62 protein-coding genes, 1 tRNA gene, 1 pseudogene and 1 riboswitch (1 of these 65 only partly in view) are annotated in these 53,572 nt (G+C 65.4%); of the genes and pseudogenes, 53 read left to right on the plus strand and 11 right to left on the minus strand.

Annotated features, from left to right (window positions below; genetic code table 11):
- Window positions 1-115: 115 nt before the first annotated feature.
- Window positions 116-892: an SDR family NAD(P)-dependent oxidoreductase gene (locus OHZ10_RS01885; protein ID WP_256085488.1), complete on the minus strand. Its 777-nt coding sequence runs from the start codon at window positions 890-892 to the stop codon at window positions 116-118.
- On the minus strand, window positions 889-2,658 hold the full coding sequence (locus OHZ10_RS01890; RefSeq protein ID WP_342703464.1) for an ABC transporter ATP-binding protein/permease: 1,770 nt from the start codon (window positions 2,656-2,658) through the stop codon (window positions 889-891). The genes OHZ10_RS01885 and OHZ10_RS01890 overlap by 4 nt, the downstream gene beginning before the upstream one ends.
- Before the next feature lie 271 nt (window positions 2,659-2,929).
- A riboswitch (TPP riboswitch) is annotated at window positions 2,930-3,053 on the plus strand.
- Between the two features lie 224 nt (window positions 3,054-3,277).
- On the opposite strand from OHZ10_RS01890, the gene OHZ10_RS01895 reads away from it, so the two are divergent.
- The 29 genes from OHZ10_RS01895 to tatC all read left to right on the plus strand — a co-directional run bounded on the left by OHZ10_RS01895 (window position 3,278) and on the right by tatC (window position 24,981).
- Window positions 3,278-4,414, plus strand: a complete 1,137-nt coding sequence (locus OHZ10_RS01895) for an FAD-dependent oxidoreductase (protein ID WP_342703466.1) — start codon at window positions 3,278-3,280, stop codon at window positions 4,412-4,414.
- A gap of 31 nt (window positions 4,415-4,445) precedes the next feature.
- Window positions 4,446-4,643, plus strand: a complete 198-nt coding sequence (gene thiS / locus OHZ10_RS01900) for a sulfur carrier protein ThiS (protein ID WP_027783340.1) — start codon at window positions 4,446-4,448, stop codon at window positions 4,641-4,643.
- A gap of 38 nt (window positions 4,644-4,681) precedes the next feature.
- A complete protein-coding gene (locus OHZ10_RS01905; protein ID WP_342703467.1) occupies window positions 4,682-5,497 on the plus strand; it encodes a thiazole synthase in 816 nt (271 codons plus the stop codon).
- A complete protein-coding gene (gene thiE, locus OHZ10_RS01910; RefSeq protein ID WP_063805242.1) occupies window positions 5,494-6,618 on the plus strand; it encodes a thiamine phosphate synthase in 1,125 nt (374 codons plus the stop codon). The genes OHZ10_RS01905 and thiE overlap by 4 nt, the downstream gene beginning before the upstream one ends.
- A gap of 84 nt (window positions 6,619-6,702) precedes the next feature.
- The gene (locus tag OHZ10_RS01915) at window positions 6,703-7,524 is read left to right on the plus strand and encodes an ABC transporter ATP-binding protein (RefSeq protein WP_059232577.1); all 822 of its coding nucleotides are present in this window, start codon (window positions 6,703-6,705) and stop codon (window positions 7,522-7,524) included.
- Window positions 7,521-8,288: a lipid asymmetry maintenance ABC transporter permease subunit MlaE gene (mlaE, locus tag OHZ10_RS01920; protein ID WP_006477137.1), complete on the plus strand. Its 768-nt coding sequence runs from the start codon at window positions 7,521-7,523 to the stop codon at window positions 8,286-8,288. Before OHZ10_RS01915 ends, mlaE begins: the two co-directional genes overlap by 4 nt.
- A gap of 30 nt (window positions 8,289-8,318) precedes the next feature.
- Window positions 8,319-8,864 (plus strand): outer membrane lipid asymmetry maintenance protein MlaD, encoded by a 546-nt coding sequence (mlaD, locus tag OHZ10_RS01925; RefSeq protein ID WP_059236507.1) that lies wholly within the window; start codon window positions 8,319-8,321, stop codon window positions 8,862-8,864.
- Window positions 8,865-8,895: 31 nt separating this feature from the next.
- Window positions 8,896-9,834: an MlaA family lipoprotein gene (locus OHZ10_RS01930; RefSeq protein ID WP_059232576.1), complete on the plus strand. Its 939-nt coding sequence runs from the start codon at window positions 8,896-8,898 to the stop codon at window positions 9,832-9,834.
- Between the two features lie 111 nt (window positions 9,835-9,945).
- Window positions 9,946-10,575 carry an MlaC/ttg2D family ABC transporter substrate-binding protein gene (locus OHZ10_RS01935; RefSeq protein ID WP_059236505.1) on the plus strand — a complete coding sequence of 210 codons (630 nt, stop codon included), beginning with the start codon at window positions 9,946-9,948 and terminating at the stop codon, window positions 10,573-10,575.
- Window positions 10,572-10,847, plus strand: coding sequence for an STAS domain-containing protein (locus OHZ10_RS01940; RefSeq protein WP_027788544.1), 276 nt, complete (start codon window positions 10,572-10,574; stop codon window positions 10,845-10,847). Before OHZ10_RS01935 ends, OHZ10_RS01940 begins: the two co-directional genes overlap by 4 nt.
- A gap of 192 nt (window positions 10,848-11,039) precedes the next feature.
- Complete coding sequence (locus tag OHZ10_RS01945; RefSeq protein WP_059232575.1) at window positions 11,040-11,966, plus strand: ABC transporter ATP-binding protein; 927 nt, start codon at window positions 11,040-11,042, stop codon at window positions 11,964-11,966.
- Complete coding sequence (locus OHZ10_RS01950) at window positions 11,963-12,718, plus strand: ABC transporter permease (RefSeq protein WP_059232574.1); 756 nt, start codon at window positions 11,963-11,965, stop codon at window positions 12,716-12,718. The genes OHZ10_RS01945 and OHZ10_RS01950 overlap by 4 nt, the downstream gene beginning before the upstream one ends.
- 56 nt (window positions 12,719-12,774) lie before the next feature.
- Window positions 12,775-13,014 (plus strand): BolA family protein, encoded by a 240-nt coding sequence (locus OHZ10_RS01955; protein WP_006477131.1) that lies wholly within the window; start codon window positions 12,775-12,777, stop codon window positions 13,012-13,014.
- 14 nt (window positions 13,015-13,028) lie between these two features.
- The gene (gene murA / locus OHZ10_RS01960; RefSeq protein WP_059232573.1) at window positions 13,029-14,378 is read left to right on the plus strand and encodes a UDP-N-acetylglucosamine 1-carboxyvinyltransferase; all 1,350 of its coding nucleotides are present in this window, start codon (window positions 13,029-13,031) and stop codon (window positions 14,376-14,378) included.
- The gene (hisG, locus tag OHZ10_RS01965; RefSeq protein ID WP_059232572.1) at window positions 14,375-15,028 is read left to right on the plus strand and encodes an ATP phosphoribosyltransferase; all 654 of its coding nucleotides are present in this window, start codon (window positions 14,375-14,377) and stop codon (window positions 15,026-15,028) included. The genes murA and hisG overlap by 4 nt, the downstream gene beginning before the upstream one ends.
- 24 nt (window positions 15,029-15,052) lie before the next feature.
- Window positions 15,053-16,369 (plus strand): histidinol dehydrogenase, encoded by a 1,317-nt coding sequence (gene hisD / locus OHZ10_RS01970; RefSeq protein WP_059232571.1) that lies wholly within the window; start codon window positions 15,053-15,055, stop codon window positions 16,367-16,369.
- Window positions 16,370-16,502: 133 nt separating this feature from the next.
- On the plus strand, window positions 16,503-17,576 hold the full coding sequence (gene hisC, locus OHZ10_RS01975) for a histidinol-phosphate transaminase (RefSeq protein WP_059232570.1): 1,074 nt from the start codon (window positions 16,503-16,505) through the stop codon (window positions 17,574-17,576).
- 62 nt (window positions 17,577-17,638) lie between these two features.
- Entirely contained in the window at window positions 17,639-18,226 is a 588-nt protein-coding gene (gene hisB, locus OHZ10_RS01980; protein ID WP_059232569.1) for an imidazoleglycerol-phosphate dehydratase HisB, read from the plus strand.
- A gap of 62 nt (window positions 18,227-18,288) precedes the next feature.
- Complete coding sequence (locus tag OHZ10_RS01985) at window positions 18,289-18,909, plus strand: YchE family NAAT transporter (protein ID WP_059232568.1); 621 nt, start codon at window positions 18,289-18,291, stop codon at window positions 18,907-18,909.
- Window positions 18,906-19,547 carry an imidazole glycerol phosphate synthase subunit HisH gene (hisH, locus tag OHZ10_RS01990; RefSeq protein WP_014898304.1) on the plus strand — a complete coding sequence of 214 codons (642 nt, stop codon included), beginning with the start codon at window positions 18,906-18,908 and terminating at the stop codon, window positions 19,545-19,547. The genes OHZ10_RS01985 and hisH overlap by 4 nt, the downstream gene beginning before the upstream one ends.
- 448 nt (window positions 19,548-19,995) lie before the next feature.
- Window positions 19,996-20,751 carry a 1-(5-phosphoribosyl)-5-[(5-phosphoribosylamino)methylideneamino]imidazole-4-carboxamide isomerase gene (gene hisA / locus OHZ10_RS01995; RefSeq protein WP_059232567.1) on the plus strand — a complete coding sequence of 252 codons (756 nt, stop codon included), beginning with the start codon at window positions 19,996-19,998 and terminating at the stop codon, window positions 20,749-20,751.
- A 105-nt stretch (window positions 20,752-20,856) separates the two neighbouring features.
- On the plus strand, window positions 20,857-21,630 hold the full coding sequence (hisF, locus tag OHZ10_RS02000; RefSeq protein ID WP_006751800.1) for an imidazole glycerol phosphate synthase subunit HisF: 774 nt from the start codon (window positions 20,857-20,859) through the stop codon (window positions 21,628-21,630).
- Complete coding sequence (hisI, locus tag OHZ10_RS02005) at window positions 21,630-22,046, plus strand: phosphoribosyl-AMP cyclohydrolase (protein ID WP_059232566.1); 417 nt, start codon at window positions 21,630-21,632, stop codon at window positions 22,044-22,046. The genes hisF and hisI overlap by 1 nt, the downstream gene beginning before the upstream one ends.
- On the plus strand, window positions 22,043-22,408 hold the full coding sequence (locus OHZ10_RS02010) for a phosphoribosyl-ATP diphosphatase (RefSeq protein ID WP_059232565.1): 366 nt from the start codon (window positions 22,043-22,045) through the stop codon (window positions 22,406-22,408). Before hisI ends, OHZ10_RS02010 begins: the two co-directional genes overlap by 4 nt.
- Before the next feature lie 71 nt (window positions 22,409-22,479).
- Window positions 22,480-22,872 carry a DUF4870 family protein gene (locus tag OHZ10_RS02015; protein ID WP_059236499.1) on the plus strand — a complete coding sequence of 131 codons (393 nt, stop codon included), beginning with the start codon at window positions 22,480-22,482 and terminating at the stop codon, window positions 22,870-22,872.
- Window positions 22,873-22,903: 31 nt separating this feature from the next.
- Window positions 22,904-23,269 carry a histidine triad nucleotide-binding protein gene (locus tag OHZ10_RS02020; RefSeq protein ID WP_059232564.1) on the plus strand — a complete coding sequence of 122 codons (366 nt, stop codon included), beginning with the start codon at window positions 22,904-22,906 and terminating at the stop codon, window positions 23,267-23,269.
- Window positions 23,270-23,363: 94 nt separating this feature from the next.
- Entirely contained in the window at window positions 23,364-23,594 is a 231-nt protein-coding gene (gene tatA, locus OHZ10_RS02025) for a Sec-independent protein translocase subunit TatA (protein WP_059232563.1), read from the plus strand.
- 26 nt (window positions 23,595-23,620) lie between these two features.
- Window positions 23,621-24,151 carry a Sec-independent protein translocase protein TatB gene (gene tatB / locus OHZ10_RS02030; protein WP_174993766.1) on the plus strand — a complete coding sequence of 177 codons (531 nt, stop codon included), beginning with the start codon at window positions 23,621-23,623 and terminating at the stop codon, window positions 24,149-24,151.
- Between the two features lie 41 nt (window positions 24,152-24,192).
- Window positions 24,193-24,981 carry a twin-arginine translocase subunit TatC gene (gene tatC, locus OHZ10_RS02035; protein WP_342703475.1) on the plus strand — a complete coding sequence of 263 codons (789 nt, stop codon included), beginning with the start codon at window positions 24,193-24,195 and terminating at the stop codon, window positions 24,979-24,981.
- Window positions 24,982-25,184: 203 nt separating this feature from the next.
- On the opposite strand, the gene OHZ10_RS02040 is transcribed toward tatC, so the two are convergent.
- Entirely contained in the window at window positions 25,185-26,390 is a 1,206-nt protein-coding gene (locus tag OHZ10_RS02040) for a Do family serine endopeptidase (RefSeq protein WP_059236494.1), read from the minus strand.
- A gap of 21 nt (window positions 26,391-26,411) precedes the next feature.
- Here OHZ10_RS02040 and OHZ10_RS02045 point away from each other — a divergent pair, with 21 nt between their 5' ends.
- The 8 genes and pseudogenes from OHZ10_RS02045 to OHZ10_RS02080 all read left to right on the plus strand — a co-directional run bounded on the left by OHZ10_RS02045 (window position 26,412) and on the right by OHZ10_RS02080 (window position 32,004).
- Window positions 26,412-27,158: a Nif3-like dinuclear metal center hexameric protein gene (locus OHZ10_RS02045; RefSeq protein ID WP_059236492.1), complete on the plus strand. Its 747-nt coding sequence runs from the start codon at window positions 26,412-26,414 to the stop codon at window positions 27,156-27,158.
- Window positions 27,159-27,376: 218 nt separating this feature from the next.
- Window positions 27,377-27,997, plus strand: coding sequence for a ubiquinol-cytochrome c reductase iron-sulfur subunit (petA, locus tag OHZ10_RS02050; RefSeq protein WP_059236490.1), 621 nt, complete (start codon window positions 27,377-27,379; stop codon window positions 27,995-27,997).
- Complete coding sequence (locus tag OHZ10_RS02055) at window positions 27,997-29,379, plus strand: cytochrome b (protein ID WP_256085492.1); 1,383 nt, start codon at window positions 27,997-27,999, stop codon at window positions 29,377-29,379. The genes petA and OHZ10_RS02055 overlap by 1 nt, the downstream gene beginning before the upstream one ends.
- A gap of 21 nt (window positions 29,380-29,400) precedes the next feature.
- Entirely contained in the window at window positions 29,401-30,159 is a 759-nt protein-coding gene (locus OHZ10_RS02060) for a cytochrome c1 (RefSeq protein WP_059236487.1), read from the plus strand.
- Window positions 30,160-30,253: 94 nt separating this feature from the next.
- A complete protein-coding gene (locus tag OHZ10_RS02065; protein ID WP_006400565.1) occupies window positions 30,254-30,865 on the plus strand; it encodes a glutathione S-transferase N-terminal domain-containing protein in 612 nt (203 codons plus the stop codon).
- 71 nt (window positions 30,866-30,936) lie between these two features.
- Window positions 30,937-31,455: a ClpXP protease specificity-enhancing factor gene (locus OHZ10_RS02070; protein ID WP_059236485.1), complete on the plus strand. Its 519-nt coding sequence runs from the start codon at window positions 30,937-30,939 to the stop codon at window positions 31,453-31,455.
- Window positions 31,456-31,474: 19 nt separating this feature from the next.
- A tRNA-Thr gene (locus OHZ10_RS02075) sits at window positions 31,475-31,550 on the plus strand.
- A gap of 208 nt (window positions 31,551-31,758) precedes the next feature.
- Window positions 31,759-32,004, plus strand: a pseudogene (locus tag OHZ10_RS02080) (helix-turn-helix domain-containing protein).
- A gap of 557 nt (window positions 32,005-32,561) precedes the next feature.
- On the opposite strand, the gene OHZ10_RS02085 reads toward OHZ10_RS02080, so the two are convergent.
- Window positions 32,562-32,798 carry a hypothetical protein gene (locus tag OHZ10_RS02085; RefSeq protein ID WP_342703478.1) on the minus strand — a complete coding sequence of 79 codons (237 nt, stop codon included), beginning with the start codon at window positions 32,796-32,798 and terminating at the stop codon, window positions 32,562-32,564.
- Between the two features lie 347 nt (window positions 32,799-33,145).
- Window positions 33,146-34,570 (minus strand): hypothetical protein, encoded by a 1,425-nt coding sequence (locus OHZ10_RS02090; RefSeq protein ID WP_342703479.1) that lies wholly within the window; start codon window positions 34,568-34,570, stop codon window positions 33,146-33,148.
- 131 nt (window positions 34,571-34,701) lie between these two features.
- Here OHZ10_RS02090 and OHZ10_RS02095 point away from each other — a divergent pair, with 131 nt between their 5' ends.
- Window positions 34,702-34,899: a helix-turn-helix transcriptional regulator gene (locus OHZ10_RS02095; RefSeq protein ID WP_342703481.1), complete on the plus strand. Its 198-nt coding sequence runs from the start codon at window positions 34,702-34,704 to the stop codon at window positions 34,897-34,899.
- A gap of 294 nt (window positions 34,900-35,193) precedes the next feature.
- Here the strand turns inward: OHZ10_RS02095 and OHZ10_RS02100 are convergent, their stop codons facing one another.
- Together OHZ10_RS02100 and OHZ10_RS02105 are read right to left on the minus strand one after the other, a co-directional pair.
- Window positions 35,194-35,928: a LytTR family DNA-binding domain-containing protein gene (locus OHZ10_RS02100; RefSeq protein ID WP_342703483.1), complete on the minus strand. Its 735-nt coding sequence runs from the start codon at window positions 35,926-35,928 to the stop codon at window positions 35,194-35,196.
- A gap of 1 nt (window position 35,929) precedes the next feature.
- Window positions 35,930-37,012, minus strand: a complete 1,083-nt coding sequence (locus OHZ10_RS02105; RefSeq protein ID WP_342703485.1) for a sensor histidine kinase — start codon at window positions 37,010-37,012, stop codon at window positions 35,930-35,932.
- A 330-nt stretch (window positions 37,013-37,342) separates the two neighbouring features.
- On the opposite strand from OHZ10_RS02105, the gene OHZ10_RS02110 reads away from it, so the two are divergent.
- Window positions 37,343-37,885 carry a hypothetical protein gene (locus OHZ10_RS02110; RefSeq protein ID WP_059236934.1) on the plus strand — a complete coding sequence of 181 codons (543 nt, stop codon included), beginning with the start codon at window positions 37,343-37,345 and terminating at the stop codon, window positions 37,883-37,885.
- 317 nt (window positions 37,886-38,202) lie between these two features.
- On the plus strand, window positions 38,203-38,406 hold the full coding sequence (locus OHZ10_RS02115) for a hypothetical protein (protein WP_059236932.1): 204 nt from the start codon (window positions 38,203-38,205) through the stop codon (window positions 38,404-38,406).
- A 64-nt stretch (window positions 38,407-38,470) separates the two neighbouring features.
- Here OHZ10_RS02115 and OHZ10_RS02120 read toward each other — a convergent pair whose 3' ends face one another.
- A complete protein-coding gene (locus OHZ10_RS02120; RefSeq protein ID WP_059236476.1) occupies window positions 38,471-39,271 on the minus strand; it encodes a transporter substrate-binding domain-containing protein in 801 nt (266 codons plus the stop codon).
- A 238-nt stretch (window positions 39,272-39,509) separates the two neighbouring features.
- Between OHZ10_RS02120 and OHZ10_RS02125 the strand changes: the two genes are divergently transcribed.
- The 5 genes from OHZ10_RS02125 (at window position 39,510) to OHZ10_RS02145 (ending at window position 41,647) form a co-directional block, all read left to right on the plus strand.
- Window positions 39,510-39,890, plus strand: a complete 381-nt coding sequence (locus OHZ10_RS02125; protein ID WP_342703489.1) for an Imm10 family immunity protein — start codon at window positions 39,510-39,512, stop codon at window positions 39,888-39,890.
- A gap of 105 nt (window positions 39,891-39,995) precedes the next feature.
- Window positions 39,996-40,313 carry a DUF7716 domain-containing protein gene (locus OHZ10_RS02130; protein WP_342703491.1) on the plus strand — a complete coding sequence of 106 codons (318 nt, stop codon included), beginning with the start codon at window positions 39,996-39,998 and terminating at the stop codon, window positions 40,311-40,313.
- 52 nt (window positions 40,314-40,365) lie between these two features.
- A complete protein-coding gene (locus OHZ10_RS02135; protein WP_342703493.1) occupies window positions 40,366-40,896 on the plus strand; it encodes a DUF4265 domain-containing protein in 531 nt (176 codons plus the stop codon).
- Window positions 40,878-41,282, plus strand: a complete 405-nt coding sequence (locus OHZ10_RS02140) for an Imm1 family immunity protein (protein ID WP_342703494.1) — start codon at window positions 40,878-40,880, stop codon at window positions 41,280-41,282. The genes OHZ10_RS02135 and OHZ10_RS02140 overlap by 19 nt, the downstream gene beginning before the upstream one ends.
- Entirely contained in the window at window positions 41,264-41,647 is a 384-nt protein-coding gene (locus OHZ10_RS02145; protein ID WP_233464301.1) for an immunity protein Imm33 domain-containing protein, read from the plus strand. Before OHZ10_RS02140 ends, OHZ10_RS02145 begins: the two co-directional genes overlap by 19 nt.
- Before the next feature lie 81 nt (window positions 41,648-41,728).
- Here OHZ10_RS02145 and icmH read toward each other — a convergent pair whose 3' ends face one another.
- From icmH to tssJ, 3 genes are all read right to left on the minus strand, one after another.
- Entirely contained in the window at window positions 41,729-42,511 is a 783-nt protein-coding gene (gene icmH, locus OHZ10_RS02150) for a type IVB secretion system protein IcmH/DotU (protein WP_059236467.1), read from the minus strand.
- Entirely contained in the window at window positions 42,508-43,854 is a 1,347-nt protein-coding gene (gene tssK, locus OHZ10_RS02155; RefSeq protein WP_059236465.1) for a type VI secretion system baseplate subunit TssK, read from the minus strand. Before tssK ends, icmH begins: the two co-directional genes overlap by 4 nt.
- A 102-nt stretch (window positions 43,855-43,956) precedes the next feature.
- Entirely contained in the window at window positions 43,957-44,568 is a 612-nt protein-coding gene (tssJ, locus tag OHZ10_RS02160; protein ID WP_059236462.1) for a type VI secretion system lipoprotein TssJ, read from the minus strand.
- Between the two features lie 372 nt (window positions 44,569-44,940).
- Between tssJ and OHZ10_RS02165 the strand changes: the two genes are divergently transcribed.
- The 8 genes from OHZ10_RS02165 to tssH form a co-directional block, all read left to right on the plus strand.
- On the plus strand, window positions 44,941-45,570 hold the full coding sequence (locus OHZ10_RS02165) for a tetratricopeptide repeat protein (RefSeq protein WP_059236460.1): 630 nt from the start codon (window positions 44,941-44,943) through the stop codon (window positions 45,568-45,570).
- Window positions 45,571-45,625: 55 nt separating this feature from the next.
- The gene (gene tssB / locus OHZ10_RS02170; protein ID WP_342703497.1) at window positions 45,626-46,141 is read left to right on the plus strand and encodes a type VI secretion system contractile sheath small subunit; all 516 of its coding nucleotides are present in this window, start codon (window positions 45,626-45,628) and stop codon (window positions 46,139-46,141) included.
- Window positions 46,142-46,156: 15 nt separating this feature from the next.
- Window positions 46,157-47,647 (plus strand): type VI secretion system contractile sheath large subunit, encoded by a 1,491-nt coding sequence (gene tssC, locus OHZ10_RS02175; RefSeq protein WP_059236457.1) that lies wholly within the window; start codon window positions 46,157-46,159, stop codon window positions 47,645-47,647.
- Window positions 47,648-47,717: 70 nt separating this feature from the next.
- Window positions 47,718-48,221: an Hcp family type VI secretion system effector gene (locus OHZ10_RS02180; protein ID WP_006477093.1), complete on the plus strand. Its 504-nt coding sequence runs from the start codon at window positions 47,718-47,720 to the stop codon at window positions 48,219-48,221.
- 62 nt (window positions 48,222-48,283) lie between these two features.
- Window positions 48,284-48,769 (plus strand): type VI secretion system baseplate subunit TssE, encoded by a 486-nt coding sequence (gene tssE / locus OHZ10_RS02185; RefSeq protein ID WP_021161818.1) that lies wholly within the window; start codon window positions 48,284-48,286, stop codon window positions 48,767-48,769.
- A 76-nt stretch (window positions 48,770-48,845) separates the two neighbouring features.
- Window positions 48,846-50,681: a type VI secretion system baseplate subunit TssF gene (tssF, locus tag OHZ10_RS02190; protein ID WP_059236455.1), complete on the plus strand. Its 1,836-nt coding sequence runs from the start codon at window positions 48,846-48,848 to the stop codon at window positions 50,679-50,681.
- Entirely contained in the window at window positions 50,645-51,745 is a 1,101-nt protein-coding gene (gene tssG / locus OHZ10_RS02195; protein WP_174993773.1) for a type VI secretion system baseplate subunit TssG, read from the plus strand. The genes tssF and tssG overlap by 37 nt, the downstream gene beginning before the upstream one ends.
- Window positions 51,746-51,789: 44 nt before the next feature.
- Window positions 51,790-53,572 carry the 5' portion of a type VI secretion system ATPase TssH gene (tssH, locus tag OHZ10_RS02200; RefSeq protein WP_342703500.1) on the plus strand. 887 nt of this gene lie beyond the right edge of the window, so the window shows 1,783 of its 2,670 coding nt (coding positions 1-1,783); the start codon lies at window positions 51,790-51,792; its stop codon lies off the right edge, out of view.

Here is a 53,572-nt window from a genome sequence, read left to right on the forward strand (position 1 = left end):
CTCGTCTTGTCTCGTCTTGCGCTGCCGCGTGGCGGCTATTTTACGGGCGCGATCCCGCGCGCCAAAAAGGCGGATGCAGGTTCGTGCGGGCAAGCAGGAAAGAGGGGGAGACGCGTCAGAGCGTCAGGCCGCCGTCGACGTGAATGACCTGGCCGGTGATCTGGCGGGCCGCGTCCGACAGCAGGAACGCGATCAGCGCGGCGACGTCGTCGGGCTCGGCGATCCGGCCGAGCGGTGTCGCCTGTTCGGCCTGCGCCCACGCGGCGGCGTTGCCGGCGCTCGGGCCGTGGTCCTTGCGCGTGAAACCCGGCGCAACCGCGTTGACTGTGATGCCGTGCGCGGCGAATTCGGCGGCGGCGGTACGCACGAGCGATTCGAGCGCGGCCTTCGCGGCGGCGGTCGCCGCGAACGGCGCCGCGGCGCGGTAGCGGTGCGCGACGAACGAACTGACCGCGACGATTCGCGGGGCGGCTGACGCTTCGAGCAGCGGCCGCGCGCGGCCCGCGAGCGCGGAGAACGCGCCGGGCATCGCCGCGAAGGCGGCCGCAAGCGCGTCCGCGGAAAGGCCGGAAAAGGATTGCCGCGCGGCGAAGCCGGCGTTCGCGACGAGCTGGTCGAGCCCGCCGAAGCGCGTCGCGGTGGTATCGACCAGCGCGGCGGCAACGCCCGGTTCGCCGAGATCGCCGGTCAGCGTGATGCATGCCGCACCGGCCGCCGTGCACGCTTGTGCGACTTCGGCGAGCCGCGCCCGCGCCGCATCGTCCGCGCCGCGCGCATGCAGCGCCAGCGCGATGCCGGGCGCCGCAATCCGCCGCGCGAGCGCCGCGCCGATCCCCGAGCCTGCGCCGGTGATCAGCGCGATGCGTTCGACGTGCGCGGCGCGTGCGCTCACGCGGCGACCTTGTCGCCGGCGTTCGCGCGTTCGACGTTGATCGTGCCGACGTGGAACGCAGCCAGCGACTCGCGGTGCGCGATGCTGACGATCGCGGCCTTCGGCAGCCGTTCGGCGAACAGGTGATAGAGGCGTGCCTCGTTGTCGGCGTCGAGCGCGCTGGTCGCTTCGTCGAGGAACAGGAAATCCGGCTTGTGCAGCAGCACGCGTGCGCCGGCAAGGCGCTGCTGCTCGCCCGGCGACAGCACGCGCGTCCAGTGCGCGGTCTCGTCGAGGCGCTCGACGTAATCCTCGAGGCGGCACGCACGCAGCGCATCGCGGCAGGCTTCGTCGCTGAACGTGTCGGGCGTCGCCGGATAGGTGAGCGCGGCCTTCAGCGTGCCGATCGGCAGATAGCTCGTCTGCGGCACGAACATCATCCGCGCGCCGACCGGTGCATCGATCGCGCCGTCGCCGAACGGCCACAAGCCCGCGAGCGCGCGCATGAACGTGCTCTTGCCGGAACCCGACTTGCCGATCACGAGCCAGCGCGAGCCCGGCTCGATCGTGACGCTGCCGATGTTCGCGAGCGCGTTGCCGTTCGGCAGCGCGAGCTTCAGCGACGACGTCGACAGCTTCGCGCCGTCGATGTAGTGCAGGTTGATGCCGCCGTGCTCGGTCGCGGGCGACAGGCTTTCCTTCAGGTGCGACGTGCCCATCACGCGCTTGAATTCGCGCAGACGGTTGACGGTGGCGCGCCATTCGACGAGGGTCGAGTAGCTGTTGATGAACCACGAGAACGAATCGCTGACGGTGCCGAACGCGGACGAGATCTGCATCAGCACGCCGAACGAGAACGCCCCCGCGAAATAGCGCGGCGCGGCGACGACGAGCGGGAAGATGATCGCGATCTGCCCGTAGAAGCTCAGCACGAACGTGAGCCGCTTCGTGTACTTCATCACGCGCCACCAGTTGTCGCGGATGCGCATGAAGAGGGTCTGCGCGTTGCCGGTCTCGGTCTTCTCGCCGTCGTAGAACGCGATCTGCTCGGCGTTCTCGCGCACGCGGATCAGCCCGAAGCGGAAATCGGCCTCGACGCGCTGCTGCTGGTAGTTGATCGACACGAGCGGATGGCCGACCTTCTGGATGATCAGCGAGCCGATCACCGCGTACAGCGCGGCTGCCCACACCATGTAGCCGGGAATCGAGATCGGCGTCGCGCCGAGCGTGAACGTCAGCGCGCCGGCGAGCGACCACAGGATCGTGATGAACGACACGAGCGTGACGACCGTCGACAGCAGGTCGAGCGACAGCGCGAGCGTCGTGGTCGCGAACGACTGGAGGTCGTCGGTGATCCGCTGGTCGGGGTTGTCCGCGAGGCGATCGCGTTCGATCCGGTAGAACGCGCGATCGCCGAGCCACTGGCCGAGGAGCCGGTCGGTGAGCCACTGGCGCCAGCGGAAGCCGAGCATCTGCCGCAGGTAGCGGCCGTACACGGCGAGGATGATGAACGCGAAGGCGAGCGCGGAGAACTGCATCAGCAGGTTCGGGAAGTCGTGGACGTCCTTCGACTGCAGCGCGTTGTAGAACTGCGCGTTCCACTTGTTCAGCCGGACGTTGATCCAGACCACGCAGAGGTTGATCGCGATGATCGTGACCAGCAGGCCCCACGCGATTTTCCATTCGGACGATACCCAGTAGGGCTTGATGAGGCTCCATGCGGATACCGGGCGCTCGTCCTGCGGCGCGTCGGAGGCGGAGCGGACGGGATCGATCGATTGGGTCATGTGCTTCCTGATGAGTAGCCGGCGCGCGGGCCGGGCGAAGCCGGGCGCGCGCCGCGATACGGCATGCCGGGGCGCGGCGCCGACTGACGGCGGGCGCACGGATGGTCGCCCGCGCGTCTTAAACGGCACTTAAGGGCCGGCGGTGACGCGGCAACCGGCCGCTTGCGGCGGCCGGCCTGCGGGCATTGTGCCAGAGCGGCGCGGGCCGACGGCGAATTTGCCCCGCCGGTGACAGTTTGCGGCGCTTTCCGCTTTTATGGTCTAATGACCGACGACGAAACAGGGGTGCTTTGTGGCGTGGCCGGCGAATGTTCCGGGCAGCGCGGCGAGGCTGAGAAAAACCCTTTGCACCCGATCCGGGTAATACCGGCGAGGGAAGTTTCTGATCCCGCCGGGTCGCGCTGGCTGCCATCCCACATGGTCAGCGCCCGAGTCCGCCCGGCCGGCCTTTGCTGCCGGTTTCGTCCTTTTGGGTACGCGCATTGCGCGTTACGGAAGGAATGATGACCGCACAATCTTCAGTCTTTTGCTTGATTCCCGGCCCGATGTCGCGTGCGTTCGCACGTGGCGGCGCGGGTGCGTCGACGTTCGTCGTGCGCGCTCCCGAGGAGGGCGCGCGATGAACGTTCAGGATGCACGGCCCGATTTCGCAGTGCTCGGCGGCGGCCTCGTCGGCCGCCTGATCGCGTGGCGGCTCGCGGGCGACGGGCATCGCGTCGCGCTCTACGAGCGCGGCGGCCCGGACGGCGAGCAGTCGGCCGCGTGGATCGCGGCCGCGATGCTCGCGCCGCTCGCGGAAGCGGCGAGCGCGGAGCTGCTGATCACCGAGCTCGGCGCCGCGTCGCTCGCGCGCTGGCCGCAATGGCTCGCGGAACTGCCCGAACCCGTCTTCTTCCAGCATCACGGCACGCTCGTCGTCTGGCACCACGCGGATCGCGCGGAGGCGCCGCTGTTCGAGCGGCGCGTGCGTGCGAACGCGCCGGCCGACCTGTTCGACGGCGGCTTCGTGACGCTCGCCGGCGCGCAGGTCGATGCAGCCGAGCCGACGCTCGCGGGCCGTTTCGCACGCGGCCTGCTGCTGCCGCGCGAAGGCCAGCTCGACAATCGCCAGGCGCTGCGCGCGCTCGCGGCGGGCCTTGCCGAACGCGGCGTCGACCTGCACTGGCACGTCGCGATCGACGATGCGAACCTGCCCGCCGCCCATTTCACGATCGATTGCCGCGGGCTCGGCGCGAAATCCGCGCTGCCCGCGCTGCGCGGCATCCGCGGCGAAGTCGCGCGCGTGCATGCGCCCGGCATCGGGCTGACACGGCCCGTGCGGCTGCTGCATCCGCGGTACCCGCTGTACATCGCGCCGAAGCAGGACGATCTCTATGTAATCGGCGCGACCGAGGTGGAGGGCGAGGACATGTCGCCCGTCAGCGTGCGCTCCGCGCTCGAACTGCTGAGCGCGGCGTTCTCCGTGCATCCGGCGTTCGGCGAGGCGCGCATCCTCGAACTCAATGCGCAGTGCCGGCCGACGCTGCCAGATCACCGCCCGGCGGTGATCTGGGACGGCGCGTCGACGCTCGCCGTCAACGGCCTGTACCGGCACGGCTTCATGATCGCGCCGGAAGTCGCGCAGGCGGCCGTCGCGTTCGCGCAAGCCGCGCTCGGCGGCGCGTTCGCTGATGCCGACGCGTTCGCCGCGTGGCGCGACGCCGCGCGCTGGCCGACGCTCCTTCATCACCGTAACGACGCGCGCCAGCCGGCCTGACGCGCGCGCCGACCGAATCCGACCGAGCCTCATGGATATCCAGATCAACCAACAGACCCTGACGCTGCCCGACGGCGCGACGGTGGCCGACGCGCTCGCCGCGTACGGCGCGCGTCCGCCTTACGCGGTCGCGCTGAACGGCAACTTCGTCGCGCGCACGCAGCATGCGGCGCGCGCGCTCGCGGCGGGCGACAAGCTCGACGTCGTGCACCCCGTCGCGGGCGGCTGAACGCCGCCGGTTCGTCCCCGCTCTTCCAGGAAAACGACATGACGTCCCTCACATCCGCCGACGCGCTGACGCTGTACGGCGAAACCTTCGCAAGCCGCGTGCTGCTCGGCACGTCGCGCTATCCGTCGCTGCAGTCGCTGTCCGATTCGATCGCCGTGTCGCGCCCCGGGATGGTGACGGTCGCGCTGCGCCGCCAGATGACGGGCGGCACGGCCGAAGCCGGCTTCTTCGACCTGCTCAAGCGCCACGCGGTGCCGCTGCTGCCGAACACGGCCGGCTGCCAGACCGTCGCCGAGGCCGTGACGACCGCGCACATGGCGCGCGAGGTGTTCGGCACCGACTGGATCAAGCTCGAGCTGATCGGCGACGACTACACGCTGCAACCCGACCCGGTCGGGCTGATCGAGGCCGCCGCGCAGCTGGTCAAGGACGGTTTCAAGGTGCTGCCGTACTGCACCGAGGATCTCGTGATCGGCCGGCGCCTGCTCGACGCCGGCTGCGAGGCGCTGATGCCGTGGGGCGCGCCGATCGGCACGGGCAAGGGCGTCGTGAATCCGTACGGCCTGCGCGTGCTGCGCGAGCGGCTGCCGGACGTGCCGCTGATCGTCGACGCGGGGCTCGGCGTGCCGTCGCACGCATGCCAGGTGATGGAGTGGGGCTTCGACGGCGTGCTGCTGAACACGGCCGTGTCGCAGGCCACGCACCCGGAGATCATGGCGCGCGCGTTCGCGCAGGGCGTCGAGGCCGGCCGTGCCGCGTATCTGGCCGGGCCGATGGATGCGCGCGAAACCGCGCACGCGAGCACGCCGGTTGTCGGGATGCCGTTCTGGCACCAGGACGGGGGCGGCGCATGAGCGCGCGCTTCGCCGATGCATTCTGGCCGCCGGCCGACGAACTGGCCGAAGCGGCCGAACGGATTCGCGCCCGCCTCGGCGACTGGCCGGCCGGCGCGGCGCCGTGGCGGCTCTGCGTGGCGGCGCCCGGCGTGCCGGCCGACGGCGACGTGCTGATCGTGTCGTCCGGCGACCGCGCCGCGCAGGCGCGCGCGTCGGCCGCGTCGCGGCCGGCCTCGCCGGGCGCGGTCGCGATCGAATTCGACGAACAGGGCGCGGTGCTGCATGCGGCGGGCGCGCGTTACGCGCTCGAAGCCGCGCATCCGCTCGCGGACGACTGGATCGCGGCGCTCGCGGCATTCCTCGATTGCGGCTTCGCGCCGGTCGACGCGCTGGTGCTCGCGCTGGCGTGGCGCGACGGCGACGAGACGCGCGCCGACGACGCGTGGCCGGTCGACGCCGCGCGGTTCCCCCGTGTTGCCGGGCTGCCGCCCGCGCCGGAGCCGGCGTTTGCGCCCTGCCCCGCGCAACTCGGCCTCTATCCGGTCGTACCGGACGCCGAATGGGTCGAACGCGTGCTCGATGGCGGCGCGCGGACCGTGCAACTGCGCGTGAAAGGCGCGACGCCGGACGCGCTGCGCCGGGAAATCGCGCGTGCGGTCGCAGCAGGGCGCCGCTATCCCGATGCGCGCGTGTTCATCAACGATCACTGGCAGATCGCGGTAGATGAAGGCGCGTACGGCGTTCATCTGGGGCAGGAAGATCTCGAAACGGCCGATCTGGCGGCGATCGCGCGCGCGGGCCTGCGGCTCGGACTTTCGAGCCATGGTTATTACGAGATGTTGCGGGCGTTGCACGAGCGCCCGAGCTACCTCGCGCTCGGCCCGGTATACGCCACCGCCACCAAGGCCGTCGCCGCGCCGCCGCAAGGACTGGCGCGGATCGCCCGCTACGCGCGCTTCGCGGGCGCGCGGGCGCCGCTCGTCGCAATCGGCGGGGTGGGGCTCGATGCGCTGCCGGCCGTGCTGGAGACGGGCGTCGGCAGCGTCGCGGTGGTGAGTGCGGTCACGGGCGCCGCCGACTATCGGGCTGCGCTTATTGCGCTGCAGCAATGTTTTGCCGGACAATTTGACAATCATTGACCGCAGGGCCTGGAACGGCGTCACGACATCATTCCAATGCAGGCCCTATAATTCGGCGTTCTGCGTAAAAGGACTGCCAGCTCCGTGAGCCCCACTCCTACCGAGACCCTGCTGGAACTTCGCGACGTCGACTTTGGCTACGGCGACCGCCTCGTCCTGTCCAACCTGAACCTGCGCTTCGGGCGGGGGCAGGTCGTCGCGGTCATGGGCGGGTCGGGTTGCGGCAAGACCACCGTGCTGCGCCTGATCGGCGGCCTCGTGCGCGCGCGTCGCGGCCAGGTGCTGTTCGACGGCGCCGATGTCGGCACGCAATCCCGCGACGGCCTGTATGCACTGCGCCGCAAGATGGGCATGCTGTTCCAGTTCGGCGCGTTGTTCACCGACATGTCGGTGTTCGAGAACGTCGCATTCGCGCTGCGCGAGCATACCGACCTGCCCGAAGACCTGATTCGCGACCTCGTGCTGATGAAGCTCAACGCGGTCGGGCTGCGCGGCGCGCGCGACCTGATGCCGTCCGAGGTGTCGGGCGGGATGGCGCGCCGCATCGCGCTGGCGCGTGCGATCGCGCTCGATCCGCAGCTCATCATGTACGACGAGCCGTTCGCGGGCCTCGACCCGATCTCGCTCGGCATTACGGCGAACCTGATCCGCACGCTGAACCAGGCGCTCGGCGCGACCTCGATCCTCGTCACGCACGACGTGCCGGAATCGTTCGCGATCGCCGATTACGTGTACTTTCTGGCCAACGGCGGCGTGCTCGCGCAGGGGACGCCCGACGAGCTGCGCGCGTCGACCGATCCGAGCGTGCGGCAGTTCATCGACGGCGCGCCGGACGGCCCGTTCAAATTTCATTACACGAGCCCGCCGCTCGCAGCGGATTTCGGGCTCGGCGGAGGGCGCGCATGATCAGCGCGATCGGACGTTACGTCATCGGCGGCCTCGAGCGCGCGGGCTACGGCACGCGGCTGTTCGTGCGCCTCGTGCTGGAATTCTTTCCGCTGCTGCGCCGGCCGCGGCTGGTCACGAAGCAGATCCACTTCCTCGGCAACTATTCGTTCGTGATCATTGCCGTGTCGGGGCTGTTCGTCGGCTTCGTGCTCGGCCTGCAGGGGTATTACACGCTGAACCGCTACGGTTCCGAGCAGGCGCTCGGCCTGCTGGTCGCGCTGTCGCTCGTGCGCGAGCTCGGGCCGGTCGTCACCGCGCTGCTGTTCGCGGGCCGCGCGGGCACGTCGCTCACGGCCGAGATCGGTCTGATGAAAGCCGGTGAACAGCTCACCGCGCTCGAAATGATGGCGGTCGACCCGATCAAGAACGTGATCGCGCCGCGCATGTGGGCCGGCATCATCGCGATGCCGCTGCTCGCCGCGATCTTCAACGCGGTCGGCGTGCTCGGCGGTTACTTCGTCGGCGTCGTGCTGATCGGCGTCGATCCGGGCGCGTTCTGGTCGCAGATGCAGGGCGGAGTCCAGGTCTGGGCCGACGTCGGCAACGGCGTGCTGAAGAGCATCGTGTTCGGGTTCGCCGTGACCTTCATTGCGCTGTATCAGGGGTATGAAGCGAAGCCCACGCCGGAAGGCGTGTCGCGCGCGACGACCAAGACGGTCGTGTTCGCGTCGCTCGCCGTACTCGGCCTCGATTTCCTGCTGACCGCGCTGATGTTCAGCTAAGCCTCAGCCAAGCCAAATTTTGGGATGACGATGAAAAAGACTGCTCTCGACTTCTGGGTCGGCCTGTTCGTGGTGGTGGGCTTCCTTGCGGTGCTGTTCCTGGCGCTGAAGGTCGGCAACATGAGCTCGCTGTCGTTTCAGCCGACCTATGCAGTGAAGATGAAATTCGACAATATCGGCGGATTGAAGCCGCGCGCGGCCGTGAAGAGTGCCGGCGTCGTGGTCGGCCGCGTGAAGTCGATCGGCTTCGACACGAATACCTACCAGGCGCTCGTGACGATCGATGTCGACGGCCAGTACCCGTTCCCGAAGGATTCGTCGGCGAAGATCCTGACGTCGGGCCTGCTCGGCGAGCAATATATTGGTCTCGATCCGGGCGGCGACACGGAAATGCTGAAGGCCGGCGATACGATCACGATGACGCAATCGGCGATCGTGCTCGAGAACCTGATCGGCCAGTTCCTGTACAGCAAGGCCGCCGATGCGGGCGGTGCGAAGCCGGCAGCCGGTGCATCGGCTGCGCCGGCACCGGTGGCGGTACCGGCGTCGGCGGTGTCCGGCGCGGCGGCCCAATAACCACACGAGAGAAAACAAGAGGGTAATGACCATGCAGACGATCCGCATCAGGCACGCAGCGCTGGCGGTAGCGGCAGTCGCCGCGTTGAGCGGCTGCGCGACCGTGCAGACGCCGACCAAGGGCGATCCGCTCGAAGGCTTCAACCGGACGATGTACAAGTTCAACGACACGGTCGACACGTACGCGCTGAAGCCGGTCGCGCAGGGCTACCAGTACGTGGTGCCGCAGCCGGTGCGCGACAGCGTGACGAACTTCTTCTCGAACATCGGCGACGTCTACATCGCGGCGAACAACATCGTGCAGCTGCGGATCGCGGACGGCGTCGGCGACATCATGCGCGTCGTGATCAATACGGTGTTCGGCGTGGGCGGCCTGTTCGACGTCGCGACGATCGCGAAGCTGCCGAAGCACACGGCCGACTTCGGGGTCACGATGGGCCGCTACGGCGTGCCGTCGGGCCCGTACCTCGTGCTGCCGCTGCTCGGCCCGAGCACGCTGCGCGACACGGCCGGCCTCGGCGTCGACTACGTCGGCAACCCGCTCACCTACGTGAAACCGGATGGCCTGAGCTGGGGCCTGTTCGGCGTCAACCTCGTGAACACGCGTTCGAACCTGCTCGGCGCGGGCGACGTGCTGGATGCCGCGGCGCTCGACAAGTACTCGTTCGTGCGCAATGCGTACCTGCAGCGCCGCCAGATGCTGATCAGCAACGCGCGCGGCGAGGCGGCCGCGACGTCGGGCAACGACGCGCTGCCGAAGTACGACCTGCCGGAAGACGGCGCGGCACCGGCGGCGGCCGGTACGGCGGGCGCAGCGGCACCGGCCGGCGCATCGGGCGCGGCGGTTGCGTCGCCGGCCTCGGGCACGGCCGAATCGCCGAATCCGGCCAGCGAAACGAACGTGCCGGCGATGCAGGTGGCGCCGCCGTCGCCGGGCGGGTTCCGTTTCCCGAGCATCCGGCTGCACTGACGGATTTACATTCGTTACAGCCGGAAACGATTCATTCGGTAGCGTACGCGAACTTGCGCGTAAGCTACCTGCTCCAAACTTTGCATCGACTCATTCATGCAGGTCACTATGATGAAAAAACTGTTCCTGATCCCCGTTTTCGCGGCGCTGTTCTCGTTCGGCAGCGCAGCTCACGCGCAAGTCGACCAGTCGAACCCGCAGGCGCTGATCAAGACGGCGACGCAGCAGGTGCTCGACGAAGTCAAGCAGCAGACGATCAAGCAGGGTGATACCAACCGCATCATCACGATCGTCAACAAGGACATCCTGCCGTACACCGATTTCCGCCGCACCACGCAGCTCGCGATGGGCCGCAACTGGCGCACGGCAACGGCCGAGCAGCAGCAGCAGGTTCAGGAGCAGTTCAAGCTGCTGCTGATCCGCACGTACTCGGGCGCGCTGGCGCAACTGAAGCCGGACCAGCAGATCCAGTACCCGCCGTTCCGTGCCGACCCTGCCGATACCGATGTCGTGGTCAAGACGGTCGCGATGAACAACGGCCAGCCGGTCCAGATCGATTACCGTCTGTACAAATCGGCGAGCGGCTGGAAGGTGTATGACCTGAACGTGCTCGGCGCGTGGCTGATCCAGACGTACCAGCAGCAGTTCAACGAGAAGATCCAGCAAAGCGGCGTGGACGGCCTGATCCAGTTCCTGACGCAGCGCAACCAGCAACTTGCCGCTGGCAAGCAAGCGTCGTGAGCGGCTTCGAAGCCGGTTCCTCGCTGACCGTCGCGAGCGCGAAGTCCGCGCTCGCGGACGGTCTTGCGCGCATCGGCGCGGGCGCTACCGCCGTCGATTGCGCGGCGCTGACGCAGTTCGACTCGTCCGCGCTCGCCGTGCTGCTCGCATGGCAACGTGCCGCCAAAGCGCGCGGCGCGACCCTCGACATCCTCAATCTCCCTCCGAAGCTCGCCAGCCTCGCGCGCGCCTACGGCGTCGACGCGCTCATCGAAGGCACCGGGCGACATTGACCCTGTCCGACCGGAGCCTGCCGCGCCAGCCGGCGTGCGCATGCTTCAGGCCGCGCGCCTCCGGCGCCGGCTCCACCAGCCGGTTTGCCCTATAATCAAGCGTTTTGCGGGGCAGTCAATCGGCGTCCGGCCCCCATTTTCATTCGCAGCAAGCACAGAATAGGCGTCGCGGCCCTTGCGTCGCGCACAGTCATGTCAGCCATAGAAATCCGTCACGTCAAGAAGCGCTACAAGTCGCTTCAGGCGCTCAAAGGCGTCAGCCTGTCGGTCGAGGAAGGCGAGTTTTTCGGTCTGCTCGGCCCCAACGGCGCAGGCAAGACCACGCTCATCAGTATCCTCGCCGGGCTCGCCCGGGCCGACGAAGGCAGTATCTCGGTGCGCGGCCACGACGTCGTCAAGGACTTCCGTGGCGCACGTCGCGCGCTCGGCGTCGTGCCGCAGGAACTCGTCTTCGACCCGTTCTTCTCGGTTCGCGAGACCCTGCGGATCCAGTCCGGCTATTTCGGGCTGCGCCGCAACGACGACTGGATCGACGAAGTGATGGCCAATCTCGACCTCACCGAGAAGGCCGACGCGAACATGCGCGCGCTGTCGGGCGGGATGAAGCGCCGCGTGCTCGTCGCGCAGGCGCTCGTGCACCGGCCGCCCGTGATCGTGCTCGACGAGCCGACCGCCGGCGTCGACGTCGAATTGCGCCAGACGCTGTGGAAATTCATCTCGCGCCTGAACCGCGAGGGTCACACGATCGTGCTGACCACCCATTACCTCGAGGAAGCCGAGTCGCTATGCGACCGCATCGCGATGCTGCGCCGTGGCGAAGTGGTCGCGCTCGACCGCACCGATGCGCTGCTGCGCCGCTTCGCGGGGCTGCAGCTCTACCTGCGGCTCGCGACGGGCGCGCTGCCGGCCGAGCTGCGCGGGCTGGAGTCCGATCCGGCCGCGCGCGCGCCGGGCGAGCACCTGCTGCGCCTCGCGAGCTACGACGATGTCGAACGCATCCTCGCGCAATGCCGCGCGGCCGGCTGCTCGTTCGACGAGATCGAGGTCCGCAAGGCCGACCTCGAGGATGTGTTCGTCCAGGTGATGAACGGGGCCGAGGTGATCGAGGGATTGGCATGAGCGGGTTTCAAACGCTGTTCCACAAGGAACTGCTGCGCTTCTGGAAGGTGTCGTTCCAGACGGTGCTGGCGCCGATCGTCACGGCGCTGCTGTATCTGACGATCTTCGGCCATGCGCTGTCGGGCCGCGTCGAGGTCTATCCGGGCGTCGAGTACGTGAGCTTTCTCGTGCCGGGCCTCGTGATGATGAGCGTGCTGCAGAACGCGTTCGCGAACAGTTCGTCGTCGCTGATCCAGTCGAAGATCACCGGCAACCTCGTGTTCATGCTGCTGCCGCCGCTGTCGTACCGCGACATCTTCGGCGCGTACGTGCTCGCGTCGGTCGTGCGCGGGCTCGCGGTCGGCACCGGCGTGTTCGTCGTGACGATCTGGTTTATCCCGATGCATTTCGCGGCGCCGCTGTTCATCATTGCGTTCGCGCTGCTCGGCTCGGCGATCCTCGGCACGCTCGGCCTGATCGCCGGGATCTGGGCCGAGAAGTTCGACCAGCTCGCCGCGTTCCAGAACTTCCTGATCATGCCGCTGACGTTCCTGTCCGGCGTGTTCTATTCGACGCACTCGCTGCCGCCCGTGTGGCGCGAGATCTCGCGTCTCAATCCGTTTTTCTACATGATCGACGGCTTCCGTTTCGGGTTCTTCGGCGCGTCCGACATCAACCCGTTCGCGAGCCTCGCGATCGTCACCGGTTTCTTCGTGCTGCTCGCGCTGATCGCGATGCGGCTGCTCGCGACCGGCTACAAACTGCGTCATTGATATCGACAGGCAGCGGCCGCCCCCGGGGCGGCGCGCGCCGACAGGAGCCTTACACCATGTTGCCGACTCCCGAACAGGTCAAGCAATACATCGCCGGCGGTCTCGCCTGCACGCATCTGGAAGTCGAAGGCGACGGCCAGCATTTCTTCGCGACGATCGTGTCGGCGGCCTTCGAAGGCAAGCGGCCGATCCAGCGGCACCAGCTCGTCTACGCGGCGCTCGGCGATCGCATGAAGCAGGAAATTCACGCGCTCAGCATGAAGACGCTGACGCCCGCCGAATGGCAGAACGCATAACCGGAAATCACTGAGTGCAAGTCACCGTCAACGAGCGCGACGCCGTCAAGAGCGTCGCCACGGCACACCCGGCCGCCAATGGGGAATCGCAGGGACAGGGGATGGACAAGCTCGTGATCGAAGGCGGCAAGCGCCTGTCCGGCGAGATCGTCGTGTCGGGCGCGAAGAACGCCGCACTGCCGATCCTGTGCGCGGGGCTGCTCACCGCCGATCCGGTCGACCTCGACAACGTGCCGAACCTGAAGGACGTGCGGACCACGCTGAAGGTGCTGAACCAGATGGGCGTGAAGAGCGAGACCGACGGCTGCCGCGTGCAGCTCGACGCGTCGCGCGTCGACAACCTCGTCGCGCCGTACGAGCTCGTGAAGACGATGCGCGCATCGATCCTCGTGCTCGGGCCGCTGCTCGCGCGCTTCGGCGAGGCGAAGGTGTCGCTGCCGGGCGGCTGCGCGATCGGCGCGCGCCCGGTCGACCAGCACATCAAGGGCCTGCAGGCGATGGGCGCCGAGATCAGCATCGAGCACGGCTTCATCGAAGCACGCGCGAAGCGCCTGAAGGGCGCGCGCATCGTGACCGACATGATCACGGTGACGGGCACGGAAAACCTGCTGATGGCCGCGACGCTGGCAGACGGCGAGACGGTGATCGAAAACGCCGCGCGCGAACCGGAAGTGAGCGATCTCGCGCACCTGCTGGTCGCGATGGGCGCGAAAATCGACGGCATCGGCACCGATCGCCTGGTGATCCAGGGCGTCGAGCGGCTGCACGGCGCGCGCCATTCGGTGATCCCCGACCGCATCGAGGCCGGCACGTTCCTGTGTGCGGTCGCGGCGGCCGGCGGCGACGTGATGCTGACGGGCGTGCGCCCGCACATCCTCGACGCGGTGATCGACAAGCTGCGCGAAGCCGGCGTGTCGATCGAGGAAGGCGACAGCTGGCTGCGCGTGAAGATGGACCGCCGCCCGTCGGCGGTGACGATCCGCACGTCGGAATACCCGGCGTTCCCGACCGATATGCAGGCGCAGTTCATGGCCCTCAATACGGTCGCGACGGGCACCGCGCAGGTCGTCGAAACCATTTTCGAGAACCGCTTCATGCACGTGCAGGAGCTGAACCGGCTCGGCGCGAACATCACGATCGACGGCAACACGGCGCTCGTGACGGGTGTCGAGAAGCTGTCGGGCGCGAACGTGATGGCGACCGACCTGCGTGCATCGGCGAGCCTCGTGATCGCCGGGCTGCGCGCCGACGGCGAAACGCTCGTCGACCGCATCTATCACCTGGACCGCGGTTACGACCGCATGGAAGCCAAACTGACCGCCGTCGGCGCGAACGTGCGCCGCCTTTCCGGGAGCCAAGCATGACCGCGCCGCTGACCCTTGCCCTGTCGAAGGGCCGGATTTTCGAGGAAACCCTGCCGCTGCTGGCCGCAGCCGGCGTGCAGGTGGCCGAGGATCCGGAAACGTCGCGCAAGCTGATCCTGCCGACGACCGATCCGAACCTGCGCGTGATCATCGTGCGCGCGAGCGACGTGCCGACCTACGTGGAATACGGCGCGGCCGACTTCGGCGTGGCGGGCAAGGACGTGCTGGTCGAGCACGGCGGCTCGGGCCTGTACCAGCCGATCGATCTGAACATCGCGCGCTGCCGGATGTCGGTGGCCGTGCCGGCCGGCTTCGACTATGCGAACGCGGTGCGCCAGGGCGCGCGCCTGCGCGTTGCGACGAAGTACGTCGAAACGGCGCGCGAACACTTTGCCGCGAAGGGCGTGCACGTCGACCTGATCAAGCTGTACGGCTCGATGGAGCTCGCGCCGCTGGTCGGGCTGGCCGACGCGATCGTCGATCTCGTCAGCTCGGGCGGCACGCTGAAGGCGAACAATCTGGTCGAGGTCGAGGAGATCATGGAGATCTCGTCGCGCCTCGTCGTGAACCAGGCCGCGCTGAAGTTGAAGCGCGCAGCGCTCAAGCCGATCCTCGACGCGTTCGAACGCGCGTCGCAGAATGGCGGTTGAGCGCATCACCGTAACGGAACTCCCATGTCCATCACCATCCGCAGGCTCGATTCGACGAACGAAGGCTTCGGCGCCGCGCTGCGCGCCGTGCTCGCATTCGAGGCGAGCGAAGACGAAGCGATCGAGCAATCGGTCGCGCAGATCCTCGCCGACGTGAAGTCGCGCGGCGACGCCGCGGTGCTCGAGTACACGAACCGCTTCGACCGGCTGAGCGCGAACAGCGTCGCCGCGCTCGAACTGCCGCAGGACGCGCTTCAGACGGCGCTCGACGGTCTCGCGCCGAAGGCGCGCGCGGCGCTGGAAGCTGCCGCGGCGCGGGTGCGCGCGTACCACGAGAAGCAGAAGATCGAGTGCGGCACGCATAGCTGGCAGTACACGGAAAGCGACGGCACGGTGCTCGGCCAGAAGGTCATGCCGCTCGATCGCGTCGGCCTGTACGTGCCGGGCGGCAAGGCCGCGTATCCGTCGTCGGTGCTGATGAATGCGATTCCCGCGCGCGTCGCGGGTGTCGGCGAGATCGTGATGGTCGTGCCGACGCCGGACGGCGTGAAGAACGACCTCGTGCTCGCCGCGGCGCTGCTCGGCGGCGTCGATCGCGTGTTCACGATCGGCGGCGCGCAGGCGGTCGGCGCGCTCGCGTACGGCACGGCGACGGTGCCGGCCGTCGACAAGATCTGCGGCCCCGGCAATGCGTATGTCGCGTCGGCGAAGCGCCGCGTGTTCGGCACGGTCGGCATCGACATGATCGCCGGGCCGTCGGAAATTCTCGTGCTGTGCGACGGCACGACCGATCCGAACTGGGTCGCGATGGACCTGTTCTCGCAGGCCGAGCACGACGAACTCGCGCAGTCGATCCTGCTGTGCCCGGACGGCGCGTTCCTCGACCGTGTCGCGAAGGCGATCGACGAGCTGCTGCCGTCGATGCCGCGCCAGGACGTGATCCGCGCATCGCTCGAAGGCCGCGGCGCGCTGATCAAGGTGCGCGACATGGCTGAAGCGTGCCGGATCGCGAACGACATCGCGCCGGAACACCTGGAAATCTCGGCGCTGGAGCCGCAGCAATGGGGCCAGCAGATCCGCCACGCCGGCGCGATCTTCCTCGGCCGCTATACGAGCGAGAGCCTCGGCGACTACTGCGCAGGCCCGAACCACGTGCTGCCGACGTCGCGCACCGCGCGCTTCTCGTCGCCGCTCGGCGTGTACGACTTCATCAAGCGTTCGAGCCTGATCGAAGTCAGCGCGGAAGGCGCGCAGACGCTCGGCGAGATCGCTTCCGAGCTCGCGTACGGCGAAGGGCTGCAGGCGCACGCGAAGAGCGCCGAGTTCCGGATGAAGAGCTGACGGGGCGGGGCCGGGGCGGGCGCCGATGCGCCGGCGCCGGCTGCATCCCCCCGGGGCTGGAGACGAGTGCAGGGCGGCAGCCGCCGCCTTGCCGACCATTTGATGCCGGCGCGACGCACGCCGGCTTGAGACCATGACGACGCCACAAGACATCATCCGCCGCGACGTGCTCGCGATGACGAGCTACCCGGTGCCCGACGCGAGCGGGTTCGTGAAGCTCGACGCGATGGAGAACCCGTATCCACTGCCCGAAGCGCTGGCGGCGGCGCTCGGCGAGCGTCTTGCGCAGGTCGCGCTGAACCGCTACCCGGCGCCGCGCCCGGCCGCGCTGCTCGACAAGCTGCGCCACGCGATGCGCGTGCCGGCCGGATGCGACGTGCTGCTCGGCAACGGTTCCGACGAAATCATCAGCATGATCTCGGTCGCGTGCGCGCAGCCGGGCGCGAAGGTGCTCGCGCCGGTGCCGGGCTTCGTGATGTACGAGCTGTCGGCGAAGCTCGCGCAGCTCGAATTCGTCGGCGTGCCGCTGAAGGCCGACCTGACGCTCGACGTCGACGCGATGCTCGCGGCGATCGCCGAGCACCGGCCGGCGATCGTCTATCTCGCGTATCCGAACAACCCGACCGGCACGCTGTACGACGATGCCGACGTCGAACGGATCATTGCCGCCGCGCGGCACAGCCTGATCGTGATCGACGAGGCGTACCAGCCGTTCGCCGAGCGTTCGTGGCTGCCGCGCGCCGCCGAGTTCGACAACGTCGTCGTGATGCGCACGGTGTCGAAGCTCGGCCTCGCGGGCATCCGCCTCGGCTATCTCGTCGGTTCGCCCGCGTGGCTGAACGAATTCGACAAGGTGCGCCCGCCGTACAACATCAACGTGCTGACCCAGGCGACCGCCGATTTCCTGCTCGACCACCTCGGCGTGCTCGATGCGCAGGCGGCCGAGTTGCGTGCGGAACGCACGCGTCTCGCGCAGGCCGTGGCCGCGCTGCCGGGCGCGACGGTGTTCCCGAGCGCCGGCAATTTCCTGCTGGTGCGGGTGCCGGATGCGGCCGCCGTGTTCGATGCGCTGCTCACCGAGCGGGTGCTGGTCAAAAACGTGAGTAAAATGCATCCATTGCTGGCCGAATGCGTGCGGCTGACCGTCGGTTCTCCCGACGAAAACGCCCGCCTGCTGGCCGCCTTGAAACTCGCGCTGCCCGGTTGAGCCCAGGGCGCGGCGCGCGACGATCAATCCCCATTTACATCAGACTCAATCAAGGAATTGCCATGCGTGTGGCGGAAGTCGTTCGCAATACCAGCGAAACGCAGATCCGTGTGAAGCTCGATCTCGACGGCACCGGCCAGCAGAAGCTGGCCACCGGCGTGCCGTTTCTCGACCATATGCTCGACCAGATCGCGCGACACGGTCTGTTCGATCTCGAGGTCGAAGCGCATGGCGACACGCATATCGACGACCACCACACGGTCGAGGACGTCGGCATCACGCTCGGTCAGGCCGTCGCGAAGGCGATCGGCGACCGCAAGGGCATTCGCCGCTACGGCCATTCGTACGTGCCGCTCGACGAGGCGCTGTCGCGCGTCGTGATCGACTTCTCGGGCCGGCCGGGCCTCGAATTCCACGTACCGTTCACGCGGGCGCGGATCGGCACGTTCGACGTCGACCTGTCGATCGAATTCTTCCGTGGTTTCGTGAACCACGCGGGCGTCACGCTGCACATCGACAACCTGCGCGGGATCAACGCGCACCATCAGCTCGAGACGGTGTTCAAGGCCTTCGGCCGTGCGCTGCGCGCGGCGGTGGAGCTGGACGAACGTGCGGCGGGGCAGATTCCGTCGACCAAGGGCAGCCTCTGAACTTCCGAACGGACGGACGCTAAGGACAACCTCACGGCTTCGGCGCGCGGCGCCGGCTTGCGATGGATCTGCTCAAATCGTTCATTTCGCTGCTGGCGCTGATCAATCCGGTCGGTGCGGTGCCGTTCTTCCTGAGCCTGACGGCGCAGCAGACGGACGACGAGCGGCGTCGCACGATCCGGATCGCCGCGGTGTCGGTGTTCTGCGTGATGACGGTGACCGCGCTGCTCGGGCAGCAGATCATCAACTTCTTCGGCATTTCGGTCGGGTCGCTCGAAGTGGGCGGCGGGATCATCATGCTGCTGATGGCGATCAACATGCTGAACGCGCAGATCGGCAACACGCGATCGACGCCGGAGGAGCGCCACGAGGCCGAGCTGAAGGACAACATCGCGGTCGTGCCGCTGGCGATACCGCTGCTCACGGGCCCCGGCTCGATCAGCACGGTGATCATCTATGCGGCGAACGCGCATCACTGGTATGAACGGGCCGGGCTGGTCGCGATCGGCGCGGTCCTGGCTTTTCTGTGTTTCGTCGCGATGCGGCTCGCCGAGCCGATCGCGAACTGGATCGGCCGCACGGGCATCAACATCGCCACGCGGCTGATGGGTCTGATGCTGTCGGCGCTGGCGGTGGAATTCATCGTCAATGGACTGAGGGCGCTACTGCCTGCACTGAGATGAAAACTTCGATTGCGATTGTGGATTATGGGATGGGCAACCTGCGCTCGGTCGCGCAGGCGCTCAAGAAGGCCGAACCGGCCGCCGACGTGGCGATCGTCGACACGCCGGCTGCGATTCGCGCGGCCGACCGCGTCGTGCTGCCCGGCCAGGGCGCGATGCCCGACTGCATGCGCTGTCTCGGCGAATCGGGCCTGCAGGAGGCCGTGATCGAGGCGTCGCGCACGAAGCCGCTGCTCGGCGTGTGCGTCGGCGAGCAGATGCTGTTCGACTGGAGCGCGGAAGGCGACACGAAGGGCCTCGGCCTGTTGCCCGGCAAGGTCGTGCGCTTCGAGCTCGACGGCCGCCTGCAGGACGACGGCTCGCGCTTCAAGGTGCCGCAGATGGGCTGGAACCGCGTGCGCCAGTCGCAGCCGCACCCGCTGTGGGACGGCGTGCCCGACGACGCCTATTTCTACTTCGTGCACAGTTATTACGTGACGCCGGACAACCCGGCGCATACGGTTGGCGAAACGGCATACGGCGCGCCGTTTACGTCCGCGGTCGCGCGGGATAATCTCTTCGCGACCCAATTCCACCCCGAGAAAAGCGCGGAGGTCGGGTTGCGTCTGTATCGCAACTTCGTACACTGGAAACCGTGAACGTCGCGTGCGTGCCACAGTTGGCGGGCTGGAAAGGCCTGTCGCACGGGGCTCACACGAGGGCCTGTTCCCGCCGATAACGGGCTTGCGCTGGCCGCCAGAAGGGCCGAGCGCAAGGATTGCGACGAAGCGAATACTCGACGTATTCGCGACGAGTATGACGCGGCGATCGGCCTTCTGGCGGCCAGCCCCAGGAAGGATTTTGTTGAATTGCGGGAACGTGCGTTGCCGGCCGTATTGCGGCGTCGATCGTCGCTTGTTTGGCTCGGCCAAACGGCGCTCCTCACTCGTTGCACGACGACCGGCAACGCACGTTCGCAAGCCCGTTATTGGCGGGAACAGGCCCTAAGCGCCGAAAGAGTTGTACTAAACTAGCGAGACGGCGCGGTACCGGATTGGCCGGTACGCGCCGGATTCTTTTCTTTTTCCACGACGACACCCGATTGCTATGTTGCTGATTCCGGCCATCGATCTCAAAGACGGTCAGTGTGTGCGCCTTAAACAGGGCGATATGGACCAGGCCACGATTTTTTCCGAGGACCCGGCGGCGATGGCCCGCAAGTGGGTTGATCTCGGCGCCCGGCGGCTCCATCTGGTCGACCTGAACGGCGCATTCGCCGGCAAGCCGAAGAATCTCGAGGCGATCGAAGCGATCCTCGACGAAGTCGGCGATGAAATCCCCGTACAGCTCGGCGGCGGCATCCGCAGCCTCGAGACGATCGAGAAGTACCTCGATGCGGGCCTGTCCTACGTGATCATCGGCACGGCGGCCGTGAAGGACCCGGGCTTCCTGCAGGACGCGTGCACCGCGTTCGCCGGCAGCATCATCGTCGGCCTCGATGCGAAGGACGGCAAGGTCGCGACCGATGGCTGGAGCAAGCTGACCGGCCACGAAGTGATCGATCTCGCGAAGAAGTTCGAGGACTACGGCGTCGAATCGATCGTCTACACGGACATCGGCCGCGACGGCATGCTGCAGGGCATCAACATCGATGCGACCGTGAAGCTCGCGCAGGCGGTCGGCATCCCGGTGATCGCCAGCGGCGGCCTGTCGAACCTCACGGACATCGAGAACCTGTGCGAAGTGGAAGAGCACGGCGTCGAAGGCGTGATCTGCGGCCGCGCGATCTACTCCGGCGATCTCGATTTCGCGGCCGCGCAAAAGCGCGCGGACGAACTGAACGGCGAACTCGACAACGCGTAACGCGGTTGTCCCGTTCGCCGGGGCTGCCCGCAGGCGGCCCCGACCGGAAGCCTCGCGCGAGGCTTCCGCAACCGGCCGTCCCAGCGCGGCATTTGGCGCAACATCATGGCTCTAGCTAAACGCATCATCCCCTGCCTGGACGTGACAGCCGGGCGTGTCGTCAAGGGCGTCAACTTCGTCGAGCTGCGCGATGCCGGCGATCCCGTCGAAATCGCCCGCCGCTACGACGACCAGGGTGCCGATGAACTGACGTTCCTCGACATCACCGCGACGTCCGACCAGCGCGACCTGATCCTGCCGATCATCGAAGCCGTCGCGTCGCAGGTGTTCATTCCGCTGACCGTCGGCGGCGGCGTGCGTGCCGTCGAGGACGTGCGGCGCCTGCTGAACGCGGGCGCGGACAAGGTCAGCATGAATTCGTCGGCGGTCGCGAACCCGCAGCTCGTGCGCGACGCGGCCGACAAGTACGGCTCGCAGTGCATCGTCGTCGCGATCGACGCGAAGCGCGTGTCGGCCGACGGCGAGACGCCGCGCTGGGAAGTCTTCACGCACGGCGGCCGCAAGAACACGGGCCTCGACGCGATCGAATGGGCGCGCAAGATGGCCGAGCTCGGCGCGGGCGAGATCCTGCTCACGAGCATGGACCGCGACGGCACGAAGTCGGGCTTCGACCTCGCGCTCACGCGCGGCGTGTCGGACGCGGTGCCCGTGCCGGTGATCGCATCGGGCGGCGTCGGGTCGCTGCAGCATCTGGCTGACGGCATCAAGGACGGCCGCGCCGACGCAGTGCTGGCCGCGAGCATCTTCCACTACGGCGAGCACACGGTCGGCGAGGCGAAACGCTTCATGTCCGACCAGGGCATCCCGGTGAGGCTGTGATGAATACGGAAACGAAATCCCTGCCCGCGTGGCTCGACAAGGTCCGCTGGGACGACAACGGCCTCGTGCCGGTGATCGCGCAGGAAGCGTCGACGAACGACGTGCTGATGTTCGCGTGGATGAACCGCGAGGCACTCGCGAAGACGATCGAGACGCAGCGCGCGGTCTACTATTCGCGCTCGCGCAAGCGGTTGTGGTTCAAGGGCGAGGAGTCGGGCCACGTGCAGCACGTGCACGAGGTGCGGCTCGATTGCGACGAGGACGTCGTGCTGCTGAAGGTCGAGCAGGTGTCGGGCATCGCATGCCACACCGGCCGGCATTCGTGCTTCTTCCAGAAATTCGAAGGCACCGTCGACCACGGCGACTGGGTCACGGTCGAACCGGTGCTGAAAGATCCCGAACACATCTACAAATGACGCAATCGACTCAAGACACGCTGCTGCGCCTCGCGGCCGTGATCGATGGCCGCAAGGGCGGCGACCCCGACCAATCGTACGTATCGCGCCTGTTCCACAAGGGCGACGATGCCGTGCTGAAGAAGATCGGCGAAGAGGCGACGGAAGTCGTGCTGGCCGCGAAGGACGTGCGCCAGGGCGGCGCGCCGACCGCGCTCGTCAGCGAGGTGGCCGACCTGTGGTTCCACTGCCTCGTGATGCTGTCGCACTTCGACCTGAGCCCGGCCGACGTGATCGCCGAACTCGAGCGCCGCGAAGGCCTGTCGGGCATCGAGGAAAAAGCGCTGCGCAAGCGCCGCGAGCGCGAGGAAAACGGCGGGTGACAGGCGTTGCCCCGCCGCGGTGGCGACAGTGCGGTAAGCTGTAAGAATTGTCATCTAACGGGGGTAGCATCATGAACGATACGTCGAACCAGTTTCCGACGCCTGCGGTGCCGGGGGCGGCGGATGCCGAGCGCCTGAACGGGCTGCGCACGCTGACTCACGTGCTCTACGGCCTTTATGCATTTCACTGGCTGACGGGCGGCGTCACGGGCATCATCGCGATCATCATCAACTACGTGAAGCGTGGCGATGTGGCCGGCACGCCGTACGCCGATCACTTCGAGTGGCAGATCCGCACGTTCTGGCGCGCGCTGATCGCTTACGTGATCGGGTTCGCGCTGGCGTTCGTGGTGATCGGATTTGCAGTGATGTTTGTCACATGGATCTGGACGCTGTACCGTATCATCAAGGGTTGGCTGTACCTGAACGACAACAAGACGCTCGATCCGCAGGCGTGGTTCTGACCGGCCGCGCGCGGGTGTCTGCAGGAGCAACATGAGTCACGATCCGAATTGCCTGTTCTGCAAGATCGCGGCAGGCGAGATCCCGAGCACGAAAGTGCACGAGGACGACGAATTCGTCGCGTTCCGCGACATCCGCCCGGCGGCCGAGACGCACGTGCTCGTGATTCCGCGCCAGCATCTGCCGACGCTGTCGGCGGCGGGCGAGGCCGATGCGCCGATGCTCGGCCGGCTGATGCTGCTTGTCGCGCGTCTTGCCGACCAGCTCGGCGTCGCGTATACGGGCGGCGAAACCGGTTTTCGCACGGTGATCAATACGGGTCCGGGTGGCGGGCAGGAGGTATACCACCTGCACGCGCATATCCTGGCCGGCCCGCGCCCCTGGCAGCGGATGGGTTGACGACGCGGGGCGTTTCCCCGCATCCGATAGTCGAAGCCGGCGCGTCGCCGGCGATTTGCGCCGCGTAGCGGCGTGGTTGAGGAGAGGTTTCATCATGGGTGGATTGAGCATTTGGCACTGGCTGATCGTGCTGCTGATCGTCGCGCTGGTATTCGGTACGAAGAAACTGCGCAACATCGGCAACGATCTCGGCAGCGCCGTGAAGGGTTTCAAGGACGGCATGAAGGAAGGCGAAACGCCGGCCGACGCGCAGCAACTGCCGCGCACGGGCTCGGTCGACGTCAACGCGAAGGAAACGACGCGTTCCGATTCGAACAAGGCGTAACGCCGGCACGCTGACAGGCATTCGCGATGCTGGATCTCGGTCTTTCCAAGATGGCGCTGATCGGCGTCGTCGCACTCGTGGTGCTCGGCCCCGAGCGCCTGCCGCGCGTCGCGCGTACGGCAGGCGCGCTGTTCGGCCGTGCGCAGCGGTACATCAACGACGTGAAGGCCGAGGTCTCGCGCGAAATCGAACTCGACGCGTTGCGGACGATGAAAACCGATTTCGAATCGGCCGCGCGCAATGTCGAGACGACGATTCACGACAACCTGCGCGAGCACGAGAAAGACCTGAACGACACGTGGCATTCCGCGGTCGGCGGCCTTGACGGGGCTTCCGGCGACGCCGGGTCCTACGGTTCCGGCGCCCCTGCGGCGCCGTCGTGGCGCGGCAGTACGGCCGCGCTTGCGCCGAAGCGCCGCAACTGGCGCGTGAAGCAGGCGGCGACGCCTGTCTGGTACAAACGCACGACCACCCGCCGTACGCATGTGCAGTCGGGCGCCGCGCGTGTCGCGCGCCACCAGCCGGCCAGCCTGCGCCGGCCGACGCGCTTCTTCTGAGCCGAGCGCATGCTCGCTCGTCAATCCTACCGAGGGCCGGCGTGAGCGACCCCCAGCAGAACCCGGGCGACGCCCCGGAAGAAACCTTCATTTCCCATCTCGTCGAGCTTCGCGATCGCATCATTCGCGCGGGCCTGGCCGTGATCGTCGTGTTCCTCGGGCTCGTCTACTGGGCGCCCGACATCTTCCGGCTGCTCGCGCGGCCGCTGATGGAGAACCTGCCGAAAGACGGCAAGATGATCGTCACCGACGTCACCGGCTCGTTCTTCGTGCCGATGAAAGTCACGATGCTCGTCGCGCTCGTGATCGCGCTGCCGGTCGTGCTGTACCAGATCTGGGCGTTTATCGCGCCGGGGCTGTACCAGCACGAGAAGAAGCTCGTCACGCCGCTCGTCGGCAGCAGCTACGTGCTGTTCCTGTGCGGGATGGCATTTGCGTACTTCCTCGTGTTCCCGACGATCTTCCGCGTGATGGCGCACTACAACGCGCCGCTCGGGGCCGAGATGACGACCGACATCGACAACTACCTGAGCTTCGTGCTCGGGATGTTCATCGCGTTCGGGGCGACATTCGAGGTGCCGATCGTCGTCGTGCTGCTCGTCCGGATGGGTGTGCTGTCCTTGAAGAAGCTGAAGGAGATGCGGCCCTACGTGATCGTCGGCGCATTCGTGGTCGCGGCGGTCGTCACGCCGCCGGACGTGTTCTCGCAACTGATGCTCGCGCTGCCGCTGATCGTGCTGTTCGAGATCGGGCTGCTGGCCGCGCGGTTCTTCGTGCCGAAGAAGCCGGCCGAAGAGAGCGAGGCGGGGAACGGCGAAGCCGCGAGTTGACGGCGGCGCGCCGGGTGGCGGGCTGGCCTTCCGGTCAGGCCTGAGCGGCCCGGCGGCGCCGTCAGCCGCCAAGCGTGTGGTGTGACCACGTTCCCGGCAACGCGAATCGATCGACGCAAAGCAAAAGGGCAGCCGACCGGCTGCCCTTTTTCATTTCCACCGACGGCAACGCGCGTGGTGTCGCGCCGCCCGTCTGTCGACCCTCATTCGGTATCGCTGTCCTGCTCGTCGAGCGCCTGCTTCGGCGGCGGCGGGCGCTTGCCGATCACGACGTTCACGTCCAGCTCCTTGCCCTTGCGCACGACGTGCACCTTGGTCGGCGTGCCGGGCTTGATCTGCGCGACGGTGTTCAGCAGCTTCGTCGTGTCGGTGATCTCCTCGCCGTTCACACTCACGAGGATATCGCCCGGCTTGATGCCGGCCTTGTCGGCCGGGCCGCCCTGCAGCACGCCCGCGACGATCGCGCCCGATTTCTGCTGGAGCCCGAACGACTCGGCGATCTCCGGCGTGACGTCCTGCGGCTCGACGCCGATCCAGCCGCGCGTGACCGAGCCCGTCGTGATGATGCTTTCGAGCACCGTGCGCGCGGTCGACACGGGAATCGCGAAGCCGATGCCGAGCGAGCCGCCCGAGCGCGAATAGATCGCCGTGTTGATCCCGAGCAGGTTGCCGTTCACGTCGACCAGCGCGCCGCCCGAGTTGCCGGGGTTGATCGGCGCATCGGTCTGGATGAAGTTCTCGAACGTGTTGATGCCGAGGTGATTGCGGCCGAGCGCGCTGATGATCCCCATCGTGACCGTCTGGCCGACGCCGAACGGGTTGCCGATCGCGAGCACGACGTCGCCGACCCGCGACTGGTCGGAGCGGCCGAGCGTGATCGTCGGCAGGTTCGTCATGTTGATCTTCAGCACGGCGAGATCGGTCTCGGGATCGCTGCCGATCACCTTCGCGGTGGCCGTGCGGCCGTCGGCGAGCGCGACTTCGATCTGGTCGGCGCCGTCCACGACGTGCTGGTTCGTTAGAATGTAACCTTCAGGGCTCACGATAACGCCCGAGCCAAGGTTGGCTGCCGGTTCGTCCTGCTGCTTGCGGGCGTTGCGGTCGCCGAAGAAGTAGCGGAACAGCGGATCTTTTGCGCGCGGGTCGGGCGGCAGCGAGCCGTCCTTGCTGGAGAACACGTTGACGACGGCCGGCATCGCCTTCTGCGCAGCTTCGGCGTACGACGTGGTCGCCGGTGCGCCGCCGATGCCCGGCGCGACTTCCCGCAGCGCAACGATCGGCGTGGCGAGCTGCTTGCCGAGCTGTCCTTGCCGTTGCAGCCATTGCGGCTTGAGCGTCACGACGATGAACATCAGCGCGAGCAGCACGGTAACCGCCTGCGCGAAGAACAGCCAGAAGCGTCTAAGCATCTGAATGGATTAGAGGTTTATATGGATCGGATCGAACTTGAATTGTACTTGAACAATACCCTTGAAACCGCGCGCTTCAAGGACTATTGCCCGAACGGCCTCCAGGTCGAGGGGCGCCGCAAGATCGAGAAGATCGCCACCGGCGTGACGGCGTCGGTCGCGTTCCTCGAGGCGGCGCTCGAATGGGGGGCAGATGCCGTGCTCGTCCATCACGGCTATTTCTGGCGCAACGAGGCGCCGCAGATCACGGGCCGCAAGTACCAGCGCCTGAAGCTGCTGCTCGCGAACGACCTGAACCTGTTCGCGTTCCACCTGCCGCTCGACGCGCATCCCGAATTCGGCAACAACGCGCAGCTCGGCGACAAGCTCGGGCTGATCGGCGAGCAGCGTTTCGGCGAAGGCGATCTCGGCTGGATGGCGACGCTGCCGATGCCCGTCACGCTCGAGCACTTCGTCGCGAAGGTCGAGCGCACGCTCGGCCGCACGCCGCTCGTGCTCGGCGACCCGGAGATGCAACTGCGCCGCATCGCGTGGTGCACGGGCGCCGCGCAGAGTTATTTCGACGCGGCGATCGACGCCGGCGCGGACGTGTACCTGACCGGCGAGGTGTCCGAATACGTGACGCACACGGCGGCCGAGAGCGGCGTCGCGTTCGTTGCGGCGGGGCACCATGCGACCGAACGTTACGGAATCCAGGCACTTGGCGCCCACTTGTCCGAAGAATTCGATCTCGAACACCTTTTTATCGATATCCATAACCCGGTCTGAACGGCGGATTTGCGGCGGTGCATCGAAATTTCACAATGAAGCGTTCGCTTAAAAGCGAAATGATTTAATCGCTCCGATAGTGGGGGATAACCCTTAACTATCAATCACTTCGAAGGGATTTTCATCTCCGGGCCTTGTAAATGGCGACTCCATTCGAGCAAACTAGCGGCGGAATGGAAAGTCGTGACGGAAAATCCAACTCAGAAGTGGGGCGTGTGATGCGAGACAAGGAAGAGAAACGCGTCGACAGCGGCCGCCGTACCTGGCTGATTGCGACATCCGTAGCAGGTGGCGTAGGAGGCGTAGCCACCGTTATACCTTTCGCGGCGTCGCTGGCGCCGTCCGCGAAAGCGAAGGCGGCCGGTGCACCGGTCGAGGTCGATATCAGCGGCCTGAAGCCCGGCGAAATGGTCACCGTGCCGTGGCGCGGCAAACCCGTCTGGATCCTGAACCGCACCGATTCGATGCTGTCCGACGTGGTCAAGGCCGACAAGGAAGTGGCCGATCCGACCACGAAATCCCCGTATTCGATGCCGTTGCCCGCGTATTGCGCCAACGAATATCGCTCGCGGGCCGATCGCAAGAACATTCTCGTCGTGATGGCCGTGTGTACGCACCTCGGCTGCACGCCTAGCCAACGCTTCACGCCTGGTCCGCAGCCGAACCTGCCGGACGACTGGCCGGGCGGTTTCCTGTGCCCGTGCCACGGTTCGACCTACGACCTCGCCGGCCGTGTGTTCAAGAACAAGCCGGCGCCTCAGAATCTCGACATCCCGCCCTACATGTTCACGTCGGCGACGACCCTCGTGATCGGCAAGGACGAGAAAGGAGAAGCGTGATGGCTGCCGACAACAAAGAAGTCTCCACGACAGGTCTCACCGGCTGGATCGACCAGCGCTTCCCGCTCACGTCCACCTGGAAGAAGCACGTTTCCGAGTACTACGCGCCGAAGAACTTCAACTTCTGGTACTTCTTCGGCTCCCTCGCGCTGCTGGTTCTGGTCAACCAGATCGTCACGGGCATCTTCCTGACGATGAACTACAAGCCCGACTCGACGCTCGCGTTCGCGTCGGTCGAGTACATCATGCGCGAGGTGCCGTGGGGCTGGCTGATCCGCTACATGCACTCGACCGGTGCATCGATGTTCTTCGTGGTCGTCTACCTGCACATGTTTCGCGGCCTGCTGTACGGGTCGTACCGCAAGCCGCGCGAGCTCGTGTGGATCTTCGGTTGCGCGATCTTTCTGTGCCTGATGGCCGAGGCGTTCTTCGGCTACCTGCTGCCGTGGGGCCAGATGTCGTTCTGGGGCGCGCAGGTGATCGTGAACCTGTTCTCGGCGATCCCGTTCGTCGGCCCGGACCTGTCACTGTGGATTCGCGGCGACTATGTCGTGTCCGACGTCACGCTGAACCGCTTCTTCGCGTTCCACGTGATCGCGATTCCGCTCGTGCTGGTCGGCCTCGTGGTCGCGCACCTCGTTGCGCTGCACGAAGTGGGGTCAAATAACCCGGACGGTATCGAGATCAAGGCGAAGAAGGACGAGAACGGCATCCCGCTCGACGGCATCCCGTTCCATCCGTATTACTCGGTGCACGATTTCCTCGGCGTGTGCGTGTTCCTGATGGTGTTCGCGCTGATCGTGTTCTTCTCGCCGGAGATGGGCGGCTACTTCCTCGAGGCGAACAACTTCGTCCCGGCGAACCCGCTGCAGACGCCGCCCGAGATCGCGCCGGTCTGGTACTTCACCGCGTTCTACGCGATGCTGCGCGCGACCACCGACCCGTTCAAGATCGTGCTGATGATCGTGATCGCGCTGCTCGGCGTGCTGGCGCTGATCCGGGCGCGCGGCAAGTGGAAGGCCGGGCTGCCGGTGCTGGCCGCGGCGATCGTCGTGTTCATGTACCTGACGGAGTCGAAGTTCTGGGGCGTCGTCGTGATGGGTTCGGCGGTGATCACGCTGTTCTTCCTGCCGTGGCTCGACCGCAGCCCGGTGAAGTCGATCCGCTACCGGCCGCTGTTCCACAAGGTGTTCCTCGGGATCTTCGTCGCGGCGTTCCTGACCCTCGCGTTCCTCGGCACGCGGCCGCCATCGCCGGCGGCGACGCTGATCGCGCAGGCTTGCGCGCTGATCTACTTCGCGTTCTTCCTCGGCATGCCCGTCTGGACGCCGCTTGGCACGTTCAAGCAGCCGCCGGAGCGGGTGAGCTTCAAGCCCCATTAACGTGAGCGAGGAGAGAACGACATGAAGAAACTGCTTTCGACACTCGCGCTGATCGGGGCGACCGCGTGTGCGCTGCTGGTGGCGCCGGCCGTGCGGGCGGAAGGTAATTTTCCGCTCGACCGGGCGCCCGATAACACGGAAAATCTCGTTTCGCTTCAGCACGGCGCGCAATTGTTTGTAAACTATTGCCTGAACTGCCACAGCGCGAACCTGATGCGCTACAACCGTCTGACGGATCTGGGCATATCCCAGAAGGAGATCGAATCGAATCTCCTGTTCACGACCGACAAGGTCGGGAACACGATGTCCGTCGCGATGCGGCCCGAAGACGCGAAGAACTGGCTCGGCACCTCGCCGCCCGACCTGTCGGTCGAAGAGCGCGCGCGCGGCCGCGACTGGCTGTATACGTATCTGCGGAGTTTCTATCGCGACGATACACGGCCGACCGGCTGGAACAACGCGGTGTTCGAGAACGTCGGCATGCCCCATGTGTTGTGGCAGCTGCAGGGGCAGCGCATTGCCAAATTCGAAGACAAGACGGACGAGGAGACGGGCGAGAAGGTCCACACGCTCGTCGGCTTCCAGCAGGTCACGCCGGGGACGCTCTCGTCGCCCGACTATGATGCTGCGGTTGCCGACCTGGTGGCCTATATGACATGGATGTCCGAGCCGGCCCAGCAGACCCGCAAACGCCTCGGCGTGTGGGTGCTGATCTTTCTCGGTGTCCTGACTTTCCTGGCCTGGCGGCTCAATGCCGCGTACTGGAAAGATATCAAGTAAACACGCCTGACCGGCGTGGGGCCGGCGCAAGGCGGAACCCGTGAAAGGGCCTCCGCCGCGTGCCGGCCCTCGGCTTTTTTGAGGAAATGCAAATATGATGGTTCTGTATTCCGGCACAACTTGCCCGTTCTCCCAGCGTTGCCGGCTGGTGCTGTTCGAGAAGGGCATGGACTTCGAAATCCGCGACGTCGACCTGTTCAACAAGCCGGAAGACATTTCGGTGATGAACCCGTACGGTCAAGTGCCGATCCTGGTCGAGCGCGACCTGATCCTGTACGAATCGAACATCATCAACGAGTACATCGACGAGCGCTTCCCGCATCCGCAGCTGATGCCGGCTGACCCGGTGCAACGCGCACGTGCGCGCCTGTTCCTGCTCAACTTCGAGAAGGAGCTGTTCGTCCACGTCAGCACGCTCGAAAACGAGAAGGGCAAGGCAGCAGAGAAGAATCACGAGAAGGCACGCCTTGCGATCCGCGATCGCCTGACGCAGCTCGCGCCGATCTTCGTGAAGAACAAGTACATGCTCGGCGAAGAGTTCTCGATGCTCGACGTCGCGATCGCACCGCTGCTGTGGCGCCTGGATCACTACGGCATCGAGCTGTCGAAGAACGCCGCGCCGCTGATGAAGTACGCCGAACGGATCTTCAGCCGTCCGGCCTACATCGAAGCACTGACGCCGTCCGAAAAGGTCATGCGTCGTTGATGATGCAATGAAGGCAAGACGGAGCGGGTGGCGCGGCGTGCCGCGCGCCCGCTCCGGGTTCGAGGATTGTGATGCAAGAGATTTCAACGAAGCCTTATCTGCTGCGTGCGTTGTACGAGTGGTGCACCGATAACGGTTACACGCCGCACATCGCGGTGAGAGTCGACAACTCGACGCGCGTGCCGCGTCAGTTCGTGCGTGACGGCGAGATCGTGCTCAACATCAGCTTCGAGGCGACGAGCCAGTTGCAGATGGGCAACGAGTGGATCGAGTTCACGGCCCGGTTCTCCGGGAAGGCGCACAAGATCGAGATTCCGGTGGCCAACGTGCTCGCGATCTATGCGCGCGAGAACGGGCAGGGCATGGCGTTCCAGGTCGATGCGGTCGCGGGCGAGGGTGCGGATTCGGGTGCGTTCGACGAAGAAACGCCAACCGAAGACGTGCAGCGTGACGAGCCTGCGTCGCCGTTGACGCCGGTCGCCGACAGCGGCGCGAACGAGGAACCGTCCGAAGGTGCCGACGAACCGCCGAAAACTGACGGCGACGGCTCGAAAGGCGGCAGCAGACCTCGCCTCAAGATCGTGAAATGAGGTAGAATCTCGCGCTTACGCCGGCTTAGCTCATCTGGTAGAGCAGTTGATTTGTAATCATCAGGTGGCGGGTTCGAGTCCTGCAGCCGGCACCATATTTAGCAAGGGGTTACGCGATGTTTGCGTAGCCCCTTCGCGTTTCCAATACCCCCTCGGCATTTCCAATCTGCATTGGCGAACAGGCTTGTTCAGCTACGTGCTGTGTACGTAGCGTTTCTTCAAGCAAGGGTTCGTCTTGTCGCAAAGCAAGTCGGCGGGCCGGAATGAGTGCAAGCCCTCATGACGATCCCCTACGAGTAACACATGACGCAGCGCCGAGAAGATCGCGATCTGATTCCTCATGAAGTTGTCAGCGCAACGGTCGACGGGGCGACGCCCGTGCGCGCGTGGCGCGAATATCTCGGGCTGACGCAGGTCGAAGTCGCGACGCGACTCGGCATCAGCTAGTCCGCCTACGCTCAACAGGAGAGCAGCGAGAAGCTGCGCAAGTCGACGCGCGAGAAGATCGCTGCCGCGCTCGGCATCACGGACGCGCAGGTTGACGGCTGACGAGTGGTTGGCGCAGCAGAGAGCCGCCTGGGACTTCGGTGCTGGGCGGCTTTTTTCGCCTGTATCCATGCACGGGGTCGGCGGGTTCACGCGCCCTCAGAGCGGTCGGTCGCTGGTCCGCATCGCCCGGCCCCGGTGGGGCAGCGCGCAGCAGGCCCGTGGCGGGGCTGTGCGCGCGTGGCAGGGGCAGCCTTGGGGTCGGCTCGACCCTAGGGCGGGCTGATTCGGACCTGGCGCGCGCAGTTGTAGCCCCGCCCCACCTGCCCGCAAAAACGAGTGGTTTTTATGCACGTATGCACCGCTCGCTCAGGCCCGGCCAGCACGGGCGTCGCGGCGATGGGCGGGCTGATTCTTCTATGCAGTTTTATGCGTCTTGGTTATGCAGTCTCGGCGATTCTTAGCTTGTCCTGGACCCATCGGCCATAATCGATATCTCACGCGGCGCCGACTTCGTGCGGTAAGAGCCCGTCCCCCGAGTGCCAGCCGGCTGCGCGAGCGGCGAATGGGGATAGTCGGTTGTCGTGTGCGCTTTCGACAAGCGGCCGTGCGTGGCGCGATCAGGTCGCTGGGGCTGCGTCGATGTCAGCAAGGCAGCGAATCAATCGACCGGTCTCGCGGTCGAGATACGGACTGATGAGCAGAAGCATGTCGACGTCGTCGTCGAGTTCGCGCACATTTCGGTGCTGATACTCGTCGCCGTTTGGGCCGGCGTAGTGAATTGGGGTGTTGAGGCGAGCGAACTCGCGGCGCTTCGTTGCGGCGGTGTGAGCCAGGACACGATCGAGTAGGGTCATTGTTAATCCCATCAAAGCTAAACCATCGATCGTACCCGCGAAAAATCGCGGCCCTCGTCGCCGTTTTCCTAAGCGTTGTGCATGGGCCCTTCTACACTCAACTTGCCTTACTTGCGCCCCTTTCTCAGCATCGCAACGACGTCGGACGGCGTGATGCCAGTGGACGAGCCACTGCGGCGATGTTGGGACGCGTCCAGCACGTTGAGTCTGCTTTGATGGATCGAGGAGTCGTTTTTGGTCGCACGAACCATCTGCTTCACAAACAACGTATCGTAGATTGAACCTTTCGAGCGACCTGATCTTTGCGACATTTTCTTCTCCACGTGGTGACTTGACCTCTTGGAAGGTCAACCTGCATTATAGAAGTTCCAAAAACTGTTGGTCAGAAGACGATCGCCTGTCATAACGCGGAAGATGCTATTGGTAAGTTTTTCGCGGAGTAGTACATATCCGTCTCTGTCTTCGACATAAAATTGCATCTTGTTAAGTACGATGCGCCGAATAAGCTCGGCACACACACTTATTTCCCTGCAAACCAAGACGCCATTTGCGACGCCAGTTTCTAGGTTTGTTTGCAGGCCTAGTGGATGTGAGTCCTTCAGAACTGCGGCACGCTTATTGTAGTGCGCCTCCACAGCATCTCTGGCCCTTTGTCTCAGGGATTTCAAGGGCAATGATCGAGTTCCAGACAGGTGGCCCTTGATGTCATCATCTTCCCACGCTGCAGCCGGTTTATATATCTGAAGAAAATTCAGTAGAATTTGCTCCTCGCTTTTTTGGGGATTTATTGTTTTAAACGTCTTGTAGAGATAATTCCAAAATTTATCACTCATTTTTGGAATAAAGGCGATAACGGGTTTGCCTTGTGCGAGTGTAGATGCCAACTCCGAATCTTTCCCGAGAGTGTCTGATTCTTGCGCCAAATATACCGTACACCGAGCACGCTTCAACATTAGAGCCTCGGCGAGCCCTTTATCGATCCGGTCGTGGCAAAACGCTTGCGTTGGGTCAAAGAATCGTAACCTCAGGTCCGATATCGAGGGTTTATCAATAATGCGCGACAGGAATTCATTCACAAATACAAATTCGTGCCGGTCTCGCATGGACGTTGCTATATAGACATCCAGATGATCAGAGGTCAGGTAAACGTTATGGTTCCATTTTCCTTTTTCAACAACTCTGTCACGATGCTCTTTCCGTCGAGCGGCTTCAGGGTTGGTGGGGTCGTTTTTGAATTCACGTTCTATTGCTTCGCCGGATATGTATCCTAATAAATAGCAGTCGTCGCTTTTTATATCTCGCAAAGGAAGTAGTTGATTGTGCCTCAAGCTATATCGCTCGACTGGTTCCTCCATGCGAAACTCGTGAACCCAGAATATCAGGGCGTCGGGGTCTCGCGAAAGTACCTTGAATCCATACTTTACGTTGCCAAACAGCAGCAAAGAAAGCTCGCGGAAGGAATTGATTCCGCTGCGTAAATTATCGGCTGACGAGATTTCCGGGGGATTTTCCTGTTCCTCGAAGCTGGTTGACGGATCGCAAAGAAAATAAAAAAATGCGATATCCACGCGATCGTATCCAACGCTCAGCAACAGCTCATTGAATTGCGAATAGCCTAGCGTATGCCCATTCGTTATAGAAGTCGCCACGTCCTCTAGCAATTGCGCGCTTTCCGAAAGCGGTATCATCTGCCCCGTGAGCGCTTGAAGTAAGGCTTCTAATTCGGCTCTGTCCAGTGGTTTCGAGCCCTTCTTTTTTCCGTTGCGCGCCATCGGCTTTTCCCCCAAAGCTCATTATTTTCGCCGATCCTTTCCCGGCGGTCTCGTTAGTTCAGAAAGTATAGTGTGTAGTCTTAGCGTTGCAAGCGTTCATGCTCGCGCGAGATTTCACTAGGAGAAATAGCATGAGTGATCTGTGCGAAAGTCCACAACCGGACCGTCTGCTGCGCTTCGCAGAGGTTCACGCACGCATTGGCTTGTCCAAAAGTGAGATCTATCGCGGGATTGGCGCAGGAACATTTCCGGCTGGTGTCAAGCTAGACGCGCGGGCTGTGGCATGGCGCGAATCCGCCGTCGAGGATTGGATTCGTGCTCTCAGGTAGATTTCGGTTCGTACCAGTCGTGAGCTTCGAGGCGTTTCCAATCCGAACTCGGCCCTTGACAGATAAGGCCGAGAAGTGGGTGGAAGAGCATACTTTGGAAACGTGAAAATTAGCTAAAGCATTGAAATTATTGTAAATTCTTCCTGATTTGTAATCATCAGGTGGCGGGTTCGAGTCCTGCAGCCGGCACCATATTGAACGAAGGGCCGGGAGATCGATTCTCCCGGCCCTTCGTCTTTTCTGCGGGCGCTTTTCGGTCGAGCGGATTGTTGCCGTGCCGCAGGCCAACCCCGATCACATCTGCCTGAACAACCCCGCATACGCACGACTGACCGGCAGCATCTCCCGCTGCCCGTGCACGCGAATCCGCAGCCTGCCCAGCAAGTCGCGCTCGACGCGATCGATCGCTGCGTACGCAACGATCACGCCGCGATGCACCTGCGCGAACCGCTCCGGATCGAGCCGCTGCATCAGTTCCTTCAACGGCGTGCGAATCACGAGCCGCTCGCTGGCCGTGACGATTTCCGTGTATTTCTCCGATGCCTGGAAGTACAGCACGTCGTCGACCGACACGAGCCGCGTCGCGTCCTTCACGCCGACGGTCAGCCAGCGGATCGGCGCGGCATCTCGCGCTTGCGCTGCCAGCGCCAGCGCATCCGCATGCGCGACGGCCGGCCCGCCGCGCTGAAGCTTCGCGATGCAGCGCAGCAGCCGCTCGTCCGTCACCGGTTTCAGCAGGTAGTCGACTGCCGCGCGATCGAACGCATCGACCGCATATTCGTCGTAGGCCGTGACGAACACGACATGCACGTCCGGCGCGAGCGCAGCGAGCTTCAGCCCGTCGATGCCGGGCATCCGGATGTCGAGAAACGCAATGTCCGGGCGCGGCGACGCGTTCAGTGCGGCCAGCGTTTCGACGCCATTGCGCGGCATCGCGACGATCTCCAGTTCGGGCCAGACCTGCCGCAACCGCTGCGCGAGCGAGGCGGACAGGTTCGGTTCGTCGTCGGCGATGAGGGCGGTCGGCATGTCAGTCGATCGGAATCAGCAAGGTGGCGGTGACGCCATGCGCGGCATTGGCGTTCGTTTCGACGGCGACGCGGCCGCGCTCGCCGTGCAGTGCGCGGATACGCGCGGCAACGTTGGCGAGCCCGACGCCGCCGTGCAGGCTCGAGCCGCCCTGGCCGAGGCCGACGCCCGTGTCGATCACGTTCAATTCGAGCCTGTCGCCGCGCATCCTGCCGCGAATGACGATCACGCCGCCGTCGATCGACGGCTCGATCCCGTGCAGCAGCGCATTCTCGACGAGCGGTTGCAACAGCAGCGGCGAGAACGGCAGCGCGTGCAACTCCGCCGGCACGTCGATCGTATAGGACAGCCGCTCGCCGAGCCGGATCGACGCGATTTTCAGCAACGCGTCGACGAGGTCGAGTTCCTCGCCGAGCGTCGACGTCGCATCGCGCGTGCGCCGCAGGCTGGCGCGCAGATAGCGGTTCAGGCTGTCGAGCATCGTCGATGCACGGGCCGGATCGCGCTCGATCAGGCTTTGCACGTTCGCGAGCGTATTGAACAGGAAGTGCGGCTCGATCTGCGCCTGCAGCAGCGCAAGGCGTGCGGCCGTTTCGGCCTGGCGTGCTTCGGCGGCTTCGCGTCGCTCGGTTTCGAGCGTCGCGCGCATGCGCATCGACTGCAGGAACAGCGACACGCAGACGAACAGCACGGCCGACACGAGGAACGACGGACCGTAGTTGTCCCAGGTTCCGATGCGGGCGTGCCCGAACACGTGCGGCACGTTCCCGTTGACGATGAGCGCTGCGATCTCGAAGCCGGCGAACACGCTGACCGGTGCAATCACGACGGCCTTCAGCACGAGCCCCGGCTTGCGCGGCAGCAGCCGGTCGGCGGCGCGGCTGAGCAGCAGCGCGCAGAAACCGATCGTATTGGCGACGACGACGTAGGGCAGCAGCGGTTCGCCGACATGGACGACCCAGAAGCCCAGGCCGACGACCGAGTTGAAGCAGGCGAACGCGAGCAGCGCGACCGGATCGCGCAGCAGCCGCGGCGCGGCGCCGGCAGGCGGCGGGATCGGCGAAGGGTCGGAGGTGGCTCGCATGGTGTCGGATGAGTATGGGCGCGCGATACGCATGGCGTGACCTTAGCGCCGGATCGGCCGGCGGCACGCGCGTTGCGACGAACGGCGCGCGGCTTCGACGAAGCGCTTTGGCGGACGACGGACGGCCGGCTTCCGTCACGAGTGTAGTGGAACGGGGGGCGGAAGGACACCGGGCGGCGCCGGCTTCGCGTCGTGCCGGATGCGGCGCACGGCCATCGCCGCGATGTGCCACTCGTCCGCGAATTCCGGCCGCTCGTCGCAAGCCGTGCCGTATGGCGCAACCGCGCAGTACGGTGTCGCCGTGTCCACTCCGATCAGGCGACCTCGACCATGTCCGCGCTCCTTCACCTGAAGTCTTACGTGTACGTGATGTTCTGCGTGCTGCTCTATATCGGCATCAAGCGCTGTTTCCCGCGCGAGGTGCCGGCCGCGCGGCCGTTGATCTCGCCGGTCGCGTTCGGGATGCTCGGCATCGTCAGCCTGAACGGGCTTTTCCCGCATGCCGGCATCGACGCGAACGCGATTGCGCTCGCGGCCGTCCTGGGCGGCGCGTCGCTGGGCTGGCTGCACGCGAGCCGGTGGCGGCTCGCGTACCGTGCGGTACCGTCCGGCCTGCGCGTGCGCCTGCCGGGCGACGCGAGCCTGCTCGTCACGCTGATGCTGACCTTCGTCGCCGAAACCTGCATGCATTACGCGGTCGCCGCGCGCGCGCCGTGGGCGGCCACGAGCGGCTTCGTGATGCTGTCGTTCGCGGTATGGGGCGTGCTCGTCGGGATGACGCTCGGGCGTGCGGTGAACGTGGTCGTGCGCTGCATGCGTCACGCGAGCGGATCGGGGGACGGCGGCTTTCCGTATTCGGTCGACCCGCGATGACGCAGGCGAGCGCGATGCAGCCCGGCGTCGATCGGAGCCACATAGGATGACAACGGCGTATCGCGCACGTCGGTTTGCCCCTGTTTTGCTGTCACGGCCGCGTCACGAGGCGCCCCTAAGGTTGCACGTTCCCATCGCGGCGGCATCGCAGGATCGGGGCCGCGCGCAACCTGCTTTCGACGACGTGCCCGCGTCGCGGGCAAGGCAACCGGGATCTCGCTCCCGGCGGCGCAGCGGTCATGCATCGCGCCATTTCATTCGAAAACACGATCGACGCCGGTTCGAACCGGATCGCGGACGATCAGGAGACAGGGACCATGCTGAGCCCGCATGAATTCTCGATGCTGTTGCGCATTGCGCGTGCGCCGGACAGTGTCGATCAATCGAATCCGGCTTTCGCCGTGCTGGTCGAGAAGCGGCTGGTCGACGCGTCGCAGTCGCGCATGAATGCGGTGGCCGCGCGCCCGGCGCTGACGCCGATCGGCGAGATGCTGCTGGCGCGCTTCGACGAAGCGGCCTGAGGCGGCGCGTCACGCCTTCGTCGACACGAAGGGCGTGACGCGTCGTAACGGCAGACCGGGCCGCTTACTGCGCGACCGGCACCGTCACGTCGCTGCCGAACCAGTGCATCGAGATTTTCTTCAACGAGCCGTCCTTGCGCAGCGAATCGAGCGCATCGTTGATCGCCTTCTCGAACTTCGGGTTGCCCTTGCGGAACGGGATCGCCATTTCCTGCTTGCCGCCGTTCAGCACCGCACCGGCGCGCAGCGGCAGGTTCGACGTCTTGATCATGTACGGCAGCATCAGGCGGTCGTCGAGCGTCGCCTCGATCCGGCCCGCGGCGAGGTCGCGCAGCTTCTCCGGCGCGCCCGGATACGTCTGCACCTCGATGCCCGGCACGGTGCGCGCCATCTGGTCGTAGTTGGTGCCGAGCGTCACGCCGAGCTTCTTGCCCTTGAAGTCGTCGAGCGACTTGAAGTTGCGCGTGTCGTCCTTGCGCTGGATCAGCTGCGCGGCCGAGTACGTGTACGGCTCGCTGAAGTCGAGCGCTTCCTTGCGCTGCGGCGTGATCGTGACCTGGTTGACGATCACGTCGAACTTGCCGGCCTGCAAGCCGGCGATGATGCCGCTCCATTCGGTCGGGATGAACTGCGTCTTCACGCCGAGCTTGCCGGCGACCGCATTCGCGACGTCGACGTCGAAACCCTCGAGCTGGCCGGACGTGCCGCGCGAGTTGAACGGCGGATACGTGCCTTCGAGGCCGACGCGCAGCACGCCGGCTTTTTTCACGGAATCGAGCAGGTCGTCCGCGTGCGCGGCGACGGCCGTGAAGCCGAGGGCCGACGCGAGCAGCAGGCCCGACAGCAGGAACTTCGAACGTTTCATCGCAGATCTCCAGTGTTCAGTGTCGTCGTGATGAGCGCCGGGTATCGGTCGAACCCCGGGGGTGGCCGGAATACGGGCACGTAGACACTACTCGCAACCGCGCTGCGCCGAAAGTCGAATTGGCCCTGATTGCAATCGATTTCACCGGAAACCGGTGACGTGCCGGCGCATGCGGAATAATCTGATGAAAGCCGTCCACCGGGCGGCGTCGAAGCCGTCAGGCCAGGAGCAGACCGCCATGGATTTCAGGTTTTTCGCCGACGTCGCGACCTACGCGTTCGAGGACGGCGTGCACGTCGTCGGTCTCGCGGATCGCGATCCGCCGGCGAACTACGTGATTCTGCAGCGTGGAACCGAAGACGACGAACAGGACCAGGCGCTCGGCCTCGACACGTACTACATGGAAGTGTGCGAGAACGGTGTCGCGGGCTATGGCGGTGTCGAATCCGTATCGCTGCGCGGCGAAATGCTGAATATCGAGCTGGCGCCGGATGCGGGATGGGCGCAAGGGCTGGGGCTGGTCACGATCGTGGTGCGCGCGACCGGCGACCTGGAGCGCGTGAAGCAGGGGCTGGCGGCGGTTTTCGCGGGGACTCCGGCGAGGCTGCGCATCGACTGACGTGTGCCGGGAGGCGGGCGGGCGAGGAATTGGCATAATCACGGCCTGCCGCGGAAGTCTCGCGGCCGATGCAACGCAATCAATCCGGATACCACCGCAATACCCATGTCGCTCGATTCCACGACCGCAGTGCCGCTGCACCATATTCTCGAACGCCCCGGCGATTTCTCCGGGTGGCTTTACCTGCCGCCGATGCCGTGGACGCTCGATACGGAGGGCGCATTCTCCGACGACACCGACGGCGACGCAGACGCCGCGGTGCCCGCCATCGCCCGGCAACCCGGCTGGCGGGTCACGCTGGGCGGCGCGACGATCGAGGACATCGTGATCAACGCGCATGACCAGATCGACGAGCCGAGCATGGCCCAGCTGTTCGATGCGTTCGTGTTCTACATCGAAAACGACGCATTCATTCTGTTCTGACGCGATGCCGGCCGCTCGCCGGCGGCATGCCATGTTCAATCGAGAGGGGGCGATGCACGACGTGAATCTGACACCGCTCGCCGAAGCGTTGCGCGATCGCGATTTCGACGAGATCCACGTCTATGCCGGCCATTCCGACGATGGGCCGGTCCACGAGGCGCTTCCGGCTTGCGAGGTCGAGCCGGGCGTTTACGCGCTGCTGGCGTCGCCGGGCCTGACGCTGAATCTCGCACGGGGTGACGTCATTCGCATCGACGACCCCGATCGCCCGGCGGCCGTACTCCGGCGCGGCGGAAACTACTGTATCCAGATCTACGGCGACGTGATTCCGGCCCATGAAATCGACCGGCTCGAACGTGAGGTCGGGAGCGCGCTGGGCGGAGCGCTCGATGGCCGCCACGGCGGTTCGCTGGCGCTATCCGTGCCGGCGAGGGTGGGCGGCGAGCGGATTCGTGCCGTGTTCGACGGCTTTACCGCACGCACCGGGATCGCGTGGTACTACGCGAACATCTACCGGAATTTCGAAGATCCGGACGATGAAACGCTGCTCGACTGGTGGCGCGAATGCGAACCACGAAAGTGATCGAGGAAACCACCGTCGGCAGCCGTTCGCACGTGACCGAAGCGCCATGTGACGACACCGCGCAAGTGATCGCGGCCGTCAAAAGACTGAATGGCATCGATCGCTCGACACTCGTTTTCGATGCGAGCGACGCAACGGTCATGACGATCGGCGGCGGCAACGACGGCCGGTATGTCGTCTTCATCGCATCGGAGATCGATGCCGTCCTGCTGAACCTGGCAACGCCGGAAGCGCCGGCCGACGAAACGATCGAACTCGTCACGGGTGGCCAGCGAGGCGGCTATCCGGCGCAGCAGTGCGTCGATCGCGCGACGGCGACGCAGGCTGCCGTCTATTTCGTGTCGACCGGCGGAGCCGATCCACGGCTATGCTGGCAAACCGGTTGACTCGCCGCATGACAGGAAGGGAAATGAACATGGCAGACGATCCCGCGACGCTGCGTGCGCAACAGGAAGCCATTTGCGCGCGATATGGCCTGCATGCCGTCGAGCCTGAAGACCGGGTCGCTGTCGCGATATCGACGCTCGGGCGCATGCCTGTCTACGGCACGCGCATCTCGCTGTCCGAGGGCGAGAACGTCAGCTGGTTCTTCCATTGCGGCGAATACGCCGACGCCGTCGATTTTTATCAACCGCTGCATGCCGCGCATCTGTCGACTTACCTGCCGTTGGTTCTGCCGTATCTGCGGTTGCCGGCCGGTACGCGTTTCATCATCGACGATGCGGGTTATGAAGACGTCTGGATCGAGTGACGTATTGAAACGTGCGCCAATAAAAAAGGACCGCCCGGCGGTCCTTTTTCCATGAAGCAGCGTTAGAACGACGCGCGCTTCTTACGGCAGCGAAATCGTCAGATTGGCCGATTCCGGCCCGACCTTGATGACCTGCGAATAAGGGGCAAGCGCCTGCAGCGTCTTGTCCTTCAGGTACGTGTTGAGCCCGAGAAAACCGAGCAGCGCAACCAGCGCGAACACGGTCCCGATCGCCCAGACCGGCACCTCGCGCTTCAACCGGTGCGCGATCTGATCCGGCAGCGGCCAGTGGGGCGCGAACGGCGCGCGCTTGCCCTTCATGTGCGCGATCTCGTCGCCGAGCCGGGCCGTCAGATACGCGAGCTTCTCCGGCCCTTCGAGCAGATACTTGCCCTGGAACCCGAGCAGCAGGCACATGTGAAACACCTCGAGCGACTGCAGCCGCGCCGCGCCTTGCGCACGCCCCTCCTCGAGATACTGGTAGAACTTCTCGCCCGCGAGCTGCTCGCCGAACAGCACGAGCTGCAGCGGCCGGCGTTCCCATTCGGTCCGGATCTTGAACTGCGACGACAGCACCATTTCGTCGATGGCCGCGCAAAACGCGAACTTCGCGCTGTAGACATCCTCGGCGGCGATATTCAGCTTCTTCGCGCCGCGTTCGAAATCCGACAGGAATTCCTGGATCCGCGTGCTGAATTCGCTGGCGCTGTCCGGCTCCCGCCCGTTCTTGAGCAGGAACAGCATGAAGAAACCGTCGTACAGCAGGTCGAGCAGCGAGCGGGCCTGGAACGCGGAGTCCGTCGACGCCGGGGTATGCAGGGGGGGCGGCGCGTTGTCGCCGAACAGGGAAGGCGCGTAGCTCATGATGTGACCGCGATCAGTTCGAACTTCAGGTCATTGATGCCAGTCGGCGCGTAGATCATCGCGGACTGGGCCTGCAGCATGCGCTCGTACAGCGGGCTGCGCGAATCGAGCGCGAAGTAGCACGCGCCGGGCCGCACGGGAATCGCGGGCGGTACCTGCGGCGTGTACGACAGCCGCACGCCGGGCATGGCCGACAGCACGAGCTTGTCGACGTCGTCGGGCGCGCCGACCTTGAAGCGGGCCGGCACCGCATCGACGAGCTCGACGCTCGGCATGTCTGCCGACACGGCCAGGTAGAACTCGGTCTTGTCGTCGATCTTGCCGGAATCGAGGCGGCCGAGGTGGAACGACGGACGCACCTCGTCGAGCGTGATCGCGAAGTAGCGCGTCGAGATCACGGTGTCGAGCAGTTCGCGCAGCATCAGGTCGAGACGCGCAAAGCTCGGGCCCGGATCGTCGTGGCGGTACACGGGCAGGTCGGCGAGCGCATAACCCTTCGAGAAGGTCATCAACTGGCCGGCAAGGCGCAGCAGTTCCTGGAACAGCCGCTCCGGATGCAGCGCGGCGTGCTGGTGCAGGTGCGCGAGCGTCGCGAACGCGGCATTCGCGGTGTGCAGCAGCCAGAACGACGCGATGTCGCCCGAGCGGAACTCGATGATGTTCTTCGACGGCTCGCGGTGGAAGCCGTACAGCGCGTTCACCTTCGCCTGCAGTGCGTCGATCAGCTGGCGCAGCCGCTGGTGCAGGATCGGCGATGCGTCGATCGCGAGGCACGGCGGCACGAAGCTGTCGTCGATCTCGAAACCGGACGTCGCGGTGCGGCGCACGCGCACGAGCGGTACCGACAGCAACTGGTCGCGCGGTTCGCTGTGCGCGATCAGCTTGACCTGCGTCTTCAGGAACGTGATGTCGGCTTCGGCGGCGTCGGTGAAGTTGTCGGCGACGCTCGTCTGCTCGCTGGCGAAACGCGTCATGAAGCCGGCGGCCGGATCGTCGCTGTAGTTGGTGCCGTTCTCGCGCAGCGGGTGCAGCGCGAGATAGAACACGAATTCGTTGATGCCCTCGGGCAACGTGTCCAGCGCGATCGGCGGCGGCAGGTCGTCGGCCTGCGGCGCGGCATACAGTGCGCCGTCCGGGAACACGAGCGCGAGTTCGGCGACCCGCAGCACGTTGCTGCCGAGCGCGTCGCGGTCGATGCGCACCGAGCGCACGCCCCAGTTGTACGGCTGGATCGCCTGGATGGACTCGAACAGGCGCGCCTCGTGGTACGCGTCCTGCCGCTGAAAGTGTTGAGGCCGGAGGAACAGCCCTTCCCCCCACAGCACCTTGGCCGAATAACTCATGTCAAATCCGGTTAATGTCGCGTTGCGATGTAATCGATTTGTTCGTGCCCGAATTAAATCGCCAATTGTTAACTCTTGTTAATTGACATTCGTGCGTCATGTTTAACCGCAGGACACCGAAGAAAGCAAATTCAGCGGTTGCGAAGGCGCACCCTGTTGCGGTGCGATGACCGTGCCGTCGGTGACCGTCATCGCGCAATTATGCAGGCCGATGATTATGCCGGATTTCTCCGACTTCACCGGATCGAACGTCAGTTTCCATCGTTGCAGTGCGGGATCGCGGAACAGCGCGACGATCCCGAATGCCTGCGCTTCGCGCGAAACCTTCTCGGTTGCGGTATAGCGCTGGCCGGGAATCAGCGTGATTTCACGCACATTCAGCAGGTCGGCGCCGAGTGCGGCCTTTTCTTTGGCCGGATCGGTAAAAGCGTCGAACGGCGCCTGCTGGAACGAGGTCGGGTCTTTCAGCGCATAGAGCCGGACAACGAGCGCGAGCGGCTTGTTGTCGGTCGCGGCATTCAGGTTCGGCGCGGCGGCCAGCGTGAGCCCGAGATTGCGCGGCGGCTTCTGCGCGTCCGGCAACTCGGGCTTGCCGATGCCGGCCGCGGACATCACGGCGCTCGCGGCCGAGCCGAGCAGCGGAGCGGCCGCGCATCCGGCCAGAAGGGCGCACGCAACCAGCGGCAGCGCGTAGCGAATCATGGACGATCTCATCGTGTTTCCGGCGTGCCGCCTTTATCCCTGTCAAAACTGCCGGGTATTCCGCGTTCGCTGCGTATCCCCGACTTTGCACTGTTCAACTATTAAGCACGCCTGCTTCGTGGCAGGCGTCCGGAAATTTTTTCCGCCGTCCGGGCGGGGCGTCGTGCGATCAGTAAAACTTGCGCATTCCAGCCGTGAGAAAAACCGCTGCGAGCCTGTAGCGAGAGGCCATTCGAGGGGGTAGCGCACGGATTTAAAAGGAATTACTCTTCACACGACGATTGAATTATGAAAAATTGATCGGTACTATACCCGCGCGCTTCTAGCAAAGCAAAAGAACCAGATTCTCAACGATTTAAAACTCACGCGCCGGTGGATATAACGATGAAAGACCGTCTCTTCGCAAAACTGTCTGGGGTAGTGGTGGCTTGCGGCGTGATCGCCGGCTGTGCGAGCCAGCCTCCCGCGCCGCCGACTGCGGAAGTCTTCAACAAGTCGCTGGCCGATGCAGACGCAGTCGCGAAGGCGGGTGACCAGGACAAGGCCCTCGGCCTGTATCAGCAACTCGCGAAGTCGGATCCGACGCGCGAGGAACCGTGGTCGCGCATCGCGCAAATCCAGTTCGCACAGAACCACTACGGCCAGGCGATCGTGGCCGCCCAGGAAGCGCTGCAGCGCGACGCGACCGATCGTCAGGCGAAGAGCGTGCTGGCCGTTGCCGGCCTGCGGATCGCGACGCAGTCGCTTGGCGAACTGCGCCAGGATTCGTCGCTCGCGGGCGACGCGAAGTCCGATGCACAGGCGCTCGCGAAGCAGTTGCGCGACACGCTGGGCGAATCGGCGCTGTTCCCGCCGGAAACGAAGGTGCAGCCGAAGAAGTACACCCGCCGTCCGGTGCATCGTCCGAAGGTCGCGGCAGGGGCCGCGGCAGCCGAGGCGGCCGCAACCACCACGCCGACGCCGCCCGCGGCGCAAAAGGGCGGCGCTGATCCGTTCGGGGCACTGCGCAACTGACCGCACCTGACCCGCAACTGACGCGATAACCACAACTAACCTGGGAGCCGTCGAGATGGCCAAGAAAGAAAGCATTCAGAAAAGCTTGCAGAAAATACGGCCGCCGCGCGTCCAGCTGACCTACGAGGTCGAGAAGGGCGATGCGATCGAGGTGAAGGAACTGCCGTTCGTCGTCGGGGTCGTTGGCGACCTGGCGGGCCAGTCCGAAATCGAGCAGCCGAAGCTGCGCGACCGCAAGTTCGTCAACATCGACCGCGACAACTTCGACGACGTGATGAAGGCGATCGAGCCGCGTGCCGCGTTCCAGGTGGAAAACCGCCTGAGCCCGGAAGGCGGCAAGTTCGCCGTCGACCTGAAGTTCCGCTCGCTGTCGGATTTCAGCCCGGACGAAGTCGTCGAACAGGTCGAGCCGCTGCGCCGCCTGCTCGAGGCGCGCTCGAAGCTCGCCGACCTGCGCAACAAGCTCGCCGGCAACGACAAGCTCGAGGATCTGCTGTCCGAGGTGCTGAAGAACACGCAGCAGCTGCAGGAGCTCGCGAAGGGCACGGGCAGCGACCAAGACGGCGAATGACGACGGAGTATTGAGATGAACCAGCAAACGGCTGCGGCCCAAGCGAGCGGCGCGGAATACGCCGCCGGGACCTCGCTGCTCGACGACATCGTCGAGAAGAGCAAGGTCGCGAAATCCGATTCCGAGCATGCGCGTGCGAAGGACCTGATCGGCGAACTCGTGCACCAGGTGCTCGACGGCACGGTGATCGTGTCGGACAACCTGTCGGCCACGATCGATGCGCGCGTCGCGGAACTCGACCGCCTGATCTCCACGCAGCTTTCCGCCGTGATGCACGCGCCGGAATTCCAGCGCCTCGAGAGCACGTGGCGCGGGATGGACTATCTGGTCAAGGAAAGCAATACGGGCCAGACGATCAAGATCAAGGCGCTGCACGCACCGAAGCGCGACCTCGTGCGCGATTTCAAGGGTGCGAGCGAGTTCGACCAGAGCGCGCTGTTCAAGAAGGTCTATGAAGAAGAATTCGGCACGTTCGGCGGCTCGCCGTTCGGTGCGCTGATCGGCGATTACGAGATCTCGCGCCAGCCGGAAGACATGTACTTCATCGAGCAGATGTCGCACGTCGCGGCGGCCGCGCATGCGCCGTTCATCGCATCGGCGTCGCCGGAGCTGCTCGGCCTCGAGTCGTTCTCCGACCTCGGCAAGCCGCGCGACCTCGGCAAGGTGTTCGATACCGTCGAATATGCGAAGTGGAAGTCGTTCCGCGACGCCGAAGATTCGCGCTACGTCGGCCTGACGCTGCCGCGCTTCCTCGGCCGCCTGCCGTTCAATCCGAAGGACGGCCAGACCGCGGAGAACTTCAATTTCGTCGAGGACGTCGACGGCACCGACCACGACAAGTACCTGTGGTGCAACGCGTCGTGGGCATTCGCGGCACGCCTGACGGCCGCGTTCGACGACTTCGGCTGGTGCGCGGCGATCCGCGGCGTCGAAGGCGGCGGCCTGGTCGAAGACCTGCCGACCCACACGTTCAAGACCGACGACGGTGAAGTCGCGCTGAAGTGCCCGACCGAAATCGCGATCACCGATCGCCGCGAGAAGGAGCTGAGCGACCTCGGCTTCATCCCGCTCGTCCATTGCAAGAATTCAGATTACGCCGCGTTCTTCGCTGCGCAGTCGGTGCAGAAACCCAAAAAATACAGCACCGACAGCGCGAATGCGAACGCCGTCCTGTCCGCCCAGCTTCAGTACATCTTCTCGGTATCGCGCGTGGCGCACTACCTGAAGGCGATGATGCGGGACAAGATCGGCAGCTTCGCATCGGCGCAGAACGTGGAGACTTTCCTCAACCGGTGGATTTCGCAATACGTCCTGCTCGACGACAACGCCTCGCAGGAACAGAAAGCGCAATTCCCGCTGCGTGAGGCATCCATACAAGTGTCGGAGATTCCGGGCAAGCCGGGCTCGTATCGTTCGGTCGCGTTCCTGCGCCCGCACTTTCAGCTCGACGAACTCTCGATTTCTCTGCGACTTGTCGCTGATCTGCCCAAACCGGCAAATTCATAAGCGAGTAAATCGCCCGGGCGGGCCGCCTGGGTAGGACGTTAAAACCACCTCTTTGGGGAGTCGAAGGGCCATGTTACATATGCACTTGCAGTTTGGTAGTCCGGCGGTGAAGGGCGAATCCGCGGACAAAGACCATCAGGGCTGGATCGAACTGAAATCGTGGGATCACTCGATCGTTCAGCCGCGTTCGGCAACCGCATCGACCGCTGGCGGTCACACGATGACGCGTTGCGAACACGGCGACATGATCTTCACGAAGGAAATCGATTCGTCGAGCCCGCTGCTGTACCAGCACGCTTCGGGCGGTACCACGTTCGATGAAGTGACGGTCCATTTCTCGCGCGCAGACGGTGAAGGCAAGCGCGTGCAGTATCTGGAAGTCAAGCTCAAGTACGTGATCATCTCGAGCATCGCCCCGAGCGTTCGCGAGGAAGGTCTGCCGCTCGAGACGTTCTCGCTGAAGTACGCAGCCGTGCAGTGGAAGCAAACCCAGCAGAAGATCGGCGGCAACCAGGGCGGTAACACGCAAGGCGCCTGGAGCCTGACGAAGAACGACAAGACCTACGCGGTCTAAGGTCGGTTGCGGCAACGGGGCGCGTTGCGTCCCGTTGCCGTTTTCGCTGTGCACACCGGCCGATGAAACGATTCGAACCCAGTTTTCTCGACAAGCTGTTCGACGACGAACCGCATCTGCCGGCCTCGGCAGCGATGCGGCAATTGTCGCTGGACGAGCTCAAGAACACGGTCGCCCGCGACGTCGAGGCGATCCTCAACACCCGTATCGCGCACACCGAGAACGAACTGGCGACGCTGCCCGAATGCCAGAAATCGGTGCTGACCTACGGGCTGAACGATTTCGCAGGGCTGAGCCTCGCGAGTCACTACGACCGCGCGTTCATCTGCAAGTCGATCCAGCAGGCCATCGCGCGCCACGAGCCGCGCCTGCAGCAGGTGCAGGTGACGTTCGAGCTGAACGAGCAGGCCACCAACGCGCTCTATTTCGCGATCCAGGCGCTGCTCGTCGTGCACCCGGCCGAGGAGCCGGTGAGTTTCGACGCGATGCTGCAGCCGTCGACGCTGCAGTATTCGGTCACGCGCGCACGCGCCGCGAGAATGCAGTAAATCAAGCCGCCGAGCGGGCCGGACCGCCCGGTGGTAGATCAGGTCCGGCAGGAAATATTGAGGTTCGGGGTCGTCGATGGAAGAATTGCTGCCGTATTACGAGCGCGAATTATCGTTTTTGCGGCGCTATTCGCGAGATTTCGCCGAACGCTATCCGAAAATCGCGGCACGGCTCGCGCTGTCGGGCGAGCATTGCGAGGATCCGCACGTCGAGCGGATGATCGAGTCGTTCGCGCTGCTCGGCGCGCGCATCAACAAGAAGCTCGACGACGACTATCCCGAATTCACGGAAGCGCTGCTGGAAGTGCTGTATCCGCACTACCTGCGGCCGTTCCCGTCGTGCTCGATCGCGCAGTTCACGCCGGCGTCGCCCGGCCAGCAGACCGAACCGGTCGTGATCGACCGCGGCACCGAGCTGAAGAGCCGCCCGATCCGCGGCGTGCAGTGCCGGTTCCGCACCGCCTACGACGTGACGCTCGCGCCGATCCGCATCTCGGAAGCCCGCTACACGCCGGTCGCGCTCGCGCCGAGCGCGACGGTGCTGCCGTCGAACGCGACGGGCGTGATCTCGATCACGTTCGAATCGCTGGCCGCGCAGCTCGATCTCGGCGCGCTGAAGCTGTCGACGCTGCGCGCGCACCTGCATGGCGAGCAGTCGTTCGTCGCCGCGCTGACCGATTGCCTGTTCGTCAACGTGCTCGGCGCGTATGTCGAGCCCGAGCGCAACGGCCGCTGGACCGCGCTGCGCAAGCTGCCGATCGCGCAGGCCGGCTTCAGCGAGGACGACGCGCTGATCGACTATCCGGCGAAATCGCATCCCGCATACCGCCTGCTCACCGAATATTTCGCGTTCCCCGACAAGTTCGATTTCGTCGATTTCGACCTCGCGGCGATCGCGCGCGCGTCGGGCCGCTGCCAGCGTGCGACGCTGCATCTCGTGCTGCAGGACGTGCGCAACGATTCGCACGTCGCGCGCCTGCTCGAGCTGCTGACGGCGAGCCATTTCCGGCTGTTCTGCACGCCGATCGTCAACCTGTTCCGCCAGCACGGCGAGCCGATTCGCATCACGCACCGTGCGGTGTCCTATCCGGTGATCGCCGAGGCGCGCCGCGCGTTCGCGTACGAGGTGTACTCGATCGACTCGGTGAAGCTCGTCCGGCAGCAGGCGCATGAGGAATCGGTGATCGAGTTCCGGCCGTTCTATTCGCTGCATCACGGCGAAGCGGCGCGGATCGGCCACTACTGGTTCGCGCGGCGCAACGACTGGGTCGCGCAGAAGAGCCCCGGCTACGAAACCGAGATCTCGATCGTCGACATCGATTTCGAGCCGACGTCGCCGCAAACCGACACGCTGAGCCTCGACCTCACCTGTACGAACCGCGACCTGCCGGCGATGCTGGCATTCGGCCTCGAAGGCGGCGACCTGTTCCAGGAGGGCGGGGCGCAGACGAGCGGCATTTCGCTGCTGCGCCGCCCGACGCAGAGCGTGCGCTTCGAGCGCGGCCGCGCCGCGCACTGGCGGCTCGTGTCGCATCTCGCGCTCAACCACGTGTCGCTCGTCGCGCATGGCCTCGCACCGCTGAAGGAAATGCTGACGCTGTATGACCTGCGCCGCACGGCCGTGTCGATGCGCCAGATCGACGGCCTCGCCGGCGTCGAGCAGCGCGGCGCCGTGCAATGGCTGCCCGGCAAGCCGTTCGCGACCTTCGTGCGCGGCATCGAGATCCGGCTGACGATCGACGAGGAGCATTTCGTTGGCGCGAGCCTCGCATCATTCGTGCGCGTGCTCGACAGCTTCTTCGGGCTGTACGTCCACCTCAACAGTTTCGTTCAACTAGTCGTCGTGTCGAAGCGCACCGGCGAGGAGATCATCCGATGCAAGCCCCGGACCGGCGAATCGATCCTGGCGTAGTCGACGCGCTGCTCGACGAGCCGCACCGCTTCGAGTTCTTCCAGGCGGTGCGCGTGCTCGAAGGGCTATTCGCGCGGCAGGCGTCGGATGCGCCCGGCGCGTGGCGGCAGGGCGACGTCGTCGCGCAGCGCATCGAATTCCGCAACACGCTGTCGCTCGGCTTTCCGCCGAGCGAGATCGAGGGCGCGCGTTCGTTCGACGATGACGGCACGCTGCTCGATTCGGGCGAGCAGCGCGGCGCCGCGCTCGCGGCCGGCGAACTCGGCCACGTCGAGCTGACGCCCGCGTTCTTCGGGCTGCTCGGCGGGCAGGGCGCGCTGCCGCTGCACTACACCGAGCAGATCGTCGCGCGCGAGCACCTGCGGCGCGACCACGCGGCTCGCGCGTTCTTCGACGTGTTCTCGAACCGCGCGACCGCGCTGTTCTATGCGGCGTGGAAGAAATACCGGCTGCCGTTCCATTACGAGCTCGACCGCGACGAGCGCTACCTGCCGCTGCTGCTCGCGATCGCGGGCGTGCCGAGCGACGAAGTGCGCGACAGCCTCGCGGCCGGCGTGGGCGGCGTGCTTGACGAAGCCGTGGCCGGCTATGCGCTGGCCGCGCGGCACCGGCCGATGTCGGCCGCGTACCTGCAACGCACGCTGTCCGATTACTTCCGCGTACCGGTGAAGATCGACCAGTTCGTCGGCAAGTGGTACGACGTGCCGCCCGATCAGTTGAGCGTGCTAGGCGAAGTCAACGCGGTGCTCGGCGCAACGGCGCTCGTCGGCGAGCGCGTGTGGCAGCGCGACATGCGCGCGCGGCTCGTCGTCGGCCCGCTGTCCAAGCGCGACTACGAGGCATTCCTGCCCGGCGGCGCGCAGGCCGTCGCGCTCGAGCGGATGCTGACGCTGCTCGCCGGCGTGACGCTCGAGTACGAGGTGAAGCTCGTGCTGAAGCGCACCGAGGTCGGCGCGAGCGTGCTCGGCGCGGGCTCGCGGCTCGGCTGGGACGCGTTCCTCTGCACGCGCGACACGGTCGAGGACCGCTCGGACGCCCGCTACGAGCTGCACGTGATTCACTGATTCCGAACGACAACAAACACGCAATCGAACCTGAGATCGACGCCATGAGCACGCCTCTGAAGACCCTGATCACGAAACTGAACCCGCTGTGCCGCCACGCGACCGAGCGTGCGGCGAGCGCGTGCCTGGCGCGCGGCCATTACGAGGTCGATCTGGAGCACCTGTTCCTCGCGTTGCTCGAGGAAGCGACGGGCGACCTGCCGCTCGCATTGCGCGCGAGCCGCGTCGATCCGCACGCGCTGCGCGCCGATCTGGAGCGCGAACTCACGCGCCTGAAGACGGGCAACACGCGCACGCCGGTGTTCTCCGTGCATCTGATCGCGCTGTTCGAACAGGCGTGGCTGATCGCTTCGCTCGACTCGCAGCTCGGCCGAATTCGCTCCGGCCACCTGCTGCTCGCGCTGCTGACCGCGCCCGATCTCGCGCAGTTCGCGCAACGGATGTCGTCGCAGTTCGCGGAAATGAACGTGACGGACCTGAAGCACAAGTTCGACGAGATCATGGCCGGCTCGAGCGAAGCCGAGCCGCGTCAGGCGGACGACGAGGGCAGCGACGTCGCGCCGGCCGCCGATGGCATGGCACCGGCCGCCGGCCCGTCGAAGACGCCCGCGCTCGACACGTACACGACCAATCTCACGCAGCGCGCGCGCGACGGCAAGATCGATCCGGTGATCGGCCGCGAAGCCGAGATCCGCCAGGCGATCGACATCCTGATGCGCCGCCGCCAGAACAACCCGATCATGACCGGCGAGGCCGGCGTCGGCAAAACGGCGGTCGTCGAAGGGCTCGCGCTGCGGATCGCGGCCGACGACGTGCCGCCCCCGCTGCGCGGCGTCGCGCTGCATGTACTCGACATGGGGCTGCTGCAGGCCGGCGCGAGCGTGAAGGGCGAGTTCGAGAACCGCCTGAAGAGCGTGATCGACGAGGTGAAGAAGAGCGCGCATCCGATCATCCTGTTCATCGACGAGGCGCACACGATCATCGGCGCGGGCGGCCAGGCCGGCCAGAACGACGCGGCGAACCTGCTGAAGCCGGCGCTCGCACGCGGCGAGCTGCGCACGATCGCTGCGACGACGTGGAGCGAATACAAGAAGTATTTCGAGAAGGATGCGGCGCTCGCGCGCCGCTTCCAGGTCGTGAAGGTCGAGGAGCCGAGCGAGCCGCTCGCGGCCGCGATGCTGCGCGGGATGTCGGGCCTGATGGAGAAGCACTTCAACGTGCGGATCCTCGACGATGCGATCACCGAGGCCGTGCGCCTGTCGCACCGCTACATCAGCGGCCGCCAGCTGCCGGACAAGGCGATCAGCGTGCTCGACACCGCGTGCGCGAAAGTCGCGCTCGCGCACAGCGCGACGCCGGCGGCGATCGACGACACGAAGAAGCGCATCGAGCGGATCGACGCGGAAATCGCATCGCTGGAGCGCGAGGCGGCGGGCGGCGCGCCGCACGACGAGCGGCTCGGCGAATTGCGCGGCGCGCGCGATACGGCCCTTGAACAACTCGCGAAGGACGAAGCGCGCTACGAGGCGGAGCGCGTGATCGTCGCCGAGATCGCCGGACTGCGCGACACGCTCGACAAGGCGCGCGGCACGTCGGAAGACGGCCAGCCGGTCGACGTGCAGGCGACCCGCGACACGCTCGCGGAGCGCGTCGCAGCGCTGCATGCGCTGCAGGGCGGCGAGCCGATGGTGCCGCTGCAGGTCGACGGCCACGTCGTCGCCGAGATCGTCGCCGCGTGGACGGGCATTCCGCTCGGCCGGATGGTGAAGGACGAGATCGACACCGTGCTGAACCTGCAGCCGCTGCTCACCGCGCGCGTGATCGGCC

This window comes from Burkholderia arboris, assembly GCF_038723655.1.
In the GTDB taxonomy this organism is placed as follows: domain Bacteria; phylum Pseudomonadota; class Gammaproteobacteria; order Burkholderiales; family Burkholderiaceae; genus Burkholderia; species Burkholderia arboris.

Excerpts from the sequence above, each read along its gene's own strand:
- hisG (WP_059232572.1), top strand. The coding sequence starts at position 14,375 with ATGACCGCGCCGCTGACCCTTGCCCTGTCGAAGGGCCGGATTTTCGAG.
- hisA (WP_059232567.1), top strand. The coding sequence starts at position 19,996 with ATGTTGCTGATTCCGGCCATCGATCTCAAAGACGGTCAGTGTGTGCGC.
- tssG (WP_174993773.1), top strand. The coding sequence starts at position 50,645 with ATGCAAGCCCCGGACCGGCGAATCGATCCTGGCGTAGTCGACGCGCTG.
- hisH (WP_014898304.1), top strand. The coding sequence starts at position 18,906 with ATGAAAACTTCGATTGCGATTGTGGATTATGGGATGGGCAACCTGCGC.
- thiE (WP_063805242.1), top strand. The coding sequence starts at position 5,494 with ATGAGCGCGCGCTTCGCCGATGCATTCTGGCCGCCGGCCGACGAACTG.
- OHZ10_RS02105 (WP_342703485.1), bottom strand. The coding sequence starts at position 37,012 with ATGCGAGCCACCTCCGACCCTTCGCCGATCCCGCCGCCTGCCGGCGCC.
- OHZ10_RS02015 (WP_059236499.1), top strand. The coding sequence starts at position 22,480 with ATGAACGATACGTCGAACCAGTTTCCGACGCCTGCGGTGCCGGGGGCG.
- hisI (WP_059232566.1), top strand. The coding sequence starts at position 21,630 with ATGAATACGGAAACGAAATCCCTGCCCGCGTGGCTCGACAAGGTCCGC.
- tssF (WP_059236455.1), top strand. The coding sequence starts at position 48,846 with ATGGAAGAATTGCTGCCGTATTACGAGCGCGAATTATCGTTTTTGCGG.
- OHZ10_RS02120 (WP_059236476.1), bottom strand. The coding sequence starts at position 39,271 with ATGAAACGTTCGAAGTTCCTGCTGTCGGGCCTGCTGCTCGCGTCGGCC.
- OHZ10_RS02095 (WP_342703481.1), top strand. The coding sequence starts at position 34,702 with ATGAGTGATCTGTGCGAAAGTCCACAACCGGACCGTCTGCTGCGCTTC.
- OHZ10_RS02100 (WP_342703483.1), bottom strand. The coding sequence starts at position 35,928 with ATGCCGACCGCCCTCATCGCCGACGACGAACCGAACCTGTCCGCCTCG.
- OHZ10_RS02125 (WP_342703489.1), top strand. The coding sequence starts at position 39,510 with ATGGATTTCAGGTTTTTCGCCGACGTCGCGACCTACGCGTTCGAGGAC.
- OHZ10_RS01935 (WP_059236505.1), top strand. The coding sequence starts at position 9,946 with ATGAAAAAACTGTTCCTGATCCCCGTTTTCGCGGCGCTGTTCTCGTTC.
- hisD (WP_059232571.1), top strand. The coding sequence starts at position 15,053 with ATGTCCATCACCATCCGCAGGCTCGATTCGACGAACGAAGGCTTCGGC.
- hisC (WP_059232570.1), top strand. The coding sequence starts at position 16,503 with ATGACGACGCCACAAGACATCATCCGCCGCGACGTGCTCGCGATGACG.
- OHZ10_RS02060 (WP_059236487.1), top strand. The coding sequence starts at position 29,401 with ATGAAGAAACTGCTTTCGACACTCGCGCTGATCGGGGCGACCGCGTGT.
- tssB (WP_342703497.1), top strand. The coding sequence starts at position 45,626 with ATGGCCAAGAAAGAAAGCATTCAGAAAAGCTTGCAGAAAATACGGCCG.
- OHZ10_RS01985 (WP_059232568.1), top strand. The coding sequence starts at position 18,289 with ATGGATCTGCTCAAATCGTTCATTTCGCTGCTGGCGCTGATCAATCCG.
- tatB (WP_174993766.1), top strand. The coding sequence starts at position 23,621 with ATGCTGGATCTCGGTCTTTCCAAGATGGCGCTGATCGGCGTCGTCGCA.
- OHZ10_RS01955 (WP_006477131.1), top strand. The coding sequence starts at position 12,775 with ATGTTGCCGACTCCCGAACAGGTCAAGCAATACATCGCCGGCGGTCTC.
- OHZ10_RS02135 (WP_342703493.1), top strand. The coding sequence starts at position 40,366 with ATGCACGACGTGAATCTGACACCGCTCGCCGAAGCGTTGCGCGATCGC.
- OHZ10_RS02090 (WP_342703479.1), bottom strand. The coding sequence starts at position 34,570 with ATGGCGCGCAACGGAAAAAAGAAGGGCTCGAAACCACTGGACAGAGCC.
- tatA (WP_059232563.1), top strand. The coding sequence starts at position 23,364 with ATGGGTGGATTGAGCATTTGGCACTGGCTGATCGTGCTGCTGATCGTC.
- OHZ10_RS02070 (WP_059236485.1), top strand. The coding sequence starts at position 30,937 with ATGCAAGAGATTTCAACGAAGCCTTATCTGCTGCGTGCGTTGTACGAG.
- hisB (WP_059232569.1), top strand. The coding sequence starts at position 17,639 with ATGCGTGTGGCGGAAGTCGTTCGCAATACCAGCGAAACGCAGATCCGT.
- icmH (WP_059236467.1), bottom strand. The coding sequence starts at position 42,511 with ATGAGCTACGCGCCTTCCCTGTTCGGCGACAACGCGCCGCCCCCCCTG.
- OHZ10_RS01890 (WP_342703464.1), bottom strand. The coding sequence starts at position 2,658 with ATGACCCAATCGATCGATCCCGTCCGCTCCGCCTCCGACGCGCCGCAG.
- hisF (WP_006751800.1), top strand. The coding sequence starts at position 20,857 with ATGGCTCTAGCTAAACGCATCATCCCCTGCCTGGACGTGACAGCCGGG.
- OHZ10_RS01930 (WP_059232576.1), top strand. The coding sequence starts at position 8,896 with ATGCAGACGATCCGCATCAGGCACGCAGCGCTGGCGGTAGCGGCAGTC.
- OHZ10_RS02085 (WP_342703478.1), bottom strand. The coding sequence starts at position 32,798 with ATGACCCTACTCGATCGTGTCCTGGCTCACACCGCCGCAACGAAGCGC.
- OHZ10_RS02140 (WP_342703494.1), top strand. The coding sequence starts at position 40,878 with ATGCGAACCACGAAAGTGATCGAGGAAACCACCGTCGGCAGCCGTTCG.
- OHZ10_RS02020 (WP_059232564.1), top strand. The coding sequence starts at position 22,904 with ATGAGTCACGATCCGAATTGCCTGTTCTGCAAGATCGCGGCAGGCGAG.
- tssJ (WP_059236462.1), bottom strand. The coding sequence starts at position 44,568 with ATGAGATCGTCCATGATTCGCTACGCGCTGCCGCTGGTTGCGTGCGCC.
- OHZ10_RS02065 (WP_006400565.1), top strand. The coding sequence starts at position 30,254 with ATGATGGTTCTGTATTCCGGCACAACTTGCCCGTTCTCCCAGCGTTGC.
- OHZ10_RS01950 (WP_059232574.1), top strand. The coding sequence starts at position 11,963 with ATGAGCGGGTTTCAAACGCTGTTCCACAAGGAACTGCTGCGCTTCTGG.
- OHZ10_RS02180 (WP_006477093.1), top strand. The coding sequence starts at position 47,718 with ATGTTACATATGCACTTGCAGTTTGGTAGTCCGGCGGTGAAGGGCGAA.
- OHZ10_RS01895 (WP_342703466.1), top strand. The coding sequence starts at position 3,278 with ATGAACGTTCAGGATGCACGGCCCGATTTCGCAGTGCTCGGCGGCGGC.
- OHZ10_RS01945 (WP_059232575.1), top strand. The coding sequence starts at position 11,040 with ATGTCAGCCATAGAAATCCGTCACGTCAAGAAGCGCTACAAGTCGCTT.
- petA (WP_059236490.1), top strand. The coding sequence starts at position 27,377 with ATGCGAGACAAGGAAGAGAAACGCGTCGACAGCGGCCGCCGTACCTGG.
- OHZ10_RS02165 (WP_059236460.1), top strand. The coding sequence starts at position 44,941 with ATGAAAGACCGTCTCTTCGCAAAACTGTCTGGGGTAGTGGTGGCTTGC.
- OHZ10_RS02130 (WP_342703491.1), top strand. The coding sequence starts at position 39,996 with ATGTCGCTCGATTCCACGACCGCAGTGCCGCTGCACCATATTCTCGAA.
- OHZ10_RS02115 (WP_059236932.1), top strand. The coding sequence starts at position 38,203 with ATGCTGAGCCCGCATGAATTCTCGATGCTGTTGCGCATTGCGCGTGCG.
- mlaE (WP_006477137.1), top strand. The coding sequence starts at position 7,521 with ATGATCAGCGCGATCGGACGTTACGTCATCGGCGGCCTCGAGCGCGCG.
- tssK (WP_059236465.1), bottom strand. The coding sequence starts at position 43,854 with ATGAGTTATTCGGCCAAGGTGCTGTGGGGGGAAGGGCTGTTCCTCCGG.
- OHZ10_RS01905 (WP_342703467.1), top strand. The coding sequence starts at position 4,682 with ATGACGTCCCTCACATCCGCCGACGCGCTGACGCTGTACGGCGAAACC.
- mlaD (WP_059236507.1), top strand. The coding sequence starts at position 8,319 with ATGAAAAAGACTGCTCTCGACTTCTGGGTCGGCCTGTTCGTGGTGGTG.
- OHZ10_RS02040 (WP_059236494.1), bottom strand. The coding sequence starts at position 26,390 with ATGCTTAGACGCTTCTGGCTGTTCTTCGCGCAGGCGGTTACCGTGCTG.
- OHZ10_RS02010 (WP_059232565.1), top strand. The coding sequence starts at position 22,043 with ATGACGCAATCGACTCAAGACACGCTGCTGCGCCTCGCGGCCGTGATC.
- tssC (WP_059236457.1), top strand. The coding sequence starts at position 46,157 with ATGAACCAGCAAACGGCTGCGGCCCAAGCGAGCGGCGCGGAATACGCC.
- tssE (WP_021161818.1), top strand. The coding sequence starts at position 48,284 with ATGAAACGATTCGAACCCAGTTTTCTCGACAAGCTGTTCGACGACGAA.
- OHZ10_RS02055 (WP_256085492.1), top strand. The coding sequence starts at position 27,997 with ATGGCTGCCGACAACAAAGAAGTCTCCACGACAGGTCTCACCGGCTGG.
- OHZ10_RS02110 (WP_059236934.1), top strand. The coding sequence starts at position 37,343 with ATGTCCGCGCTCCTTCACCTGAAGTCTTACGTGTACGTGATGTTCTGC.
- thiS (WP_027783340.1), top strand. The coding sequence starts at position 4,446 with ATGGATATCCAGATCAACCAACAGACCCTGACGCTGCCCGACGGCGCG.
- OHZ10_RS02145 (WP_233464301.1), top strand. The coding sequence starts at position 41,264 with ATGCTGGCAAACCGGTTGACTCGCCGCATGACAGGAAGGGAAATGAAC.
- OHZ10_RS02045 (WP_059236492.1), top strand. The coding sequence starts at position 26,412 with ATGGATCGGATCGAACTTGAATTGTACTTGAACAATACCCTTGAAACC.